The sequence below is a fragment of the Pseudomonas gozinkensis genome, assembly GCF_014863585.1.
Taxonomy (GTDB): Bacteria; Pseudomonadota; Gammaproteobacteria; order Pseudomonadales; family Pseudomonadaceae; genus Aquipseudomonas; species Aquipseudomonas gozinkensis.
In genome coordinates, this window is the sequence record NZ_CP062253.1 from 6,449,730 (window position 1) to 6,506,879 (window position 57,150).

General features: G+C 61.2%; 50 protein-coding genes (2 of these 50 running past the window's edge). 29 read left to right on the forward strand and 21 right to left on the reverse strand.

Annotation, left to right across the window (positions count from 1 at the left end; all coding sequences use genetic code 11):
- On the reverse strand, positions 1-404 hold the 5' end (the start) of the coding sequence (locus tag IHQ43_RS28920; protein WP_007954316.1) for a phosphate ABC transporter substrate-binding protein PstS. 598 nt of this gene lie to the left of the window's left edge; only the first 404 of its 1,002 coding nucleotides appear in the window; its start codon is at positions 402-404; its stop codon lies beyond the left edge, outside the window.
- Positions 405-643: 239 nt separating this feature from the next.
- Positions 644-1,942, reverse strand: a complete 1,299-nt coding sequence (locus IHQ43_RS28925) for an MFS transporter (protein WP_192562882.1) — start codon at positions 1,940-1,942, stop codon at positions 644-646.
- Between the two features lie 379 nt (positions 1,943-2,321).
- Between IHQ43_RS28925 and IHQ43_RS28930 the strand changes: the two genes are divergently transcribed.
- Both IHQ43_RS28930 and IHQ43_RS28935 read left to right on the forward strand, forming a co-directional pair.
- Entirely contained in the window at positions 2,322-2,726 is a 405-nt protein-coding gene (locus IHQ43_RS28930; RefSeq protein WP_003229628.1) for an acyl-CoA thioesterase, read from the forward strand.
- A 57-nt stretch (positions 2,727-2,783) separates the two neighbouring features.
- Complete coding sequence (locus IHQ43_RS28935) at positions 2,784-3,683, forward strand: D-hexose-6-phosphate mutarotase (RefSeq protein ID WP_192562883.1); 900 nt, start codon at positions 2,784-2,786, stop codon at positions 3,681-3,683.
- Between the two features lie 123 nt (positions 3,684-3,806).
- Here the strand turns inward: IHQ43_RS28935 and IHQ43_RS28940 are convergent, their stop codons facing one another.
- The 5 genes from IHQ43_RS28940 to IHQ43_RS28960 form a co-directional block, all read right to left on the reverse strand.
- Complete coding sequence (locus IHQ43_RS28940; protein ID WP_192562884.1) at positions 3,807-4,343, reverse strand: DUF3299 domain-containing protein; 537 nt, start codon at positions 4,341-4,343, stop codon at positions 3,807-3,809.
- 103 nt (positions 4,344-4,446) lie between these two features.
- Entirely contained in the window at positions 4,447-4,692 is a 246-nt protein-coding gene (locus IHQ43_RS28945) for a GlsB/YeaQ/YmgE family stress response membrane protein (RefSeq protein WP_003229635.1), read from the reverse strand.
- 113 nt (positions 4,693-4,805) lie between these two features.
- The gene (locus tag IHQ43_RS28950) at positions 4,806-5,888 is read right to left on the reverse strand and encodes a 5-(carboxyamino)imidazole ribonucleotide synthase (protein WP_192562885.1); all 1,083 of its coding nucleotides are present in this window, start codon (positions 5,886-5,888) and stop codon (positions 4,806-4,808) included.
- A 10-nt stretch (positions 5,889-5,898) separates the two neighbouring features.
- Positions 5,899-6,390 (reverse strand): 5-(carboxyamino)imidazole ribonucleotide mutase, encoded by a 492-nt coding sequence (gene purE / locus IHQ43_RS28955; protein WP_007954291.1) that lies wholly within the window; start codon positions 6,388-6,390, stop codon positions 5,899-5,901.
- A gap of 329 nt (positions 6,391-6,719) precedes the next feature.
- Positions 6,720-7,628: a LysR substrate-binding domain-containing protein gene (locus IHQ43_RS28960; RefSeq protein WP_192562886.1), complete on the reverse strand. Its 909-nt coding sequence runs from the start codon at positions 7,626-7,628 to the stop codon at positions 6,720-6,722.
- 180 nt (positions 7,629-7,808) lie between these two features.
- Here IHQ43_RS28960 and aspA point away from each other — a divergent pair, with 180 nt between their 5' ends.
- The 7 genes from aspA (at position 7,809) to IHQ43_RS28995 (ending at position 20,536) form a co-directional block, all read left to right on the forward strand.
- Entirely contained in the window at positions 7,809-9,233 is a 1,425-nt protein-coding gene (gene aspA, locus IHQ43_RS28965) for an aspartate ammonia-lyase (protein ID WP_003229645.1), read from the forward strand.
- 442 nt (positions 9,234-9,675) lie between these two features.
- Positions 9,676-11,121, forward strand: a complete 1,446-nt coding sequence (locus IHQ43_RS28970) for an alanine/glycine:cation symporter family protein (RefSeq protein WP_192562887.1) — start codon at positions 9,676-9,678, stop codon at positions 11,119-11,121.
- 167 nt (positions 11,122-11,288) lie between these two features.
- Positions 11,289-12,293, forward strand: coding sequence for an asparaginase (locus tag IHQ43_RS28975; protein WP_192562888.1), 1,005 nt, complete (start codon positions 11,289-11,291; stop codon positions 12,291-12,293).
- Between the two features lie 166 nt (positions 12,294-12,459).
- Complete coding sequence (locus IHQ43_RS28980) at positions 12,460-13,455, forward strand: AraC family transcriptional regulator (protein WP_192562889.1); 996 nt, start codon at positions 12,460-12,462, stop codon at positions 13,453-13,455.
- A 255-nt stretch (positions 13,456-13,710) separates the two neighbouring features.
- Positions 13,711-14,736 (forward strand): histone deacetylase family protein, encoded by a 1,026-nt coding sequence (locus IHQ43_RS28985; protein WP_192562890.1) that lies wholly within the window; start codon positions 13,711-13,713, stop codon positions 14,734-14,736.
- On the forward strand, positions 14,733-15,833 hold the full coding sequence (locus IHQ43_RS28990) for a polyamine ABC transporter substrate-binding protein (protein WP_192562891.1): 1,101 nt from the start codon (positions 14,733-14,735) through the stop codon (positions 15,831-15,833). The genes IHQ43_RS28985 and IHQ43_RS28990 overlap by 4 nt, the downstream gene beginning before the upstream one ends.
- Positions 15,834-15,952: 119 nt before the next feature.
- Positions 15,953-20,536, forward strand: a complete 4,584-nt coding sequence (locus tag IHQ43_RS28995; protein ID WP_192562892.1) for a dermonecrotic toxin domain-containing protein — start codon at positions 15,953-15,955, stop codon at positions 20,534-20,536.
- On the opposite strand, the gene pdxR is transcribed toward IHQ43_RS28995, so the two are convergent.
- Positions 20,533-22,083 carry a MocR-like pyridoxine biosynthesis transcription factor PdxR gene (gene pdxR / locus IHQ43_RS29000; protein WP_192562893.1) on the reverse strand — a complete coding sequence of 517 codons (1,551 nt, stop codon included), beginning with the start codon at positions 22,081-22,083 and terminating at the stop codon, positions 20,533-20,535. The two genes, IHQ43_RS28995 and pdxR, sit on opposite strands and share 4 nt — an antisense overlap.
- Before the next feature lie 92 nt (positions 22,084-22,175).
- On the opposite strand from pdxR, the gene IHQ43_RS29005 reads away from it, so the two are divergent.
- The 4 genes from IHQ43_RS29005 to IHQ43_RS29020 all read left to right on the forward strand — a co-directional run bounded on the left by IHQ43_RS29005 (position 22,176) and on the right by IHQ43_RS29020 (position 26,556).
- A complete protein-coding gene (locus tag IHQ43_RS29005) occupies positions 22,176-22,799 on the forward strand; it encodes an FMN-binding negative transcriptional regulator (RefSeq protein WP_192562894.1) in 624 nt (207 codons plus the stop codon).
- A gap of 10 nt (positions 22,800-22,809) precedes the next feature.
- Positions 22,810-23,256 (forward strand): GNAT family N-acetyltransferase, encoded by a 447-nt coding sequence (locus tag IHQ43_RS29010; RefSeq protein WP_011336633.1) that lies wholly within the window; start codon positions 22,810-22,812, stop codon positions 23,254-23,256.
- Positions 23,257-23,268: 12 nt separating this feature from the next.
- On the forward strand, positions 23,269-23,940 hold the full coding sequence (locus IHQ43_RS29015) for a GNAT family N-acetyltransferase (protein WP_085702284.1): 672 nt from the start codon (positions 23,269-23,271) through the stop codon (positions 23,938-23,940).
- A 324-nt stretch (positions 23,941-24,264) separates the two neighbouring features.
- A complete protein-coding gene (locus IHQ43_RS29020; RefSeq protein ID WP_425220287.1) occupies positions 24,265-26,556 on the forward strand; it encodes an autotransporter domain-containing protein in 2,292 nt (763 codons plus the stop codon).
- 104 nt (positions 26,557-26,660) lie between these two features.
- Here IHQ43_RS29020 and oadA read toward each other — a convergent pair whose 3' ends face one another.
- Together oadA and IHQ43_RS29030 are read right to left on the reverse strand one after the other, a co-directional pair.
- Positions 26,661-28,469 carry a sodium-extruding oxaloacetate decarboxylase subunit alpha gene (gene oadA / locus IHQ43_RS29025; protein WP_011336637.1) on the reverse strand — a complete coding sequence of 603 codons (1,809 nt, stop codon included), beginning with the start codon at positions 28,467-28,469 and terminating at the stop codon, positions 26,661-26,663.
- An 11-nt stretch (positions 28,470-28,480) separates the two neighbouring features.
- Complete coding sequence (locus IHQ43_RS29030) at positions 28,481-29,896, reverse strand: acetyl-CoA carboxylase biotin carboxylase subunit (RefSeq protein ID WP_007954255.1); 1,416 nt, start codon at positions 29,894-29,896, stop codon at positions 28,481-28,483.
- A gap of 190 nt (positions 29,897-30,086) precedes the next feature.
- Here IHQ43_RS29030 and IHQ43_RS29035 point away from each other — a divergent pair, with 190 nt between their 5' ends.
- On the forward strand, positions 30,087-31,049 hold the full coding sequence (locus IHQ43_RS29035) for a LysR family transcriptional regulator (protein ID WP_192562895.1): 963 nt from the start codon (positions 30,087-30,089) through the stop codon (positions 31,047-31,049).
- On the opposite strand, the gene IHQ43_RS29655 is transcribed toward IHQ43_RS29035, so the two are convergent.
- The 3 genes from IHQ43_RS29655 to IHQ43_RS29050 form a co-directional block, all read right to left on the reverse strand.
- Complete coding sequence (locus IHQ43_RS29655; RefSeq protein WP_007954251.1) at positions 30,991-31,197, reverse strand: PA3496 family putative envelope integrity protein; 207 nt, start codon at positions 31,195-31,197, stop codon at positions 30,991-30,993. The two genes, IHQ43_RS29035 and IHQ43_RS29655, sit on opposite strands and share 59 nt — an antisense overlap.
- A 212-nt stretch (positions 31,198-31,409) precedes the next feature.
- Positions 31,410-32,276 carry a transcriptional regulator HexR gene (gene hexR, locus IHQ43_RS29045; RefSeq protein WP_007954250.1) on the reverse strand — a complete coding sequence of 289 codons (867 nt, stop codon included), beginning with the start codon at positions 32,274-32,276 and terminating at the stop codon, positions 31,410-31,412.
- A 150-nt stretch (positions 32,277-32,426) separates the two neighbouring features.
- Positions 32,427-35,300, reverse strand: coding sequence for a putative bifunctional diguanylate cyclase/phosphodiesterase (locus IHQ43_RS29050; RefSeq protein ID WP_192562896.1), 2,874 nt, complete (start codon positions 35,298-35,300; stop codon positions 32,427-32,429).
- A 259-nt stretch (positions 35,301-35,559) separates the two neighbouring features.
- On the opposite strand from IHQ43_RS29050, the gene uvrD reads away from it, so the two are divergent.
- The 4 genes from uvrD (at position 35,560) to IHQ43_RS29070 (ending at position 39,932) form a co-directional block, all read left to right on the forward strand.
- Positions 35,560-37,743, forward strand: a complete 2,184-nt coding sequence (uvrD, locus tag IHQ43_RS29055) for a DNA helicase II (RefSeq protein WP_192562897.1) — start codon at positions 35,560-35,562, stop codon at positions 37,741-37,743.
- Positions 37,744-37,891: 148 nt separating this feature from the next.
- Positions 37,892-38,332 carry an EamA family transporter gene (locus tag IHQ43_RS29060; RefSeq protein ID WP_064379739.1) on the forward strand — a complete coding sequence of 147 codons (441 nt, stop codon included), beginning with the start codon at positions 37,892-37,894 and terminating at the stop codon, positions 38,330-38,332.
- 175 nt (positions 38,333-38,507) lie between these two features.
- Positions 38,508-39,386 carry a Tim44 domain-containing protein gene (locus IHQ43_RS29065; RefSeq protein WP_039765060.1) on the forward strand — a complete coding sequence of 293 codons (879 nt, stop codon included), beginning with the start codon at positions 38,508-38,510 and terminating at the stop codon, positions 39,384-39,386.
- A gap of 138 nt (positions 39,387-39,524) precedes the next feature.
- Positions 39,525-39,932: an SMI1/KNR4 family protein gene (locus tag IHQ43_RS29070; protein ID WP_192562898.1), complete on the forward strand. Its 408-nt coding sequence runs from the start codon at positions 39,525-39,527 to the stop codon at positions 39,930-39,932.
- A 21-nt stretch (positions 39,933-39,953) separates the two neighbouring features.
- Here IHQ43_RS29070 and IHQ43_RS29075 read toward each other — a convergent pair whose 3' ends face one another.
- The gene (locus tag IHQ43_RS29075) at positions 39,954-41,717 is read right to left on the reverse strand and encodes a cation:proton antiporter (RefSeq protein WP_085686044.1); all 1,764 of its coding nucleotides are present in this window, start codon (positions 41,715-41,717) and stop codon (positions 39,954-39,956) included.
- Between the two features lie 281 nt (positions 41,718-41,998).
- Between IHQ43_RS29075 and IHQ43_RS29080 the strand changes: the two genes are divergently transcribed.
- Complete coding sequence (locus IHQ43_RS29080) at positions 41,999-42,481, forward strand: acyl-CoA thioesterase (protein WP_003229693.1); 483 nt, start codon at positions 41,999-42,001, stop codon at positions 42,479-42,481.
- Between the two features lie 117 nt (positions 42,482-42,598).
- Here the strand turns inward: IHQ43_RS29080 and pdxY are convergent, their stop codons facing one another.
- On the reverse strand, positions 42,599-43,471 hold the full coding sequence (gene pdxY, locus IHQ43_RS29085) for a pyridoxal kinase PdxY (RefSeq protein WP_085686046.1): 873 nt from the start codon (positions 43,469-43,471) through the stop codon (positions 42,599-42,601).
- Between the two features lie 117 nt (positions 43,472-43,588).
- On the opposite strand from pdxY, the gene IHQ43_RS29090 reads away from it, so the two are divergent.
- Positions 43,589-44,002 (forward strand): DUF3301 domain-containing protein, encoded by a 414-nt coding sequence (locus IHQ43_RS29090; protein WP_007954242.1) that lies wholly within the window; start codon positions 43,589-43,591, stop codon positions 44,000-44,002.
- 1 nt (position 44,003) lies between these two features.
- On the opposite strand, the gene IHQ43_RS29095 is transcribed toward IHQ43_RS29090, so the two are convergent.
- Complete coding sequence (locus IHQ43_RS29095) at positions 44,004-44,975, reverse strand: CobW family GTP-binding protein (protein ID WP_192562899.1); 972 nt, start codon at positions 44,973-44,975, stop codon at positions 44,004-44,006.
- A 25-nt stretch (positions 44,976-45,000) separates the two neighbouring features.
- Here IHQ43_RS29095 and IHQ43_RS29100 point away from each other — a divergent pair, with 25 nt between their 5' ends.
- Positions 45,001-45,357 carry an NADH:ubiquinone oxidoreductase gene (locus tag IHQ43_RS29100; RefSeq protein WP_192562900.1) on the forward strand — a complete coding sequence of 119 codons (357 nt, stop codon included), beginning with the start codon at positions 45,001-45,003 and terminating at the stop codon, positions 45,355-45,357.
- 4 nt (positions 45,358-45,361) lie between these two features.
- On the opposite strand, the gene IHQ43_RS29105 is transcribed toward IHQ43_RS29100, so the two are convergent.
- Together IHQ43_RS29105 and zigA are read right to left on the reverse strand one after the other, a co-directional pair.
- On the reverse strand, positions 45,362-46,012 hold the full coding sequence (locus IHQ43_RS29105; protein WP_192562901.1) for a DUF1826 domain-containing protein: 651 nt from the start codon (positions 46,010-46,012) through the stop codon (positions 45,362-45,364).
- Positions 46,012-47,217 (reverse strand): zinc metallochaperone GTPase ZigA, encoded by a 1,206-nt coding sequence (gene zigA / locus IHQ43_RS29110; RefSeq protein ID WP_192562902.1) that lies wholly within the window; start codon positions 47,215-47,217, stop codon positions 46,012-46,014. Before zigA ends, IHQ43_RS29105 begins: the two co-directional genes overlap by 1 nt.
- Positions 47,218-47,441: 224 nt before the next feature.
- On the opposite strand from zigA, the gene IHQ43_RS29115 reads away from it, so the two are divergent.
- On the forward strand, positions 47,442-47,816 hold the full coding sequence (locus IHQ43_RS29115) for a glutamine synthetase (protein WP_192562903.1): 375 nt from the start codon (positions 47,442-47,444) through the stop codon (positions 47,814-47,816).
- Here the strand turns inward: IHQ43_RS29115 and IHQ43_RS29120 are convergent.
- Positions 47,813-49,012: an N-acetylmuramoyl-L-alanine amidase gene (locus IHQ43_RS29120; RefSeq protein WP_192562904.1), complete on the reverse strand. Its 1,200-nt coding sequence runs from the start codon at positions 49,010-49,012 to the stop codon at positions 47,813-47,815. The two genes, IHQ43_RS29115 and IHQ43_RS29120, sit on opposite strands and share 4 nt — an antisense overlap.
- 84 nt (positions 49,013-49,096) lie before the next feature.
- Between IHQ43_RS29120 and folE2 the strand changes: the two genes are divergently transcribed.
- From folE2 to IHQ43_RS29150, 6 genes are read left to right on the forward strand one after another with little or no spacing between them, the layout of a single operon-like run.
- Entirely contained in the window at positions 49,097-49,993 is an 897-nt protein-coding gene (gene folE2, locus IHQ43_RS29125; protein WP_192562905.1) for a GTP cyclohydrolase FolE2, read from the forward strand.
- Positions 49,990-50,658, forward strand: a complete 669-nt coding sequence (locus IHQ43_RS29130; RefSeq protein ID WP_192562906.1) for a metal ABC transporter ATP-binding protein — start codon at positions 49,990-49,992, stop codon at positions 50,656-50,658. The genes folE2 and IHQ43_RS29130 overlap by 4 nt, the downstream gene beginning before the upstream one ends.
- On the forward strand, positions 50,658-51,524 hold the full coding sequence (locus tag IHQ43_RS29135) for a metal ABC transporter permease (RefSeq protein WP_085612445.1): 867 nt from the start codon (positions 50,658-50,660) through the stop codon (positions 51,522-51,524). Before IHQ43_RS29130 ends, IHQ43_RS29135 begins: the two co-directional genes overlap by 1 nt.
- Positions 51,525-51,535: 11 nt before the next feature.
- Positions 51,536-52,411 carry a metal ABC transporter substrate-binding protein gene (locus IHQ43_RS29140; protein ID WP_192562907.1) on the forward strand — a complete coding sequence of 292 codons (876 nt, stop codon included), beginning with the start codon at positions 51,536-51,538 and terminating at the stop codon, positions 52,409-52,411.
- Positions 52,408-52,968 carry a gamma carbonic anhydrase family protein gene (locus IHQ43_RS29145; RefSeq protein ID WP_192562908.1) on the forward strand — a complete coding sequence of 187 codons (561 nt, stop codon included), beginning with the start codon at positions 52,408-52,410 and terminating at the stop codon, positions 52,966-52,968. Before IHQ43_RS29140 ends, IHQ43_RS29145 begins: the two co-directional genes overlap by 4 nt.
- A 3-nt stretch (positions 52,969-52,971) precedes the next feature.
- On the forward strand, positions 52,972-54,309 hold the full coding sequence (locus tag IHQ43_RS29150; protein WP_192562909.1) for a dihydroorotase: 1,338 nt from the start codon (positions 52,972-52,974) through the stop codon (positions 54,307-54,309).
- A 45-nt stretch (positions 54,310-54,354) separates the two neighbouring features.
- Here the strand turns inward: IHQ43_RS29150 and IHQ43_RS29155 are convergent, their stop codons facing one another.
- Positions 54,355-54,873, reverse strand: a complete 519-nt coding sequence (locus IHQ43_RS29155; protein ID WP_179693199.1) for a DUF3617 domain-containing protein — start codon at positions 54,871-54,873, stop codon at positions 54,355-54,357.
- Between the two features lie 146 nt (positions 54,874-55,019).
- Between IHQ43_RS29155 and cls the strand changes: the two genes are divergently transcribed.
- Positions 55,020-56,459, forward strand: a complete 1,440-nt coding sequence (gene cls / locus IHQ43_RS29160; RefSeq protein ID WP_011336657.1) for a cardiolipin synthase — start codon at positions 55,020-55,022, stop codon at positions 56,457-56,459.
- Between the two features lie 2 nt (positions 56,460-56,461).
- Here cls and cfaB read toward each other — a convergent pair whose 3' ends face one another.
- Positions 56,462-57,150 carry the 3' portion of a C17 cyclopropane fatty acid synthase CfaB gene (gene cfaB / locus IHQ43_RS29165; RefSeq protein WP_192562910.1) on the reverse strand. 496 nt of this gene lie beyond the right edge of the window, so 689 of the gene's 1,185 nt are visible here — the last part of the coding sequence; its start codon lies off the right edge, out of view; its stop codon occupies positions 56,462-56,464.

Below are 57,150 nucleotides of genomic sequence, written 5' to 3' on the forward strand. Positions count from 1 at the left end.
ATCGGGTTGTCCTTGTGTACGAACACAGCCAGGGCGTCCACGGCAACCGGGATAGCGGTTGGCTTGTAGCCGTATTTCTGTTCGAAGGCCGCCAGTTCGGTGTCCTTCATCTTGCGGCTCATCGGGCCCAGGTTGGAGGTGCCTTCAGTCAGCGCAGGTGGCGCGGTGGCGGAGCCAGCGGCCTGAATCTGGATGTTTACGTTCGGGTATTCTTTTTTGTAGTTCTCAGCCCAGAGGGTCATGAGGTTGGCCAGGGTATCGGAGCCGACGCTGGACAGGTTGCCCGACACACCAGTGGTCTTGGTGTAGCTCGGGATAGCAGGGTCAACAGCGGCAACCGCGTTGGCAGTCGCAACGCCAGCAGCGACAAAAGTCATTGCCGCCATCAAACGCTTCAGTTTCATGCCTTACTCCTAGCAGATAGGGTGTGTTAAGTCGGGGCCAAGTATCAGCAGGCCGTGTGAACACTCTATGGCTGAAATATGACAATTGGATGAAAGGCCAGCATGTCGTGACAGATCGTTCCCACGCTCAGCGTGGGAACGCCGCCATGGACGCTCCGCGTCCGCTTCGAGACGTGACGCGGAGCGTCACAGGATGCATTCCCACGCGGGAGCGTGGGAACGATCAAAGGGAGGGGGATTTAACGACCCTTGCTCCACAACCACGCGCCGACCAGGATCCCCATCCCGCACAGCACTGCCACGTAATAGGCAGGCCCCATCGCGCTTTCTTTCAGCAGCAGGCTGACGACCATCGGGGTCAGGCCGCCGAAAATCGCGTAAGCGACGTTATAAGAGAAGGACAGACCGCTGAAGCGCACCACCGGCGGGAATGCCTTGACCATCACGTACGGCACCGCACCGATGGTGCCGACCAGGAAACCGGTCAGCGCATAGAGCGGGAACAGCCAGTTCGGGTGATCGGCAAGACTGTGATAGAAGGTCCAGGAACTGGCCAGCAAGCCCAGGCAGCCGAACACGAACACCCGGCCGGCGCCGAAACGATCGGCCAACGCGCCGGAAATGATGCAACCGAAACTCAGGAATACGATCGCCAGGCTGTTGGATTGCAGCGCGGTGGTCGGCGAGAAGTGATAGACCGTCTGCAGCACGGTCGGGGTCATCAGGATCACCACGACGATGCCGGCGGACAGCAGCCAGGTCAGCAGCATTGACACTGCAATGGCCCCGCGATGGTCACGCAGCACGGCGCGCAGCGGCACTTCTTCGGCCAGCGCCTTGCGCTGTTGCAGTTCGGCGAATACCGGGGTTTCGTGCAGCCAGCGGCGCAGGTAGACCGAGAACAGTCCGAACACGCCGCCGAGCAGGAACGGGATACGCCAGGCGTAATCCGAAACTTCCGTTGGCGTATAGATGCTGTTGATCGCGGTGGCGACCAGCGAACCGAGCAGGATGCCCGCCGTCAGGCCGCTGGTCAGGGTGCCGCAGGCGTAGCCGATGTGCTTGCCGGGTACGTGTTCGGAAACGAAGACCCACGCTCCCGGAACCTCACCGCCAATCGCTGCGCCCTGAATGACGCGCATCAAAAGCAGCAGGATCGGCGCCCACATGCCGATCTGCGCGTAGGTCGGCAGCAGGCCCATGATCAGGGTCGGCACGGCCATCATGAAAATGCTCAGGGTGAACATCTTCTTGCGCCCCAGCAGGTCGCCGAAGTGCGCCATTACGATCCCGCCCAGTGGCCGCGCCAGGTAACCGGCGGCGAAGATGCCGAAGGTCTGCATCAGGCGCAGCCACTCGGGCATGTCGGCCGGGAAGAACAATTTGCCGACCACGGTGGCAAAGAACACGAAGATGATGAAATCGTAGAACTCCAGCGCGCCCCCCAGGGCCGATAGCGACAGAGTCTTGTAGTCATTGCGGGTCAACGGTCGTGCGGGTTGGTCGGGCTGCGCGAGGCTCGAGGGCGCTGTGGTCATGGCAAGGTCTTCTCTTATAGTCGGATCTGCCGCCACAACAACGCTGGCTGTGGCTCGGGCAGGTTCGGCACCATAGCAAATTGTTCGAAAAAGCACATAGAGGCGCGTATTTGCCGGTCGAAATGAGAACCGGACGGTCGTCGCGGAGTCTACCGACCGATATACTCGCAACCTTGCTCCGATTTGTAGGGGGTTGCTGTGCGAAAACGTCGTTGGTCGCCTTGGCGCGTAGTTCCAGCCGGTTTCGCAGAGTTTCCCCTTTAGGCGCCTTATGGAAAACGTGACGAACGTAGTATGTTCGGTGCTGAATCGTTTTTCCCGAAGACGGCTACCACCAGCAATACCCAACGAAGAGTCACGGGTTAGAGGCACCCCCGGCATGATAGAGCTCGAACAAGAAGATCCGATCCCGCAAGGCGACCTGGCCCTGCAAATCACCGCGCTTCCCCGCGAAACCAACGGCTTCGGCGATATTTTCGGCGGCTGGCTGGTGGCGCAGATGGACCTGGCCGGCACTGCCATGGCCAGCCGTGTTGCCGGCGGCCGTGTCGCAACCGTGGCCATCGATCGCATGGCGTTTCTGGTGCCGGTGGCTGTCGGCGCGCAATTGTCCTTTTATACCCAGACCCTGGAAATCGGCCGCAGCTCGATCCAGATGATGGTCGAGGTGTGGAGCGACGATCCACTGTCCAGCGAGTGGCGTAAAGTGACCGAAGCGGTGTTCGTGTTCGTTGCCATCGATGGCAGCGGTCGCACCCGCTCGGTTCCGCCACGCGCACGTTAAACCTCGCGGCCGTTTCACGGTCGATAGTCGTCCAAGTTGCTGATCGAGAGTTGTCCCATGAACACGCCCAACGTTGAAGCCGTGAAACTGGATGAACTGAACTGCTGGCGCATCCGCCACGGTCAGGCCGAAGTGCTGGTGGCCCAGCAAGGCGCGCACATCCTCAGTTATCAGGTGGACGGCCAGCCGCCGCTGATCTGGCTGAACGACAAGGCCGTGTTCAAGACCGGCCAGAGCATCCGCGCCGGCGTGCCGGTGTGCTGGCCGTGGTTCGGCAAGTTCGAACGCAACCCGCAGAACGTGCAGGCGATGCGCACGAGCGAAGAACCGGCCGGCGCTCACGGGTTTGTCCGGGCGATGGATTGGGAGCTGGGCGGCATCGAAACTGAAGGTGAAAGCCTCAAGGTCGAGTTCACCCTGCCCTACCCCGAGGGCGGTTTCGCAGAATGGCCACACCAGGTCGATCTGACCCTGACCCTGCGCCTCGACGATCAACTGCACATCAGCCTGACCAGCCACAACCGTGGCGCCGACACCGTCAGCATCAGCCAGGCGCTGCACAGCTATTTCGCGGTCAGCGATGTGCGCAACGTGCGCGTCGAAGGCGTCGATGGCCTGGATTACATCGAGACCCTGGACGACTGGAAAACCTGCACCCAGCAAGGCGATCTGCGTTTTGCCGGCGAAACCGACCGCATCTACCTCGACGCCCCGCCGCAACTGAGCATCGTCGATCCGGCCTGGGAACGGCGCATCGTGCTGACCACTACGGGTTCACGCACGGCGGTGATCTGGAACCCATGGATCGACCGCGCTGCCGCGCTCAGCGACATGGACAACGACGGCTGGCAGCGCATGCTGTGCATCGAGACGGCGAACGTGATGAGTGATGTGATGAACCTGGCACCGGATGCCAGCCACACCATGGGTGTCAGCGTCAGCAGCAAGCCGCTCTAAGCAACACCCGATAAAACTGTGGGAGCGAGCTTGCTCGCGAAAGCGTCATATCAGTCAACATCAATGTGACTGAGAGACAGCATTCGCGAGCAAGCTCGCTCCCACAATTGTTTTGTATAGGTCCTACAGATCAGATTCCTGCACCACCCGCACCTTGTCCGCTTCCAGTGCGTACGCCGCATCGGCGAGGTCATTGCTGACCTTCTCGATCTTCAGCGTGCCGGTCACCCACAGCGGCGTGTAGATGTCATCCAGCTTCAAACCCTTCGGATAGCGCACCAACACCAGTTGATTCGGCGGCGGTGGCGGCACATGGATACACGCGCCCGGGTACGGCACGAGGAAGAACAGCGTGCTGCGACCCTTGGCGTCGGATTCCAGCGGCACCGGATAACCCCCGATGCGGATGTGCTTGTCGTTCATCGACGCCACGGTCTTGGTCGAATACATCACCGCCGGCAAACCCTTGGCCTGCTTCATCCCGCCTTTCTGGGTGAAGGTGCCGGTGGCTTCCGGGGAGTTGTGATCGATTTCAGGCATGGCCTCGAGGGCTTTCTGATCCGACTTGGGCATCAGTTCCAGCCAGTCGGTTTCCGGCAGTTCGCCGGCGAGGGCCAGACCGCTGCCCAGCAAAAGGAGAGTCAACAGAAAACGGCGCATGAAGGTGCTCGGTAAAGGATGCTCGAATAAGGAGGGAACGCTGAATCGCCGAGCATTCTAGCCCTCTCCACCGGATTGGCAGAGAGGGCTTTGTCGCTTTGGATCAGTTCTTTTTGATCAGGCCGTAGATCACCAGCAACACGATCGCGCCGACCAGCGCGCCGATGAAACCTGCGCCCTGACCCGCCTGATAGATGCCCAGGGCCTGGCCGCCGTAAGTGGCTGCCAGCGAACCGCCGATACCGAGCAGGATGGTCATGATCCAGCCCATGCTGTCATCGCCCGGTTTCAGGAACCGCGCCAGCAGGCCGACGATCAGGCCGATAAAGATGGTTCCGATAATTCCCATGGCATTTCCCTCTGAATGATTTGGATATGCGAAAGCCTAGTCAGACTTTGGCATCCTGCCATCAGAGAACGGCGGCCCCTTAATGGTTCCGCCGCTGCCAGATGAAACTGTCGTTACTCGGCGATCAGCGCTTCGACCTTGAGGATCTGCTGCTCGAGGGTCGCCTTGTCCTTGCAGCGCAGGTTGGCGTGACCGACCTTGCGCCCGGCCTTGAAGGCCTTGCCGTAGTGATGCAGATGGCAATCGTCGATGGCGATGACCTTCTCGACCGGCGGAACAACGCCGATGAAGTTGAGCATCGCGCTCTCGCCGACCTTGGCCGTCGAACCCAGCGGCAGACCGGCAACGGCCCGCAGGTGGTTTTCGAACTGGCTGCACTCGGCGCCTTCGGTGGTCCAGTGGCCGGAGTTGTGTACGCGCGGGGCGATTTCGTTGGCCTTGAGGCCGCCGTCGACTTCAAAGAACTCGAACGCCATCACGCCGACGTAATCCAGCTGCTTGAGCACGCGGCCGGAATAGTCTTCGGCCAGGGCCTGCAACGGGTGATCGGTGCTGGCGACCGACAGCTTGAGAATGCCGCTGTCGTGGGTGTTGTGTACCAGTGGATAGAACTTGGTTTCGCCATCACGGGCACGCACGGCGATCAGCGACACTTCGCCGGTGAACGGCACGAAGCCTTCCAGCAGGCAGGCCACGCTGCCCAGCTCGGCGAACGTACCGACCACATCTTCCGGCTTGCGCAGGACTTTCTGACCCTTGCCGTCGTAACCCAGAGTGCGGGTTTTCAGCACGGCCGGCAGGCCGATCGAAGCGACGGCGGCGTCCAGGTCGGCTTGCGACTGGATATCGGCGAACGCCGGGGTCGGAATCCCCAGGTCCTTGAACATGCTCTTCTCGAACCAGCGGTCGCGAGCGATGCGCAGGGCTTCGGCGCTCGGGTAGACCGGCACGAATTGCGAAAGGAACGCCACGGTTTCCGCCGGAACGCTTTCGAACTCAAAGGTCACCAGATCGACTTCATCGGCCAACTGGCGCAGATGATCCTGATCGCCGTAATCGGCCCGCAGGTGTTCGCCCAGCGCAGCGGCGCAAGCGTCCGGCGCAGGGTCGAGGAAAGCGAAGTTCATGCCCAGCGGGGTGCCCGCCAGGGCCAACATGCGACCCAACTGGCCGCCACCGATTACACCGATCTTCATCTCAACAACCTCAGGCAATACGTGGGTCTGGATTGTCCAGGACGCTGTCTGTCTGCTCGGCACGGAAGGTTTTCAGTACCGCGTGGAATTGTGGATGCTTGGCGCCCAGGATGCTCGCCGACAGCAGGGCGGCGTTGATCGCACCGGCCTTGCCGATGGCCAGAGTGGCAACCGGAATACCGGCCGGCATCTGCACGATCGACAGCAGCGAGTCGACGCCCGAGAGCATCGCCGACTGCACCGGTACGCCCAGCACCGGCAAGTGGGTCTTGGCCGCACACATGCCTGGCAGGTGGGCTGCGCCACCGGCACCGGCGATGATTACCTCGATGCCGCGGCCTTCAGCCTCTTCGGCGTACTGGAACAGCAGATCCGGGGTGCGGTGGGCGGAAACCACCTTGACCTCGTAAGGGATGCCGAGCTTTTCCAGCATATCGGCGGTGTGGCTAAGGGTGGACCAATCGGACTTGGAGCCCATGATCACGCCAACCAGTGCACTCATCGTCGCGCCTCTTCTCTCTGGGCGCCCGCAGGCGCGTCAAAAACAACAAGCCACGCAGGATGCGTGGCTTGTTGTAGGAAAAATGGCCGGACGAACCGGCCGAAGGCCGCGCAGTATACCGCAAAGAAAGCAATAAACAGCCCCTGTCGCGACCATCTGTCATCTGCCGCAAAAGCCCGGTTTTATTGACTCAAAGGTCAGCGCCTGAACATCACTTTGGTCCCTGTGGGAGCTGGCTTGCCAGCGATGGCGTCGTACCAGTAAACAGATAGGTGGCTGACCCACCGCTATCGCTGGCAAGCCAGCTCCCACAGGGTAATTGGGTAGGTTCAAGAGTTTTGGGCGGCGCCACCTTCGAGCTTGCGCCACAACAACCGCACGTTGGCCTTGCGCACCAGCGCGCAGCGGTACAGGCGAATCTCCAGCGGCACATGCCATTGCGGGCCGCCGCAGACCACCAGTTCACCGCGAGCCAGTTCGGCGCGCACACTCAACTGCGGCACCCAGGCAATGCCAAGTCCTTCCAGGGCCATGCTTTTCAGGCTGTCGGCCATGGCGGTTTCATAGATCGTGGTGAAGCGCAGCTGGCGCTGGCGCAGCAAGCCGTTCACCGAACGCCCGAGAAACGCCCCGGCGCTATAGGCCAGCAACGGCACACTGCCCTCGCCTTCGAGATCGAACAGCGGCTTGCCGTCCGCATCCGCCGCGCACACCGGCAACATTTCTGTCTGGCCCAGATGCAGCGACGGGAAGATTTCCGGGTCCATCTGCATCGCCGCGTCCGGGTCGTAGAACGCCAGCATCAGATCGCAGCCACCTTCACGCAGCGCGTGCACCGCGTCGCCAACGTTGGTCGCCACCAGCCGGGTGGCGATGTTCAGACCTTCGTTGCGCAGTTGCGCGATCCAGCGCGGGAAGAAACCAAGGGCCAGCGAGTGCGCCGCCGCAACCTGGATCACTTCGCCCTGCCCGCCTTCCAGATGGTGAAGATGACGCAGTACTTCGCCGAGCTGTTCGACCACCGTGCGCGCGGTCACTAGGAACAGTTGCCCCGCCGCCGTCAGCTCGATCGGCGTGCGCGAGCGGTTGACCAGCGTCAGGCCCAGCGCCGCTTCCAGGCTGCGGATCCGCCGACTGAACGCCGGCTGGGTCACGAAGCGCCGTTCGGCTGCCTGCGAGAAACTGCGAGTGGCGGCCAGAGCACTGAAGTCCTCGAGCCATTTGCTTTCCAGATTCATCACGTCCTCCCGGACACGCACCAAAACAGGTCACACGTCTGCCGCGCACGCGGCGTCACACGGGCATTATGCCGAATGTGCATAGGGCAGTGTTTAACAGCATTGGCCCAAAAATTCCCACAAGCCTAGCATTCGCAGCGTTCCGGCATAGACCGGGTCCATATCGAGATGATTTCTATCATGTCCTCCGCTGCATCATTCCGCACAGAAAACGACCTGCTTGGCGCCCTCGAAGTCCCTGCTCAAGCGTATTACGGCATCCAGACCCTGCGAGCGGTGAACAACTTCCGCCTCTCGGGCGTTCCGATTTCGCACTACCCGAAGCTGGTTGTCGGTCTGGCGATGGTCAAACAGGCCGCCGCTGACGCCAACCGCGAGCTGGGTCACCTGAGCGAAGCCAAGCACGCTGCCATCAGCGAAGCCTGTGCACGTCTGATCCGCGGCGATTTCCACGAAGAGTTCGTGGTCGACATGATTCAAGGTGGCGCCGGTACCTCCACCAACATGAACGCCAACGAAGTGATCGCCAACATTGCTCTTGAAGCGATGGGTCACCAGAAAGGCGAGTACCAGTACCTGCACCCGAACGACGACGTGAACATGGCGCAGTCGACCAACGACGCCTACCCGACCGCGATCCGTCTGGGTCTGCTGCTGGGTCACGACGCGCTGCTGGCCAGCCTCGACAGCCTGATTCAGGCGTTCGCGGCCAAGGGTGAAGAATTCAACCACGTCCTGAAGATGGGTCGTACCCAGCTGCAAGACGCCGTGCCGATGACTCTGGGTCAAGAGTTCCGTGCTTTCGCCACCACCATGGGCGAAGACCTGGCCCGTCTGAAGACGCTGGCCCCGGAACTGCTGACCGAAGTGAACCTGGGCGGCACCGCGATCGGTACCGGCATCAACGCCGACCCGCGCTATCAGGCCCTGGCCGTACAGCGTCTGGCGCTGATCAGCGGTCAACCGCTGGTTCCAGCCGCCGACCTGATCGAGGCCACCTCTGACATGGGCGCCTTCGTGCTGTTCTCCGGCATGCTCAAGCGCACCGCGGTCAAGCTGTCGAAGATCTGCAACGACCTGCGCCTGCTGTCCAGCGGCCCGCGCACCGGCATCAACGAGATCAACCTGCCGGCGCGTCAGCCAGGCAGCTCGATCATGCCAGGCAAGGTCAACCCGGTTATCCCGGAAGCCGTGAACCAGGTGGCATTCCAGGTCATCGGTAACGATCTGGCGCTGACCATGGCAGCCGAAGGCGGCCAGCTGCAACTGAACGTGATGGAGCCGCTGATCGCCTTCAAGATCCTCGACTCGATTCGCCTGCTGCAACGCGCCATGGACATGCTGCGCGAGCACTGCATCGTCGGCATCACCGCCAACGAAGCGCGCTGCCGCGAACTGGTCGAACACTCGATCGGTCTGGTCACCGCACTGAACCCGTACATCGGCTACAAAAACGCCACCCGCATCGCCCGTATCGCCCTTGAAAGCGGCCGCGGCGTGCTGGAACTGGTGCGCGAAGAAGGTCTGCTCGACGAAGCCATGCTCGCCGACATCCTGCGCCCGGAAAACATGATTGCTCCGCGTCTGGTGCCTCTGAAGGCCTGATCCGACGCGTTACTTGTAGCACCGCTCACCAGGTCGAGGGACTAGACACCTCTCACCTTTTGAGGGCTTGGGGATGATTCCCCAAGCCCTTTTTTTTAACTGTTTGAACCTGAGAACCGTATGTATGGAAGCTGGCCACGAACCAGCTCCCAGACAAACCCGACGCCGGTAACGTCGGGTGTTTCAAAGCCTCGTTTCGTCGCTTGCACCACAACCGTGCAGACGGGCGCCGCACTGATCGGTATAGTGCCGCCCCTCTTCGCGTGAGCGGTCGTCGGTAACGAGGCCATAACCCATGCGAAACCCGAACTAATAACAAACCCGCGATATGGATCCGGGACGAAACCCTCGCCTCGCCTGTTGTGCCGCGCGCACACCGGTGTAACGCGATGTTTCCGACCATCCAGCATTTGCTTACACAATAAACAGCGAGGAAAAATCCATGCTCGAAGTCATCAACGACTTCCTCTCAGGGAAAGTACTGATCGTGCTCATTGTCGGGCTCGGTAGCTACTTCACGATTCGCTCGCGTTTCGTTCAATTGCGCCACTTCTTCCACATGTTCGCGGTGTTCCGCGACAGCCTCAAAGGCAGCGCCGGGCAACTCAGCTCGTTCCAGGCCCTGATGCTCAGCCTCGCCGGCCGCGTCGGTGCAGGTAACATCGCCGGTGTCGGCATCGCTGTGACCCTCGGTGGTCCAGGTGCAGTGTTCTGGATGTGGGTGACCGCTCTGGTCGGCATGTCCAGCAGCTTCTTCGAATGTACGCTGGCCCAGGTCTACAAGCGTGCCGACGGTGACGGCCTGTACCGTGGCGGTCCGGCTTACTACATCCAGCACGGCCTGAAACTCAAAGGCATGGCAGTGGTGTTCTCGATCCTGCTGCTGGTCACCTACGGCTTCGCCTTCATCGGCCTGCAGTCCTACACCGTGACCCACTCGCTGCAGAACGCCTTTGCCTTTGACCCGCAACACACCGGTATCGTCCTGGCAGTGCTGCTGGCCATCACCTTCATCGGTGGCATCAAGCGTATTGCTTCGGTGTCCGACCTGCTGGTGCCGATCAAGACCCTGGCCTACATCGCCGTAACCCTGTACGTGATCGGCACCCAGATCGAACACGTGCCAGCGATGCTGGTCACCATCTTCAAAAGCGCCTTCGGTCTCGACCCGGCCTTCGGCGGCCTGCTCGGCAGCGCAATTGTCATGGGCGTGAAGCGTGGCGTGTTTGCCAACGAAGCAGGCCTGGGCAGTGCGCCGAACGTCGCCGCCGTGGCCGCTGTGAAGCACCCTGGCGCTCAGGGCGTGGTTCAGGCGTTCAGCGTGTTCCTCGACACCTTCGTGATCTGCACCTGCACCGCGCTGCTGATCCTGCTGTCGGGCTTCTACACCCCGGGCTTCGAAGGTGACGGCATCGTCCTGACCCAGAACTCGCTGGCCGCGGTGGTCGGTGACTGGGGCCGCATGTTCGTCAGCGTCGCGCTGTCGCTGTTCGTCTTCACCTGCATCCTCTACAACTACTACCTGGGCGAAAACAGCCTGCAGTTCCTCACCCGCAACCGCGCGGCGTTGATGACGTTCCGCGGTCTGGTGCTGGCGCTGGTGGTCTGGGGTTCGATGCAGGACCTGTCGACCGTATTCGCCTTTGCCGACATCACCATGACCTGCCTGGCCTTCGTCAACCTGATGGCCCTGGCCCTGCTGTTCAAGGTCGGCATGCGTGTGATGCGCGACTACGACGAGCAACGCCGCGCCGGCGTCAGCCAGCCAGTGTTTGACTCCAGCAAGTTCAGCGACCTGGACCTGGACCTGAAGGCCTGGCCGACCAATCCGTCGGCCGACACCCAGGCTGACGCTCAGCCGCAAGGCATCCCCGCAGCGCAACGCTGATGGATGAATGACGGGCGCATCCCCGCGCCCGTCAGTTACAGTTCGAAAAACTGTGGGAGCGAGCTTGCTCGCGAATGCAGTCGTTCAGTTGATAAATATGCTGACTGACACACCGCTTTCGCGAGCAAGCTCGCTCCCACAGGACCTCATCGTTTCGGAGAATCCCCATGAATTCCTCGACCTACCCTGCCGCCCAGCACGTCATGGTGCTCTACACCGGTGGCACCATCGGCATGCAGGCCAGCGCCAGTGGCCTGGCTCCGGCGTCCGGTTTCGAAGCGCGGATGCGCGATTACCTGCACAGCCAGCCTGAGCTGGTGGTGCCGCAGTGGCGCTTTCGCGAGATGTCGCCGCTGATCGACAGCGCCAACATGACCCCGGCCTATTGGCAGCAACTGCGTGAAGCGGTGGTCGACGCCGTTGATGTGCAAGGCTGCGACAGCGTGCTGATCCTGCACGGCACCGACACCCTGGCCTACAGCGCCGCCGCCATGAGCTTCCAGTTGCTCGGCCTGCATGCCCGCGTGTGCTTCACCGGCTCGATGCTGCCGGCCGGCGTCACCGACAGCGACGCCTGGGAAAACCTCAGCGGTGCGCTGGTTGCCCTTGGCCACGGCCTGGCGCCGGGCGTGCATCTGTATTTCCACGGCGAACTGCTGGCGCCGACCCGTTGCGCAAAAGTGCGCAGCTTCGGTCGTCATCCGTTCAAACGCCTGGAGCGTCAGGGCGGCGGCGTGAAAGCCACTTCCCTGCCGACAGCGCTGAACTACAACCAACCGAAGCAACTGGCCAGGGTTGCCGTGCTGCCGCTGTTCCCGGGCATCGGCGCCGAGATCATCGACGGCCTGCTCGACAGCGGCATTCAGGGTCTGGTGCTGGAGTGCTACGGCAGCGGTACCGGGCCGAGCGACAATCCTGAGTTCCTCGCCAGCCTTGGCCGGGCGCGGGATAGAGGGGTTGTGGTGGTTGCAGTTACCCAGTGCCATGAAGGCGGTGTGGAACTGGATATCTACGAAGCGGGCAGCCGCTTGCGTGGCGTGGGCGTGTTGTCCGGTGGTGGAATGACCCGTGAGGCGGCGTTCGGCAAGTTGAATGCTTTGCTGGGTGCCGGGCTTGAAACAGCCGAGGTTCGCCGACTGATCGAGCTGGACCTTTGCGGCGAACTCATCTGACACAACATAATTCCCTGTGGGAGCGAGCCTGCTCGCGAAGGCTGTGGCACATTCAGCACTTGTGTAGCTGACACTCCGCTTTCGCGAGCAGGCTCGCTCCCACAAGGGGATCCTTGTACGGCATACAACTTGCTGCGCTCCAGCCACCTCAAGGCTGGAAGATCTTATGCTCCACTCCCACCTCACCACCCTCAACGCCGTCTCCCTGGTGCTCAACACCTTCAGGGATCAAGGCCTGTCCAGCGAAGCACTGCTGGCCGGCAGCGGCATCAGCGCGGCGGATCTGAGCCGGGCCGATACGCGCATCACCACCAATCAGGAAATGCAGGTCTGCGCCAACGCGGTCGCGCTCAAGCACGACATCGGCCTGGAACTGGGTCGGCGCATGCATGTTTCCTGCTACGGCATCCTCGGTTACGCGCTGCTGACCTGTGCCACCTTCGGTGACGCTTTGCGCCTGGCGATCCGGTATCCGGCGCTGCTGGGAACACTTTTCGAACTGAGCCTGGAGGACGACGGCGAGCGTGTCTGGTTTGTCGCCGCCGATTACCGCGAGAGCCCGGCGATGGCGGTGTTCAACGCCGAGTTCTGTCTGGTGTCGCTGAAAGTCATCTGCGACGACCTGCTCGGCCATCCGCTGCCACTGCTGGCCGCCCGCTTCGAACACACCGCGCCAGACTATCGCGACAGCTACGCCGACCACTTCAAGGCGCCGCTGCACTTCGGCGCCAAGGACAACGCTTTCGCCTTCGACCGGCGCTGGCTCGACCAGCCGCTGCCGCTGGCCGACATCATCACCCACCAGGCCATGGCCGAACGCTGCCGCAAGCAAAACACCGAGTTCACCGGCCGCCAGGCGTGGCTGGGGCGGATCCGCCAGTTGCTCAGCGCGCAACTCAACGCCGCACCGGGGCTGGAAGGTCTGGCGCAGCAGATGAACTGCTCACCACGTACCTTGCGTCGGCATCTGAAGGACATGGGTTGCAGCTATCAGGAGCTGCTCGACGAACTGCGCTTCGAGCGGGCCAAGCAGATGCTTTGCGAGGATCAGTTGCCGATCTACCGCATCGCCGAAACCCTGGGCTTCAGCGAGACCGCGAGCTTCCGCCATGCCTTCGTGCGCTGGAGCGGCGTAGCGCCGAGTCAGTTCCGGCCGCACTGACACTTTCCCTGTGGGAGCTGGCTTGCCAGCGATGGCGTCGGCACACTCGGCATTGAAGTCGCCTGACACTCCGCTATCGCTGGCAAGCCAGCTCCTACATGTTCCGCGTTTCAAATCAAAGGACCAAAAGAGGGGCGAATTCCGGTCAGTTGTTTTGGCCATATCGATCCCCTTTTGGCCGCTCCTGACGTTCTCCGATTCGCCCCGCGCCGCAACACTGGAGCCAACCGAATCAGCCCCTGCGGAGAACAACAAATGCTGACGATCTACTCTGACGATCACCACCTGCACCATGGCCGCTGCGAATTGATCGACGGGCAACTCAAGCCTTGCTTCGAGATGCCGTCGCGCGCCGATCACGTGCTGCAACGGGTGCAAAACCAAAACCTCGGCCCGGTCCAGGCGCCGCAGGATTTCGGCCTCGGGCCGATCGAGCGCATCCACAGCCGCGACTACCTCGACTTCTTCAAAGGCGCCTGGGCGCGCTGGACCGAATTCAACACCGACGGCGATTTGCTCCCTTACACCTGGCCGGCGCGCACCCTGCGTCAGGTCAAACCAACCAGCCTGCACGGCCAGCTCGGCTATTACAGCTTCGACGGCGGCGCACCGATCACCGCCGGCACCTGGCAAGCGGCGTACAGCGCGGCGCAAGTGGCGCTGACCGCACAAGCGGAAATCCAGCGCGGCGCCCGTGGGGCCTTCGCCCTCTGCCGTCCGCCGGGACACCACGCTGCCGGTGATTTGATGGGCGGTTATTGCTACCTCAACAACGCCGCCATCGCCGCTCAGGCATTCCTTGATCAGGGCCACAAGAAGGTCGCGATTCTCGACGTCGACTACCACCACGGCAACGGCACCCAATCGATTTTCTACGAGCGCAGCGACGTGCTGTTCACCTCGATCCACGGCCACCCGGAAGCGGAATTCCCGTTCTTCCTCGGCTACGAAGACGAGCGCGGCGAAGGCGCCGGTGAAGGCTTCAACTTCAACTATCCGCTGCCGGCCGGTTCCGGCTGGGATGTCTGGAGCGCGGCGCTGGATCAGGCCTGCCAGGAGATCGACAACTACGGTGCCGACATCATCGTCGTGTCGCTGGGCGTCGACACCTTCAAGGACGATCCGATCTCGCAGTTCAAGCTCGACAGTCCGGATTACCTGGCGATGGGCAAACGCATAGCGGCCCTCGGTAAACCGACCCTGTTCGTCATGGAAGGTGGCTACGCGGTGGAAGAAATCGGCATCAACGCGGTGAACGTGCTTGAAGGTTTCGAACAATGAGCAGACTCAAGCACCTCATCGCGCCAGCGTTGTGCGCGGCGCTGCTGAGCGGCGGCGCCCACGCCGAAGAACGCACCCTGCGCGTCTACAACTGGTTCGACTACATCACCCCCAAGGCACTGGAAGACTTCAAGGCGCAGAACAGCCAGACCAAATTGGTCTACGACATCTTCGACACCAACGAAGCGCTGGAGGCCAAGCTGCTGACCGGCAACTCCGGCTATGACGTGGTGGTGCCGTCCAACGTGTTCCTCGCCAAGCAGATCGAGGCCGGGGTGTTCCAGCCGCTGGATCGCAGCCAGTTGCCGAACTGGAACCACCTCGACCCAAAACTGATGAAGCTGATCGAGGCCAACGATCCGGGCAACAAGTTCGCCGTGCCGTACATGTACGGCACCATCCTGATCGGTTTCAACCCGGCCAAGGTCAAGGCGGCGCTGGGCGACAATGCGCCGGTGGACAGCTGGGACCTTATCTTCAAGGAAGAGAACATCAGCAAGCTCAAGCAGTGCGGCGTGGCCCTGCTCGATTCGCCATCGGAGATCCTGCCGCTGGCCCTGCAACACCTTGGCCTCGACCCCAACAGCAAGAACCCGGCGGACTACGCCAAGGCTGAAGCGTTGCTGCTGAAGATTCGCCCGTACGTGACCTACTTCCATTCGTCCAAGTACATGGCCGACATCGCCAACGGCGACATCTGCGTCGCGGTCGGTTATTCCGGCAGCTTCTCGCAAGCGGCCAACCGCGCCAGGGAAGCGAAGAACGGCGTGGTGGTCGACATGCGCCTGCCGAAGGAAGGCGCACCGATCTGGTTCGACATGCTCGCGATCCCCAAAGGCGCGAAGAATCCGCAGGACGCCTACACCTTCGTCAACTACCTGCTGCAACCGCAGGTGATTGCGCCGGTCAGCGATTTTGTCGGGTATCCGAACCCGAACAAGGACGCCACCGCGCAGGTTGACCCGGCGATTCGCAACAACCCGAACCTGTATCCGACCGATGCGGCGATGAATACGCTCTACACCCTGCAACCGCTGCCGCGCGATGCGGAACGGGCGCGCACCCGGGCGTGGACCAGGATCAAATCCGGAACCTGAAATGTTCCGCCTCACCAAGGCCCGTATCCGCGGGTCTTTTTTTTGCCTGCGAGATCTATGTACCGCAGCGTGCGATGGCCCGAGCTTTACCGTGCCGGTTTTATCCCCCGGACACGACCATGACTGAACCTGCAGAAGCCAATACGCCCAGCGCCTCCCCTCTCCTGCTGAAACAGAGCCGACTGTTCGACCTGATCGGTCAGGGCTTTTCGATACATCAGGTCGCCTCGATGCTGTTGCGCGAAGCGTTGCTCAAAAGCCATCCCGACCAACCCATTGATCCGGATCGCACGATGCTCGCAACGCCCCTGCGCGAAACCGACGCCGCACAGAACACCACCGGAACCTTTTTCTTCGAAACGCTGACCCACGCCTTCATCCGGCACTGCCTGCACAAGACCACCGCCGACTACATTGATGGCGAGCACTTCCTGACCCGTACACCCGAGGCGATTCCACCGATCATCCTTCCGGTGAGCATGGATGACATCACCTCGCTGGTGAACGACCTCGCACCTTTTCTGTTCCTGGAATACCAGCAGCGCCAAGTCGATTACTGGAACGAGTCGGTCGGCACCCAGCCGCGCTGGGAAGGGCTGTCCGACCTGTTGTGTTCGGCCGCGAATGTGCAGACGGCCAGTGGATGGGACGCAGACGAGTGCGCACTGGCGCGATTTGTCGTGCAGCATCCGGACCGGATCGAACGCTCGAAAGTGCAGAGCAACTACGTCGGGCTCAAGGCCTGCCTGATGGACATCGACCTGGTCGAAGGCGAGGACAGCACACACCTGCTGATCGCCGGCGCACTGGTACTGACCGCCACCGTCAAACAGCGCGAGCGAATCCTGATGTACACCGTTTCCGATGGCTATGAGTCATTCAACTCACTGACCGAGCTGGGAGAAACCTTACCGTTGCGACTCAACCCCGAGCTGTTCGACCGCTCTTTGAAATGGCGCCTGATTGAACCAGAAGGAAACATCTTCGATGCCGTTGCACAGGCGCTGATCAGCAATCAGCTCGGCGCGATCGAGGCGCTGGACCCTGCCAGTCAGTCGATCAGTGCTCACGCAGGGTCCGGGCGACGGAGTCTGGGCCGTTTCAACTCGCTTGAGCGAGCCCGGCTCGAACAGCTGGAAGAGGCCATTCCCGACTGGCTGGAAGCGGGCTCCGCCCAGGACCTTCAAGACTACAGCCGCTACATTGCCGAACTCGGTACCTCGCGCGACGATGCCGAGAAAGGTGTTTTCAAAGATGACGACATCCCCCTGATCAAACCCTACGCCGAACGCCGCATGCGCGAAGCAATCATCGCCGACAAAAGTGCCGTGGGGGGCGCTGCACTGCCTCTGGAACATCTGCGGATCACCGTGACCAACAGCTTCGAAAGCGGCGCGTTCACCCTGCCCAATCCGTTTGATCAAGTACAGGAAACCCTGGGCGAATTCGCCCTGCGAAACGACCCGCCGTACCTGGCCAGGCTCACCTTCAACAATGGCCGGGCCGTACCAGCATGGCTGACCGTGGATTTTCTGACCGCCATCGCGGAAAAGGTCGACATTGGCGGTCACTACCCGCAACTGATCAAACGCTTGCTGATCGATGACCCGATCCGTGCGGCCAGGCAAAAGACCCGTTACATGCGCCAACTGCCGACGCTTCTGCCGATGCTGGCGCTGGAGTGCAAACTCAAAGGTCTGGGTAGCGTCGATGAACGCGGATATGCCTACGTTTGCCAGTTGATGGATGCCATCACCCGCAAACTGCCGGCAGGCGAACATCCGGTGACCATCCGACCGCTGGCGTTCGTCCCTCGCCGCCGCCTGAGTCGGCGCCCGGACGTTATCGCCAATATGTTCATCATCTGCCCGCGAGACCATAACCAGGGTCCTTGCCTGTTGTACCGGCCGCTGCTGAACACTCCTTTGATGCAGTTCGCCTCTTTGCAAAACCTGATGTACGCGCTGTATCAGGATGGGGAGTTGCGCAACTCGGTATTGGCCTGGCTGGGCAGCGCCGCATTGAGTTTCGAGTACTCGCAGTACGCCTTCCCGGTTGGTCTGCCCTCGCCGTGGATCATCACCCAACTGGCCACCGAACCGTTCATGCACCTGGATCTGACGGGGCCGATCGAACTGGAGAACGCGCCTCTGGACGGCGACATCCTCGCTTCGCTGTACGCGGCCAACAGTCAGGCCATGGTCGAGCTTGCGAACCGTCAGTCGCAGTCCAACAGTGAGCGACGCTGGGCGCTGCTGGCGGACAGTGGCTGGGCGATCTTCAGCGTCGCCGCGAACTTCATGAGCGGCGCGGCAGGCACCGCCGTCTGGGTCTGGCAGACCATGACCCAGATCCAGCAAGCGATCGAGGCCCATGAACGCGAAGACAATCTGGTGGCCTGGAAATCCACCGCCGATGTTCTGCTGACGCTCGGCATCATCCTGACCCAGCGCGTCGTGGCGCGACGCACCCGCTCGTGGCTGCCACGCCTGAAAGAGTTCCGCGAATCTGCCCGACTGTCGTCCGGGAAAGAAGAACCCGCACCGGAAGTCACGCCTTCAGTCACGCTTGATCCGGTTGCCATCACCAGTGAGGTGCCTGCCGCGCATCTCACTCAACTCGAACAGGGAACACTGCGACCAGGCACCAGCGCACACTTCATTGCGATGCTCGAGCGTTTCAGGATTTCCACACCAGACTTGAGTGGTAAACACCCCTCACCGGTCACTCACCTTTACACCCTCGACGGCAAGACCTGCGCCAAGGTCGGCACGCGCTGGTTCCAGGTGATCGTCAAAGAAGACGAGCCTGTGCACATCGTCGATCCCTCCGATCCACTGCGAATCGGCATGGCGCTCAAATACGACGAGGCTACCGGGCAATGGCACTGGGACCCGAAACTGCGTTTGCGCGGCGGCATGCCGAAAAGCCGGATCGAGGCCTTCCGCCGCTCCAAAAAACAGGCAATGGACGCGGCCTGGACGGAGCTGGAGCGATTCGAAACACACGAAACCGAGGCAAAAAAACAACTGCTGCAAGCGCTGCTGGCCCTTCCACGGGACACCAGCGAAGCGGGATTCGAGCGCTCCGCAGCCACTTACCTGGACAGGGCCACGAAGTTGGGCAACGACTACACCCAGGCCCTGGCCCAACTCGAAAGCTGGCGCGAGGCCGGGGGCGGTGGCTCGGTACACCAGGCCAAGCTGATGAGCCTGACCCTGGGTCAGCACCGCTGTTTCGGCTCGTGGCTGCGGGTGAAAATGCGGATGTACGCCAAGACCACCCGGATTTTCGTCGACAGCGCGACTCATCAGACACTGGTGCCGCGCAAGCAACAGATCGAAACGGCCACCGTCGCCACCGCGCTGAGCGACGAAATGGTGGTCACCTTGCAGATTCTCGACCGCTCGCTACAGGCACTGAAAAGCCATTCAGCCAAGGCCAGAGAAGTGGCCACCCGCCTGGAAATGCTGCTGCCAGACTTCAGCACGCTGGATCTCAAGGCCAATGAAATCGGCATGTCCTATGAGCGCTGTGTGAAGGAGCAGCCGGGAGCCGCCATGGACGCCGCCCGAGTGGCTATCGGGATCATCACGACCGCCGCTGCCGATGCCAGTCATGAGCTGATCCTGCTGAGCAAAACAGCGGTGAACGCAGACGGACAACCCGCACGGATCGAACGTTTATCGCAGTGGAACGACCTCTTCGCCAGTCTCGGCGAACGTGTTGATCATTTGCCCGCCGATCATCCCGGCCTGTTCGTCCAGCCTCGGCTCGACAGGGTTCGCGAGCTGATCGGCGAGTTCCACGACGTGGTTCGAGAACGCCTGACCGCCGAATTGCCCGAACCGGAAGAGCGACAGGCGCCCGCCAAGTCCCGGCCGCAGCCGTCTACGTCACAGCCGAAAGTGAAGGTGAGCAAAAGTCGTCCACGCCCCGAAACCGGTGAACAAACCTCTGTCGTCCAGAGCGACGAGTCAGAGACAGCGTTTGTCAAACTCACCGGGCAAAGACCCGGACCGGCAGCGCCTTCCGATGACGAGGCTCTTGTTTCAGCGGCAATGGAGCTTGAAGCAAACATCGACAGCTTCAACAAAAAAAACCGTGAGGATGCCATGCGACCGGGGCGTATTCCCGCGGATATCCTCGACATGTTCGAACAACAGGTCGAACGCCTCAAACAAATGGCCATCGACGTCGACAGCGTGATCGCCCGAAGAAAAAACCTCCGCAAGAATCCGTGGCCCATTACATCTCTGAGCCCAAACCTGCAGGCAGGTGCAACCCTGACCCACGCCGACGGAATTACGACCTACGCGGCCATGCTCAAACAACGTAAACCCCGGGAAACCTATTTCCACTGGTTGCACGACAATGCACAGGTCGAAGTCATCAAGGACATACGCGGACGTATCCGGACCCGACATCGCGGGGACTACTTTCAGGAGTACCGGATTCTCGACAAGACCAACGCCCACGCGCCGCTGTGGGTGGCGCATTTCCATTACGACCATCTCAAGGATGCGGACGAGTCATACACCATCGCTCACCTGAAATTCGCCGACGCATTTCTGCAAACACTCGATGAGAAAACCCGCCAGACGCTGAACACCTTTGATGCAGTCGATAACGCGTTGCGCCGGATCGTCAACCCGACGGTGCGCGACCTGTTCCTCAAGCCGGCACCACGGGATAAAGATTAGCGCCAGACCGTACGCAGACGGGCCAGGGCCGACTCGATCGCCGGCTCCGGCACCGCCGCAAAACCCAGCACCAGACCGGCGCGCTGGTCGAGCGGCGTTGTCGAGTCCGGCAGCCAGTATCTACTCAAGCCATGGATCTCCACCTCCACGCTGGCGGCCTGCTCGATCAATTGTTGTTCGCGGGCCACGCTGTCGACCGCCACCGTCAGATGCAGTCCAGCGGACACTGCTGGCAGTTCGCCGATACCCGGCAGGCCTTGGGGCCAACCGGTGATCAGCGTATTGCGCCGGCTCAGCGCTGCCCGGCGCATCCGCCGGATGTGGCGCTGGAAGTGCCCGGCCGCCATGAACTCAGCCATCACCGCTTGGGTGCTCACTTCCGAGTGCCGGACGTCCACCGCCCGCCGCTGCGCAAAGGCCTCCACCAGCCCCGGCGGCAGGACCAGATAACCCAGGCGCAGCGCCGGGAACGCGACTTTGCCGAAGGTGCCGACGTACAGCACACGGCCCTGGCGATCGAGCGCGGCCAGCGGGGCCAGCGGGGCGCCGGTGTAGCGATACTCGCCGTCGTAGTCGTCCTCGACGATCCAGCCGCCAGTACGCTCGGCCCAGGCCAGCAGTTCCAGGCGTCGCGCCAGGCTCATCACCACTCCGGTCGGGTATTGATGAGACGGCGTGACATACGCCACCCGGCAATCTTCGGCGGCCGCCAGTGCCGCGCAGTCGATACCCTCTTCATCCACGGCAATGCCATGCAATCGACCACCGGCCAGCGCGAACGCATGACCCGCTGCGCGATAGCCGGGATTCTCGATGCCCACCCCGGCGCCCGGCTCCACCAGCAACTGTGCACAAAGGCTGATTCCCTGTTGCGCGCCACTGGTGATCACAATTTGTTCAGCAGAACACTGCATCCCGCGCGAACTGCGCAAATACGCAGCGATCAGTCCGCGCAGACGCGCATCGCCCGCCGGGTCGCCGTAACACAGTTGCTGCAAATCGGGTTTGCGCCAGAAAGCCGCGTTCAGCTTGGCCCAGACGTCGAACGGGAACAGATCGAACGCCGGAACACCGACCCGGAATGCTCGTGGCGGTCCGCTCGGTGGCGTCGATAAATGGTTCTGCTCAAGCCGCTGCAACGCACCGCTGTGGATAGTTTTTCTGGATAAATGTCCAGTGGAATTGTCTGAAATTGTGGATAAGGCTGTGGGTAAGCCTGTTGAAAACCCTGTGGATACTTTTGTGGATAATTTTTTCGCCGGCGTCCCCGATTGCGGTAACTGCGCCACGTAAGTGCCGTCCCCGACCCGCCCTTCGATGAAACCTTCGGCATACAGCTGATCGTAGGCACGCACCACGCTGTTGCGGGAAATTCCCAACGCTGCCGCCAGATCGCGGCTGGCCGGCAGACGCGTGCCGCTGGCCAGTCGCCCGTCGAGCACACGCAGGCGCAAGGCCTGGTAGAGCTGACGGCTGAGGCCTTTGCGGCGGTCGAGTTCGATTCCGGCAGGGTTGAACGGCAGCGACAGCGTGGTCGAATCGGGCATGACAATGGACCTATGAAATTGGTCATCAATGGCTCTTACAACAGACCAATAGCCTGCCTACGATGCAGCCATTCGCCAAGGAAATTTTCTCCATGTACACGCCCCGCGCCTTTGCCATCGACGACTTGTCCCAACTGCACGAACTGATCCTCGCCACTCGCCTCGCCATTCTGGTGACCCATGGTGAACAAGGCTTGCAGGCCAGTCATGTGCCGGTGCTGCTGCATCGCGAACAAGGTCCGAACGGTACGCTTTACGGGCATCTGGCCAAGGCCAATCCGCAGTGGAAAGACCTGCGCGACGGCGCCGAAGCGATGCTGATTTTTCCCGGTGCCGATGCTTACGTCAGCCCGGGCTTTTACCCGAGCAAGGCCGAGCACGGCAAAGTCGTGCCGACCTGGAACTACGTCGCCGTGCATGCCTACGGTCACGCTGAAACGTTCAGCGATGGCGGCCGCCTGCTGGACATCGTCAGCACCCTCACCGACCGCCATGAAGCGGGCCGCGCCCAGCCCTGGTCGGTCGACGATGCCCCGGCCGAATACATCGACGGCATGCTCAAGGCCATCGTCGGGTTCGCCATTCCGATCGACCGCCTCGAAGGCAAGCGCAAGCTCAGCCAGAACCGCAGCGCCGAAGATATCGCCGGCGTACGCGAAGGGCTGGCCGCCAGCCCCGACATCAACGATCAAACCCTCGCTCACTTGATGCGTTAAGGAAACCACCATGAGTCAGATCGACATCCGTCCGGTCAGCGCCGCCGATCACGCAGCGTGGCTGCCGCTGTGGCAGGCCTACCTGCGCTTCTACAACACCGAGTTGCCGGACGCCGTCAGCCAAAGCACCTGGCAGCGTTTTCTCGACCCGAACGAACCGACCCACGCTGCCCTCGCCTGGGCCGACGGCAAAGCGGTGGGCATGGTGCATTTCATCTACCACCGTTCGAACTGGAGCATCGAGAACTCCTGCTACCTGCAAGACCTGCTGGTGGAGCCGCAAACCCGTGGCACCGGCGTCGGCCGTCTGCTGATCGAACACGTTTACGCCACGGCCAAGGCCGACGGTTGCTGCAAGGTGCACTGGCTGACCCACGAAACCAACGCCACGGCGATCCAGCTCTACGAGCGCATTGCCGAACGCCCGGGTTTCATCCAGTTTCGCAAAGCCATTTAAGGAGCCACGTGCATGACGATTTCTCTCGCTGACTGGAAAGGCGTGCCGCCGCCCTCGACCACCCTGATCGAAGGCCGCTTCATCCGCCTGGAAAAACTCGACCCGGCGCGCCACGGCGATGACCTGTTCAACGCCCTGCAAGGCCCCGGCGCAGATCCGAAACTCTGGGATTACTTGCCCTACGGCCCGTTTCCGGAGCGCAGCGCCTTCAATGACTGGCTGAACAACCACGCCGCCCACAGCGATCCGTATTTCTTCAGCGTCATCGACCGCGCCAGCGGCCAGGTGCAAGGCATCCTCAGCCTGATGTCGATTGTCCCGGCCCAGGGCCGCATCGAAATCGGCCACGTCACCTTCGGCGCGCCGATGCAGCGCTCGCCGAAAAGCACCGAGGCGGTCTACCTGCTGGCCAAGGAATCCTTCGCCCTCGGCTACCGCCGCCTCGAATGGAAATGCAATAACGGCAATGCCCGCTCCAAATACGCGGCAGAGCGTTTGGGTTTCAGTTTCGAAGGCGTGTTCCGCCAGCACATGGTGGTCAAGGGCCAGAACCGCGACACCGCGTGGTACTCGATTCTGGATTCGGAATGGCCGGCGATTGCGGCGGGGTTCGAGCGCTGGTTGAGTGATGAGAATCAGACAGCTGAGGGGCAGGTGAAGGGGTTGGTCGAGTGCCGCGCTTGAAACTCGCTCGACACTAAGCGGGTTGCGGGTTCAGCTGTTGTTTCGCCGAAACCCGCACCACGCCCGTTTTCATCCCGAAAGGGCGGAAAACGGCGTTCAGCGATTTCAGTGTCTGATTACCCTCGCCGTGCTCGATATGCACCAGCGTACCGAGGAGAAAGATGAGCTTCCTGGATTTCGCCATTCGATAAGTCAGCATTGACTGTAGGCAAAGGCATCACGGTCCAGAGGTAAATGAAGCCCGTTGCACGTAACGGGCTTCTTTCCTCCTGAGCCAATCCACAAACGCCGCACCCTCATCAGAACTACCCGACATCGGCCTCCATGGCCCGCATTTTAGAGTTCGACCTCTCAACAACGGAGGTTGACCCGATGCCTGTTCGAAACAAACACCGACTTCATCAATTGGCCATTGCCATTGCATTGACCCTTGGCTACGCCGAATTCACGCTGGCGCAGCAACTTGCCCTGGATTCTGATCCGCAACCGAGCCAAACCCCGGAGCAAGTGATATCGGCGCTCGACGCCTTCATCAGCGATCCGGCCACGCTCGAGAAAAAGATCAATAAAGAGATCAAGGGGAAGAAAGGCATTTCACTGAAGCTTCGCGATGAGAATAATTTGGTGATCATGGAGTCTCAAGGCAGTTTTACCGGGGTTGTTGACGGTGGCGGGGGCAAAAACGTCCTGCAACTCAGTGCCACCGAGGGAGGGAAACTGGGTGAATCGCGCAATTTCGACGGACTGGACGTCAAGCGAGGTAACTGGGATCGCAATGGCCCGGGGGACTTCACCAGTGGCGTCGTGGTCCGCACCCAGGCATCACTCACGAACGAGGGAACCATAAACGGCGGCGCATTGATCGAAGGCATCCTCATCAACAAAGGCCTGATCAGTCGCGACGTCACCGTGCTGTCCGGTGGTGACCTTACCAACTCGGGACAAATAGCAGGCAACGTCGACGTACGAGAGAGCGGCCATTTTGCAGGCAGCGGGATCGTCGGTCACCTGAGTGTGCTGGGGCGTTTCTCCGTTGACGAGGTGTATGGCGCGCCCAGGGTCAGAGGCGATCTGAACCTGTCGCCCCCGGCGGTATTGGCCTATTCGGTGGATGCCTCCGGCAACAGCCCGACGATCGTCGTCGAAGGCACTGCCCACCTCGGTGATGCGACCCTGAGACTGGTTACCAGCGGCGACTATCCACAAAGCAGCCAGCACACCATCCTCGAAGCCAGCAAGGTTGAGGGTCGATTCGGCAACGTTGAAAACGATCTGGCCTTCATGACGCCGACGCTGGATTACGGCGATCCCAAACGCGTCGGTCTCACCTATGCGCGTAATGATGTGCCCTTCGAAAAAGTCGCGATCAGCGACAACAGCCGCGAGTTTGGTAAAAGCCTTGATGAGCCTCAGGTGTCGCCAGACCCTTCCCCGGCTCAAACCCAGGCGTCAGCTGAAACGCCGGGCCCCGATGCGGCTCGGGAGCCCCAACCCCAACTGTCACAGCCTCCCGAACGCCCCCTGCAAGTGCAAGCTCCGCAATCACCGGCCACGCCTCCGAAACCGGCGGCTTCGACCACATCGCACAACAGAGCCGTGGCGGCCCTGCTCACCAGCGACAAAGTCACAGCCGCCGTGGCCCTCGATCAACTGGCCGGCGGCAGTAACGCCAACCTCGCCAAGGCCACCTTGAGCAGCGTCACACCGGTCAGCGCCAGCCTGCTGTCGGCCATGCACCAGCTCGATAACCTGCATGACAGCCAACGAAACGCACCCCGCCACGCAGCCGGAAACGCCGAGAGCGGAAGGGTCTGGCTGCAGGCCCTCGGCCATAGCGGGAAACTGGATCGCGATGTGGAGCCCATGCAGCATTTCACCAAAGGACTGCTGCTCGGTGCGGACTGGCGCCTCGACGAAGAATGGCGACTGGGCTTGATGGGCGGCTCCTCCGACACGCGCATCGACAGCAAAGCGCTGGACGGCGATCTCGACAGCTGGCACCTCGGCGCCTACGCCTTGCGCCAGACCGGTCCGTTGTCACTTCGGTTCGGCGCAGCCTGGAGCCGTCATGAAGGCAATACCCGCCGCGAAGTCGCGTTCGGTCGCTTCCACGATCGACTCAAGGGCAACTACCGCGCCAGTACCCAGCAAACGTTCATCGAGTCGGGATACAACCTGGGTCGAGCCAACGTCAGCATCGAACCGTTTGCCGGTATCGGCTACCAACGCTACCAGCGCGACGGCTACACCGAGACAGGCGGAGCCGCGGCGCTCAAGGTGGATGATCAATCCCAAGGCAACTTCAACACCACCGTCGGCCTGCGCATGACGAACGTCAGCACGCTGGATAACGGCATGCGACTCACGCCACGATTCAGCGCGGGATGGAAACATGTTTACGGCGAGACCTACACCAGCACCTCGCAACGCCTGGTCACCGGCGGCCATGACTACACCGTTTACGGCGCAGAGCTGGATCGCAACAGCCTGACGCTCGACACAGGGCTTGATCTGGCCGTCTCGGCCAGTCACACCCTCGGTGTTGGCTTGTCGGGTGAGATCGGTACCGACAGCCGAAACCACGGCGTATCGGGTCAGTGGCGAATGGCGTTCTGAGTTCAGGTCGGGCGCTGCCGAACCTTGCGGCAGCGCCTGAAAAGCAAAAAAAAGGGGAGCACATGCCCCCCCGAGGTTTAAAGCGTTGTATCGAGGCCGTTATCTCAGCCTTCGATCTCGATCAGGATTTCGCCCGGGTTCACCCGGTCGCCCTTGGCGACGTGGATGGCCGTGACCTTACCGGCAATCGCGGCCTGGACTTCGGTTTCCATCTTCATCGCTTCGGTGATCAGCACAGCCTGGCCCGCCTTGACGGTGTCGCCTTCCTTGACCAGCACATCGACGATGTTGCCCGGCATGGTGGTGCTGACGTGGCCCGGTGCCGAAGCCTGCTTGCGCTTGCTGCTGCCGCCTCCGACAAATTCGTTGAGCGGCTCGAACACCACTTCTTCCGGCATGCCGTCGATGGACAGATAGAAATGACGCTTGCCCTCAGCCTTGACGCCGACACCGGTGATGTCCACGCGGTAGGTTTCACCGTGCACGTCGATGACGAACTCGGTCGGTACACCTTCGCCGCCGGCCGAAGCCACCTTGCCCGCTTCGGGGATCGGCAGCAGCACTTCCGGGGTGAGGGTGCCGGCGGCACGCTCTTCGAGGAACTTGCGACCGATATCCGGGAACATGGCAAAAGTCAGCACGTCCTCTTCGGATTTGGCCAGTGCGCCGATATCGGCACGCAGCTTGGTCATTTCCGGCTTGAGCAGGTCGGCTGGACGTACGTCGATCACCTCCTCGCTACCGATGGCCTGACGACGCAGTTTCTCGTTCACGGTGCCCGGCGCCTTGCCGTAGCCGCCTTGCAGGTAGAGCTTCACCTCGTTGGTGATGGTCTTGTAGCGCTCGCCGGCCAGCACGTTGAAGAACGCCTGGGTGCCGACGATCTGCGAAGTCGGGGTCACCAGCGGCGGGAAGCCGAGGTCTTCGCGCACTCGCGGAATCTCTGCCAGCACTTCACCCATGCGGTTCAGAGCGCCCTGCTCTTTCAACTGGTTGGCCAGGTTGGAAATCATCCCGCCCGGCACCTGGTTGACTTGAACACGGGTATCGACGGCAGTGAATTCGCTTTCGAACTGGTGGTATTTCTTGCGCACGGCGTAGAAGTACAGGCCGATTTCCTGCAACAGTTCCAGATTCAGGCCGGTATCGAACTCGGTGCCTTTGAGCGCAGCAACCATCGACTCGGTGCCCGGGTGACTGGTACCTGAAGCGAAGCTGGAGATCGCGGTGTCGATGTGGTCGGCGCCATTTTCAATGGCCTTGAGCTGGCACATGGCTGCCAGGCCGGCGGTGTCGTGGGAGTGGATGAACACAGGCAGCGACTGTTCGGCTTTCAGTGCACGCACCAGTTCACCGGTGGCGTACGGAGTCAGCAGACCAGCCATGTCCTTGATCGCCACCGAGTCGCAACCCATGGCTTCCATTTGCTTGGCCTGGGCGACGAAAGCGTCGATGGTGTGCACCGGGCTGGTGGTGTAGGCAATGGTGCCCTGGGCGTGTTTGCCGGCAGCCTTCACCGCTTCGATCGCCACGCGCAGGTTACGCACGTCGTTCATTGCGTCGAAGATACGGAACACGTCGATGCCGTTGACTGCGGCCTTGGCGACGAACGCCTTGACCACGTCATCGCTGTAGTGGCGGTAGCCCAGCAGATTCTGGCCACGCAGGAGCATTTGCAGACGCGTGTTGGGCAGCGCGGCGCGCAGTTGGCGCAGGCGCTCCCACGGGTCTTCTTTGAGGAAACGCACGCAGGCGTCGAAGGTCGCGCCGCCCCAGCACTCCAGCGACCAGTAGCCGACCTTGTCGAGCTTGTCGCAGATCGGCAGCATGTCTTCGGTGCGCATGCGGGTGGCGAGCAGCGATTGGTGAGCGTCGCGCAGGATGGTGTCGGTTACGAAAATCTTTTTAGTCATTGTTCTATTCCTCACAGGCCTGCGTGGGCGGCGATGGCGGCGGCGATGGCCAGGGCCAGCTCTTCGGGTTTGCGCTTGATCGAGTAGTTGGTCAGTTCCGGATGGCTTTCAACGAAGCTGGTATTGAACTGGCCGCTACGGAATTCCGGGTTGCGCAGGATTTCCTGGTAGTACGCGGCGGTGGTCTTCACGCCTTGCAGACGCATGTCGTCGAGGGCGCGCAGGCCACGGTCCATCGCCTCTTCCCAGGTCAGCGCCCAGACCACCAGTTTCAGGCACATCGAGTCGTAGAACGGCGGAATGGTGTAGCCGGTGTAGATCGCCGTGTCGGTGCGCACGCCCGGGCCGCCGGGGGCGTAGTAGCGCGTGATCTTGCCGAAGCTCGGCAGGAAGTTGTTTTTCGGGTCTTCGGCGTTGATCCGGAATTGCAGGGCAAAACCGCGATGCTGAATGTCTTCCTGCTTCACCGACAGCGGCAGGCCGGAGGCGATGCGGATCTGTTCACGGACGATGTCGATCCCGGTGATTTCTTCGGTGATGGTGTGTTCCACCTGCACCCGGGTGTTCATCTCCATGAAGTACACCTCGCCTTCGGCGAGCAGGAACTCCACGGTGCCGGCGTTCTCGTAGCCCACGGCCTTGGCCGCGCGCACCGACAGGTCGCCGATGTAGGCGCGCTGTTCCGGGGTCAGTTGCGGGCTCGGGGCGATTTCGATCAGCTTCTGGTTGCGGCGCTGGATCGAGCAGTCACGCTCGAACAGGTGCACGACGTTGCCGAAGCTGTCGCCGAGGATCTGCGCTTCGATGTGTTTCGGATTGACGATGCATTTTTCCAGGAACACTTCCGCCGAACCGAAGGCCTTGGTGGCTTCGGAAATGACCCGGGGGAAGTTCTGTTCGAGTTCTTCGCGGCTGTTGCAGCGACGGATACCGCGACCGCCACCACCGGAAGTCGCCTTGAGCATCACCGGGTAACCGATGCGGTCGCCCTCGCTCAATGCTTCCTCGATGCCCGAGACGTTGCCTTCGGTGCCCGGCGTGACCGGCACGCCGGCCTTGATCATGCTGCGGCGCGCTTCGGTCTTGTCGCCCATGCGGCGGATGACTTCCGCCGACGGGCCAATGAATTTGATACCGCGTTCGGCGCAGATGTCTGCCAGCTCGGCGTTTTCCGAGAGGAAACCGTAGCCAGGGTGCAGCGCATCGCAGCCGGTTTCCACGGCCAGGTTCACCAACTTGCGCGGGTTCAGGTAACCGGCCAGCGGCTCGGCACCAATGCTGTGGGCCTCGTCCGCACGCTTCACATGCAGGGCATGCCGGTCGGCGTCGGAATAGATCGCGACCGAGCGGATGCCCATCTCGGCGCAGGCACGCACGATTCGTACGGCAATCTCACCACGGTTGGCGATCAGGATCTTTGTTATCACTTGGAGGTTCCCTTGAGCCGGTGGCACCACGACCTGCTAGACCCAGGTCGGCACGTGACCAAATGTTTCAATCTGGTCTCGGCTCCACACTAGCGCTGACAAAGGATTAACAAAAATGAATAAAAATTGGGTCAGGCATAAGTAAAGACTTATAGTCAAAGCATCAGCCCGCGGCCAGAGTCGTTAGAAAATGCGTAAGTCCTTGATGCGTATGACATTGCGTCAATTGCAGATCTTCAACGAAGTGTGTGATTTACGTTCCTACAGCCGCGCAGCCGAGGAAATGTCGCTCACACAACCGGCCGTCAGCCTACAGATTCGTCAGCTAGAGGAGCTGATCGGGCAGCCGCTGTTCGACTATGTGGGCAAGAAACTTTACATGACCGAGGCCGCCGAAGCACTTCAGCGCGCCAGCCGGGACATCTTTGGCCGCCTGGAAAACCTCGACATGCAGCTGTCGGACATGCAGGGCTCGCTGCAGGGCCAGCTGAAGCTGGCGGTGGAATCCAGCGCCAAATACTTCGTGCCGCACCTGTTCGCAGCATTCAAGCGCCAGCATCCGGAAGTGAACCTGCAATTGACGGTGGTCAACCGTGGCCAGGTGATTCGCCGGCTCTCCGACAACCGCGACGATCTGGTGATCATGTCGATGGTGCCGCAGGACATGGGCCTCGAATTCCTGCCGTTCCTCAATAACCCGATCGTTGCCGTGGCGCGCCCGGATCATCCGCTGGCGCACATGGGCCCGCTGCGTTTGCAGGATCTGGAACCTTACACCTTGCTGATCCGCGAACCCGGCTCAGGAACCCGAATGGCCTGCGAGGAGTATTTCAAAGAGAAGCGCGTGCACTTCACCCAGACTCAGGAAGTGGCATCGGCCGAAGCCCAGCGTGAGTGTGTAGTCGCGGGTCTGGGCCTGGCGCTGTTGACGCGCCACGCCCTGAACCTGGAGCTGGCGACCGGCGGCCTGGTGGAGCTGCCGGTCGAAGAGTTGCCGCTGTTTCGCAGCTGGTGCCTGGTGCAAGCCAAAGCCAAACGGCTGTCACCGGTGGCGCACGCCTTCCTGGCGTTTATCCGCAGCGAACGGGTGCAGATCAGCGCGCTGGTTGAGCGCTTCGACGGGAAGCTGCCGGAGCTGCCTGCCAGTGATTGATGTCCTCGGGAAAATCACCGATTTCAGCCTGAAGCTGGCGAAGTTCGAAGCGATCTTCGATGGCGCGGCGAAATTCCATGCGGCGCTGGTCTTCCTGCTGACGACGGGTTTTCGCGGCGCTGTTGCGTTCTTCGTAAGGCTGAGCCATTTCGAGTCTCCCAAGGCGATTACGGGAGTTTCACGATAGGCGCGGGGGATGACGGTTTGGCTGCGGGGGGATGACAGTGCGATGAACTTGCAAATGGCGATGGCGTTTTTGAAGCCGCCATCGCGAGCAAGCTCGCTCCCACATTTGATCTCGATATGACACAGAGTTTATGTACGTAAAAGATCCCCTGTGGGAGCGAGCTTGCGATGACTTCAGTCATCCAGCGCTTTCACCGATTTTGGCGACAGCCGCAAGCTGCGCAGGCTGCGCTTGACGCTCTTGAGGTGGTTGACCAGGCTCGGCCCGCGCGCCATCGCCACGCCCATCGCCAGTACGTCGATCACCACCAGGTGAGCGATACGCGAAGTCAGCGGCGTGTAAATTTCGGTGTCTTCGTGAACGTCGATCGCCAGGTTGACGGTCGACAGCTCGGCCAGCGGTGTCTGGCTCGGGCACAAGGTGATCAGCGACGCACCGCTCTCGCGAACGAGGTTGGCGGTGATCAGCAAATCTTTGGAACGGCCGGACTGGGAAATGCAGATCGCCACGTCGGTGGGCTTCAGCGTCACCGCCGACATCGCCTGCATGTGCGGGTCGGAATACGCCGCCGCCGTCAGCAGCAGACGGAAGAATTTGTGCTGCGCATCCGCCGCCACCGCGCCCGACGCACCAAAACCGTAGAACTCGACGCGCTGGGCCTGGGACATCAGCGTCACCGCCCGTTGCAGCTCCAGAGGGTCGAGCTTCTCGCGAACCTCCATCAGCGTGTGCAACGTGGTGTCGAAAATCTTCAGGCTGTAGTCGGCGACGGAATCATCTTCATGGATCGCGAACTGACCGAAGCTGGCGCCGGCCGCGAGGCTTTGCGCGAGCTTGAGTTTCAGATCCTGGAAACCGGAACAACCGATGGCCCGGCAGAAGCGCACGATGGTCGGCTCGCTGATGCCGACGCTGTGGGCCAGGTCGGCCATGGAACTGTGCATCACTGCCGCAGGGTCAAGCAGCACGTGGTCGGCGACCTTGAGCTCCGACTTGCGTAACAGGTGACGTGACTGGGCGATGTGTTGCAGCAGATTCAAGGGGCTGGACTCTTGTTATGGAAAGATGTGCTTTGGCCAGATGCCGGGGATGTAGCAAGCTTGTAGTTATACTACATGAATCGGCTTTTTGCCTGCTCAATGCGTAACTCGATCCCCCCGGATCAGGCGACATGCGCTGCATGTAGCCCTTTACAGCGGTTTTTCCTGTTCACGCAGCAACGCGGCAAGGCCGACCGCCTCCACCGGACGGCTGATCAGATAGCCCTGCACTTCATCGCAACCTTCAGCTTTCAGAAACGCCAGTTGCTCGGATCGCTCGACACCTTCGGCGACAACTTTCAGTGACAGCCCATGAGCCATCGCAATGATCGCCCTGGTGATCGCCGCGTCTTCGCTACCCTCGCCCAACCCGCGAATAAAGGCCTGATCGATCTTCACGTAGTCCACCGGAATCCGCTTCAGATAGCTCAAAGACGAATACCCGGTGCCGAAGTCATCGATGGCCAGTTTCACCCCCAGATCCCGCAACTGCTGGAACGTGGCGATGATGTGTTCGACGCTGTCGAGCAGCTGGCTTTCGGTCAGTTCCAGTTCGAGGTAGTGCGGCGCCAGGCCGGTTTCCTCCAGCACCTGGCGCACCAGACTGACCAGTTTTCCCTGACGCAGCTGATGCACCGACAGGTTCACGGAAACCCGGATCGGTGCCAGTCCCTGCCGCTGCCATTCACACGCCTGCCAGCAGGCCTGACGCAGCACGAATTCGCCGATCGGCCCAATCAGCCCCGTCTCTTCGGCCAGGCCGATGAAATCTCCCGGAGGCACACGGCCCATGGTCGGGTGATCCCAGCGCACCAGCGCCTCCGCCGCGTTGAGACGGCCGGTCGCCAGGCACAGTTTCGGTTGATAGAAGACGTTGAGCTGCTTTTCCTCGATGGCTTTGCGCAGCTGGTTTTCCAGTTGCAGGCGCTCCAGCGTGCTGGCCTGCAGGCTGTCGGTGTAAAACTGGAAGTTGTTGCCGCCCAAGTGCTTGGCATGTTGCATGGCCATGTTCGACTGACTGACCAGCGCGGAAATCTCCCGGGCGTTGTCCGGCAGCATGCTGATGCCCATCGAGGCGCTGACCACCAGTTCATGCCCTTCCACGGTCAACGGCAGTCGCAGCTTGGTCGACAGTCGCGTGGCGACCCGCGCCAGGCTCGACAAGTTGCCGTAGGCGTCGAACAACACCGCGAACTCATCGCCGGACAGCCGGGCAATGGTGTCGGCCTCCGGCAAGGCGTTGACCAGCCGCCGGGACATCTTTTGCAGCAACTGATCGGCGATCTCGTGGCCGAGGCTGTCGTTGAGCAGCTTGAAGCGATCCAGATTGATGTGCAGCAGTGCCAGACTCCGGCGCCCGCCCTGCCGCACGCGTTGATGCGCTTCGTGCAGGCGTTCGCGGAACAGCGAGCGATTGGCCAGACCGGTGAGCTCGTCGTAGTGGGTCAGGTAGCGCATGCGCTCTTCGGATTCGCGGCGCGCCGACAGATCGGCGAAGAAACCGACGATATGACTCACATTTCCCCGACTATCACGCACGGCATTCAATTGCAGCCATTGCGGGTACAGCTCGCCGTTCTTGCGGGTTTCCACCAGTTCACCCTGCCAACTGCCGTGCTGCTCCAGCGCGTGGCGGATCGCGACGTAGTGCCGGCGGGCATCGCGGCTGCACGGCAATTCGACGACGTTGCGCCCGAGCATGTCGTCGATGTCATACCCGGTGACCCGGCTGAAGGCCTGGTTGATGGCGATCAGCGAATAATTCGGGTCGAGGATCACGATGCCTTCGCTGGCAGCCTCGAACACCGTCGCCGCCAATTGCTGCTGGGCTTCCAGGCTTTTGCTGACGCTGATGTCGCGGCGGGTGCCGACCATGCGGATGACCCGGCCGTTTTCGTCGCGCTCCACCGCTCGCCCACGGTCTTCGATCCAGACCCAGTGGCCATCGCCGTGGCGCACGCGGTATTCGATCTGATAATCCTCGGTGCGCCCCTTCAAGTGCTCGATCAACGCCCGTTTGAGCGGCGGCACATCTTCCGGGTGCAAGCGCGGTCGTAGATGCCTGAGCAGCCCGGTGACGTATTCCGGGTCAATGCCGAACAGTTCCTGAATCTGCGTGTGGTGAACTTCGTCGGTCTGCAGGTTCCAGTCCCACAGCCCCAGCTCACTGGCCTTCAACGCCAGCGCCAGGCGCGCCTCGCTCTTGCTCAGGGCCTGGTTGGCGACGTCCAGTTCCCGGCTGCGCTGGGCGACCCGGTCCTCCAGCTCGACCTGGGCTTCACGCAGCTTGCCCTCGGCGCAACGCCGGTGCTCGATTTCCTTCGCCAGCTCCTGATTGAGCTGTTCGCTGCGGGTTTGCGTTTGTTGCAGGTGCTCGATCAGATGCTGGTTCTGAAAACGCCGCAGCAAACCGCGATCGATCAACCGATTGACCTGCCACGCCACCACGCTCAGGGAGCCGAGCAGGATCAGCCCGAGCCAGCCCCAGCCGCGTGCCAGTTCGTCACCACCCCAGAACAGATAGCCGATGGCCGGCAGCAGACACGGCAAGGTAAAGGAAAGAAAAGCCGGAATACTCACGGCGTAGGCCACGCTGGCCGACAGGGTCGCGGCGCCGATGAGGCCGAACACCCAGGCCTGCTGCATGAAATTGTCGGCGGGGACCAAGGCGATGCCGGCGCCGGCCAGAGTCAGGCCGGTCATGGTGGAGCCGAGCAGGAACATTCGCCCCCAGATCGGCTGGGCCTGGCGATCGGGAATCGCCGAGTCGAACGCGGCGACCTGAATCACCCGCAACGCCACCAGCGACAACAGCCACACCAGCCAGACGCTGACCACGAAGTAACGCTGCGGACTCCAGAGCAGACCGGCGCAGACCAGACCATTGATCAACATGAACAGGGTGGGCAACAGCGAACCCTGATAAAGAAGGCGCGTGCGCTCGACCGCCATCTGGGTGGCGTAATGCTTGCGGATCACCCGGGGTTCCACAGAGGGGCCCGACAGGTCGAAGCTGAGGGTCATAGGCAACGTTCTTGTTCTTATAAGTGTGAGCATGCGCCCGGAAACGTGGACGGAGCATACACAAGCCGAACCACTTGCCAAACTGCCCCAGATCATAATTTCACCGAAACTTTTCAACCGCCCGTCACCCTCCAAAGCCCCCACGCCAGGCGGGCCAACGCCTGTAGCGGGTGACCGACCGGTCGTCACGGGCAGCACTTTCATCGGCTAATGCAAAGCTCGGTTTGCCCGGGCCTGCGGCGCACCCTAGAATGCCCCGATGCGCGATGATCTCTCCCTTCTGCTGAACTCCCTCAACGATGCCCAACGCCAGGCCGTAGCAGCCCCCGTTGGTCGTCAATTGGTCCTGGCCGGTGCCGGCTCCGGCAAAACCCGAGTGCTGGTGCACCGTATCGCCTGGTTGATCCAGGTCGAAAACGCCTCGCCCCACTCGATTCTGTCGGTGACCTTCACCAATAAGGCTGCTGCAGAGATGCGTCACCGCATCGAGCAATTGCTGGGCATCAACCCGGCCGGCATGTGGGTCGGCACCTTCCACGGCCTGGCGCACCGCCTTTTGCGGGCGCACTGGCAGGAAGCCGGGCTGAGCCAGACCTTCCAGATTCTCGACAGCGACGACCAGCAACGGCTGGTCAAGCGGGTGATCCGCGAGCTGGGGCTGGACGAGCAACGCTGGCCGGCCCGTCAGGCTCAGTGGTTCATCAACGGGCAGAAAGACGAAGGTCTGCGTCCGCAACACATTCAGGCCAGCGGTGATCTGTTCCTGGCCACCATGCGCGGCATTTATGAGGCGTACGAGGCGGCGTGCCAGCGTGCCGGCGTCATCGATTTCTCCGAACTGCTGCTGCGCGCCCTCGACCTGTGGCGCGACCACCCGGGCCTGCTGGCGCACTACCAGAAGCGTTTCCGACACATTCTGGTGGACGAATTCCAGGACACCAACGCCGTGCAGTACGCCTGGTTGCGTCTGCTGGGCAAGGGCGGCGACAGCCTGATGGTGGTCGGCGACGACGACCAGTCGATCTACGGCTGGCGCGGCGCGAAAATCGAGAACATCCACCAGTACTCCTCCGACTTCCCGGACTCGGTGACCATCCGTCTGGAGCAGAACTACCGCTCCACGGCCGGCATCCTCAAGGCCGCCAACGCCCTGATCGCCAACAACACCGGGCGTCTGGGCAAAGAACTGTGGACGGATGGCGGCGATGGCGACGCGATCAACCTTTACGCCGCCTTCAACGAACACGATGAAGCGCGCTACGTTGTCGAAACCATCGAAAGCGCGCTGAAAACCGGCCTTGCTCGCAGCGATATCGCGATTCTCTACCGCTCCAACGCCCAATCGCGCGTTCTGGAAGAAGCCTTGTTGCGCGAACGCATTCCGTACCGCATCTACGGCGGCCAGCGCTTCTTCGAGCGGGCGGAAATCAAGAACGCCATGGCCTACCTGCGTTTGCTGGAAGGTCGCGGCAACGATGCGGCGCTGGAACGGGTGATCAACGTCCCGGCGCGCGGCATCGGCGAGAAAACCGTCGAAGCGATCCGCGACCATGCCCGTCACAGCGATGTGTCGATGTGGGAAGCCATGCGCCAGCTGGTGGCCAACAAAGGCCTGACCGGTCGCGCCGCCGGTGCGCTGGGCGCGTTTATCGAACTGATCGAAAACCTCGCCGCCAAGTGCGCCGAGATGCCGTTGCACCTGATGACCCAGACCGTCATCGAGCAATCCGGGCTGATCGCCTACCACGAAGCGGAAAAAGGCGAGAAAGGCCAGGCCCGGGTGGAAAACCTTGAGGAACTGGTCAGCGCCGCGCGCAACTTCGAGAACACCGAAGAAGACGAAGAGCTGACGCCACTGGCGGCATTCCTCGGCCACGCTTCGCTGGAGGCCGGCGACACCCAGGCCGACGAACACGAAGACAGCATTCAACTGATGACACTGCACAGCGCCAAGGGCCTGGAATTCCCTTACGTGTTCCTGGTGGGCATGGAAGAAGGCCTGTTCCCGCACAAGATGAGCCTGGAAGAGCCAGGACGCCTTGAGGAAGAACGGCGTCTGGCCTACGTCGGCATTACCCGGGCGATGCAGAATCTGGTGATGACCTATGCTGAAACCCGACGTTTGTACGGCAGCGAAACCTACAACAAGGTGTCGCGTTTCGTACGGGAAGTACCGAAAGGCCTGATTCAGGAAGTGCGCCTGTCGAACAGCGTCAGCCGACCGTTCGGCGGTAACCAGTCGATGAGCGGCAGTAACCTGTTCAGCGGCGCCGAGATCCCGGAAACCGGCCTCAACCTCGGTCAGGCCGTGCGGCACTCGATCTTCGGCGACGGTGTGATCCTCAACTTCGAGGGCGCCGGCGCCCAGGCCCGGGTCCAGGTGAACTTCGCCGAAGGCAGCAAGTGGCTGATGCTCGGGTACGCGAAGCTGGAAGCTATTTAAGGGCAGCCCGTCGTTGCTCATCGTTCCCACGCTCTGCGTGGGAATGCATCCCGTGACGCTCTGCGTCACTGTGGACGCGGAGCGTCCATGGCGGCGTTAGCACGCAGAGCGTGGGAACGATCGGACACGAACACAGGAGGCAACATCCATGGGCTCGGGCTTCTTTTCTTCCTGGACGTTCTGGGCCCTGCTCTCGGCTACTTTCGCCGCGCTGACGGCCATCTTCGCCAAGATCGGCATCGAAAACGTCAACTCCGACTTCGCCACCCTGCTGCGCACAATCGTCGTATTGGTCAGTCTGGCCTTGATTTTGTACGCCACGGGCCAATATCAGTCCTTGGGATCGATCTCCGCCAAGAGCTACCTGTTCCTGCTGTTGTCGGGCCTGGGCACCGGTGCTTCGTGGCTGTGCTACTTCCGGGCGTTGAAAGTCGGGCCGGCATCGCTGGTCGCGCCGGTGGACAAGCTCAGTGTGGTCTTCGTGGCGGTGCTCGGTGTGATCCTGCTGGGCGAAAAACTTGACCTGCGCCAGTGGGGTGGAATCGGCCTGATCACTGCCGGCGTGGTGATGCTGGCCTTGCGGCGCTGATCTATTTCCTGCTGAACCTATCTCCTTTTCCTACAGACAAAAGTACATGGCCTTATTGCCCCGACCGAGCTGAACGTAACCTGTCAGGCAAAAGCCCGAAACACTCTCTCGCTAGCCAGTAACACTTCAGCTGTGCAACATGGCGCGCGTGTCTCCACAAACGGGAATTCCCTTTATGAAACGTTTTCTTAGCATCGCCATGGCGTTGTGCATCGGCCTGACGATGAGCCTCGACGCCAACGCCAAGCGCTTTGGTGGTGGCAAAAGCGCCGGCGCTGCGCCGACGCACCAGACCAGCCAGATGGCTCCTTCTTCCCCAGGCATGGGCGGCGCTGCGGCGACCGCTGGTGCTGCCGGTGCCGCGGGCGCTGCGGCCAAGGCCGGCGGTGCTTCGAAATGGCTCGGCCCTCTGGCCGGCATCGCGGCCGGTGGCCTGCTCGCTTCCATGTTCATGGGCGGCGGCTTCGAAGGCATGCAGTTCTTCGACATCCTGATCATGGCCGTGATCGCGTTCGTGATCTTCCGCTTCATCGCCGCCCGTCGCCGCAAGCAGCAGGAGCAGTTCGCTCCGGCCGGCGCGCCGATGCAGCGTGAAGTGTTCGAACAGAAGCCGGCAGCCATGGGTTCGATTTTCGGTGGTTCGGCCGCACCTGCTGCCGCCCGTCCGGTGATCAACGCGCCGGCCTGGTTCAACGAACAGCGCTTCCTCGAAGCTGCCCGCAGCCACTTCCAGGCGCTGCAGCAGCACTGGGACGCCAACGAAATGGACAAGATCGCCGAGTTCGTGACCCCGCAGATGTTCGAGTTCCTCAAACGCGAGCGCGCGGAACTGGGTGATGCCTTCCAGTCCACCTTCATCGACAACCTCCAGGTACAACTGGATGGCGTGGATGACCGTGCAGACAAGACCATCGCCACCCTGACCTTCAACGGCGTGTCGAAGACCTCGCGTTTCGACCAGCAGGGCGAAGTGTTCAGCGAAAGCTGGAACATGGAACGTCCACAGGGCGACAACCAGCCTTGGCTGGTCGCCGGTATCCGCCAGAACGGCTGATCACCTCCGACGTTTTACGCGCAGTAATGAAAACCCCGGCCTCGGCCGGGGTTTTCTATTTCGCGGTTGCATCTATAGCGAGCTACTGTATAAACCGGCCCATATAAACCGCGCCATTCAAGCAAGAGGATCCCGGACGTGGAAGAAATCATCGAACAACTGCGTGAAGCCAACGAACCCGTACCGGTTCCTTTGGAGTTGCCCGACGAAGACCAGTTGGTGGAAGTCGAAGAAGAACTCTTCATCAACATCCCGTTCGTCTTCAAGGAGTTTCTGCTGACCGTCAGTGACGTGGTTTACGGCAGCCTGGAGCCGGTGACCGTCACCGACCCGCAATCCCACACCTACCTGCCGGACGTCGCCGCCAACGCCTGGGATGCCGGTGTACCGCGTGACCTGATCCCGATCTGCCAGGACGGTGACGACTACTACTGCGTCGAAGAAGACGGCACCGTGGTGCTGTGGTCGGGCGAAGAAGAACTGATCACCGAAGAGTCCTGGGAGTCGGTCTGGCACTGGGCGCGGGACGTCTGGCTGGAAAGCTGAAACGCCCCACACCATGGGTGCTCAGTGCCCCGACGGCTCCTTGTGGTTGTCGAGGGTCTCCAGCAAGGCCACCTGCATCCGCGTGTGCACCCGGATGAACCAGCGCCAGAGCAGCGCCGCCACGGCGGCCGCGACCACGGCGATCAGCACCAGCAACTTGTTGGTCGGCAAGATACTGGCCGACAAGGCTGCCAGCAGCAGGAAAATCACCAGCAGCGAGATGATCGGGATCACTTCGGCGATCACCCGGCGCACTCGCTGTGTGTGACGACCGGCCATCTCCGGCTTCACGCCCATCTCCGCCAGCAGCATCGACAGCGCCTTGAGCTTGCGATAGGCCGCGATGAGGAACGGCAACGACACCAGCAACGCCCCGCCCCAGATCAACGCCTTCTGCCAGCTCGGATCACTGATCCAGTCCTGCATCCAGATCGAGAGACGTCCGGCAAAGAAAGCGCCGGCAAAGAAAATTGCGATCACCAGCGCCAGATTGACCCCGACCTGCAGCAGGATTCGCCGGATCATCGACGCCAGCATCGCGCCCTCACCCTGCGGCTGAATGCTGCGCAGCCATTCGCCGTACATTCCGAACACTCGACCGAGGCGCTGCGGCATGGCAGCGGACAACTTGATCGACAGCGGATCGGCAGCCCGGATGAGGTACGGCGTCAGCAACGTGGTAATCACCGAAACCGCCACGGCCACCGGATACAGGAAGTTGCTGGTGACCTGGAGGGTCATCCCCAGCGCCGCGATGATGAAGGAGAACTCGCCAATCTGCGAAAGCCCCATCCCGACCCGCAGTGAGGTGCGTCCGTCATTGCCGGCGATAAAGGCACCGAGGCCGCAGGACAACATCTTGCCCAGCACCACGGCGACGGTAATCACCGCAATCGGCCACGCGTATTGCAGAAGGATCATAGGATCAAGCATCAGGCCAATGGCGACAAAGAAGATCGCGCTGAACAGGTCGCGAACCGGCTCGATCAGGCGCTCGATTTTCAGCAGTTGCCGCGACTCGGCCATGATCGCGCCGATCAGGAACGCCCCCAGCACCATGCTGTATTCGAGTTTGACCACCAGCAAGCAGAAGCCGAAACACAGGCCCAGGACGGTGATCAGCAGCATCTCGTTGCTTTCGAATTTCGCCACGTAGGCCAACAGTCGCGGCACCAGCAGAATGCCAATCACCAGCGCGACGATCATGAACAGCGAAAGCTTGCCGACGGTGGAAAACACTTCGCCGGAACTCACCGTGCCGCTGACGGCGATGCTCGACAGCAAGGCGATGATGCCGATGCCGAGAATGTCCTCGACGATCAGCACGCCGAAAATCAGCTGCGCAAAGCGCTCGTTTTTCATCTTCAGGTCGTTGAGCGCCTTGACGATGATGGTGGTCGAGGAAATCGCCAGGATCGCGCCGAGGAACAGCGAATCCATGGTGTTCCAGTCGAACCAGCGGCCGATTTCGTAGCCGATCCAGATCATCAGGACAATTTCGAGGAACGCCGCGATGAATGCCGTGGCACCGACCTTGAACAGCTTGCGCAGGCTGAACTCCAGGCCCAGGCAGAACATCAGGAAAATCACCCCCAGCTCGGCGAGGGTCTTGATGGTTTCTTCGTCGTGGATCAGGCCGAACGGCGGTGTGTGCGGGCCGATAATGAAGCCGGCGACGATGTAGCCGAGCACCACCGGCTGCTTGAAGCGGTGGAACAGCACGGTCACCACACCTGCGACCAACATGATCACCGCCAGATCCTGAATAAAGCTGATGGCATGCATGGTGTGGGCTCCTTGAATGACGAGGCTCACGCAGGCATGGGAAATGTCTGGGCGAGCTGGGTAAAAATCCGCTTTAGGTGTAGGAATCGCCCTTGGGGTGGGCTTTTGCAGGGTAACACCGCGACTTCCGGCTGAAAGGCGGTGCAATATATGGAAACAGATCGATTCGGGCGTGACGGCGGCCAGTTGCCTGGCGTCCCGATAACGGTGCTTTTGAAAAGCGACCAGGCACCCGCAGAGGTGTTTCTTCCAGCAACCCTGCCTTGACCCGTGAGAACGTTATGGAACCCGGAAACGCCCAGCTGTCGATGACGGTACTGATGACCCCCGACATGGCCAACTTCTCTGGCAATGTCCACGGCGGCACCCTGCTCAAATACCTCGACGAAGTGGCCTACGCCTGCGCCAGCCGTTATGCCGGCCGCTACGTGGTAACCCTGTCGGTGGATCAGGTGATTTTCCGCGAGCCGATCCATGTCGGCGAACTGGTGACCTTTCTTGCGTCAGTGAACTACACCGGCAACACGTCGATGGAAGTCGGCATCAAAGTGGTAACCGAAAACATCCGCGAGCGCTCGGTGCGTCACACCAACAGCTGCTTTTTCACCATGGTCGCAGTGGACGATCAGCGCAAACCCGCCGCCGTACCGCCGCTGCAACCGCAGAACAGCGAAGACAAACGCCGCTACATGCAGGCGCAACAACGCCGGCAGATTCGTCAGGAGCTGGAAAAGCGCTATCAGGAAATCAAGGGCGACGCCTGATCAGCCCTTCGATCTACGGCGCACTGTAGATAGCTTTCGCGAGCAAGCCCGCTCCCACATTTGGAATGCGTTCCTCCTGTGGGAGCGGGCTTGCTCGCGAATGGGGGCAACTCGGTCTTACAGGCTGATCGGCGTGGCTTCGAACTTCACCCGAGGATGCGCAATCCGGTCCTGCGCCCGCACCAGTTGCAGCTCGTAACTGGCGCAGGCCTGGGTTTCCAGCAGTACCTCATGCACTGCCGCGGCGGTGAATTCGAACGCCGCCACCAGGCTGTCACCGAGCAGCACGCGCGCCAGGAACAGGCCGGACGTCAGATCGCCCACTCCAACCGGCTGACGGGGAAACGCCAGCAGCGGACGGCGCAGATGCCAGCTGCCCTCGGCCGTCACCAGCAACATCTCAAAGCCGTCCGCCGGTTTGCCCGGATAATCCAGATGCTTGACCAGCACCGCTTTCGGCCCACGTGCCAGCAGCGCCCGCGCCATCGCCAGGCAATCGAACAGCGACTGCGGCTTGCGCCCGGAGAAGCTGTCCAGCTCCAGTTGGTTCGGGCACATGAAATCCGCAACGGCGGCGGCTTCTTCCAGCAAGAAATCACTGACCTCGGCGGGAACGCTGCAACCCTTTTCCGGATGCCCCATCACCGGATCGCACAGATAAAGGGCTTTCGGGTTGACCGCCTTGATCCGCTCGATGCCACTGAGAATCGCCCGGCCCTGCGCTGCGCTGCCGAGATAGCCGGACAGTACCGCATCGCAATTGCCCAGCTCACCGATGGCGGCGATGCCTTCGACCAGTTCGGGGATCCGGTGCGGCGCCAGCACTTCTCCGGCCCACTGGCCATACTGCGTGTGGTTGGAGAACTGCACCGTATTGAGCGGCCAGACATTCACCCCGACCCGCTGCATCGGAAAAACCGCAGCGCTGTTACCGGCGTGGCCGAACACCACATGGGACTGGATGGCGAGCAGATGAGGCGTACGTTTCATTCGGGTTTTTCCGTAAAACGATTGAAATTCAAGCCGCGCAGTATGCGACGAAACACAGCCTGTACGACAGACCGGCGACGCAGTTAAGCTGACGCCATCATTTGGAGTTTCGTGTTGATGCTCACCCTGGAAAACATTTTCGTGCTGATGCTGTTCGCCGTCGCCGGTGCGTGGCTCTGGCACAACCATGGCCTGCGCGAGCGGGCGCTGGAGCGGGTCAAACAGCATTGCGTGAATGTCGGCGTCGAGTTGCTCGACGGTAACGTGGCGCTGAAGAAGATCGGCCTGATCAAGGACGCCAGCGGTCGGCGACGCCTGGCCCGGGTCTACAATTTCGAATTTACCGTGACCGGTGAGACCCGGCACAACGGCACCATCACCCAGTTTGGCGCGCACAGCGCCCAGATTGAGCTGGCGCCCTACCCGGCGCCGTTCGATGACACGCCGCCCGTGGTGGAAGTGACCAAGCCGCGTGGTGAAGTGATCGAGCTGAGCCAGTGGCGTCAGGAACACACCAAGTGGAAGCCTTGAATCAGCTTGCCTGAAGCCGACACCGGGCCAGTCCGGCCTGTAATTCACCGACCGCTTGCGGTTCGTCGAAAATCAGCTCGATCCGGGAATCCTTGCGCCATTCACTGGGCAGCCAGCTGAGCCCGGCATTATCCAGCGCATTGGCTGACTGCCAGCCGTCCGGGCTGTGAATCACCAGTTTGGCCCGGCGCCAGTTCAGGCTTTTCAGCCATTGGGTAATCCCCGATACGTCGAACAACTGGCTCGGATGCCATCGCCAACCGATGCTCCAGCCACCCTCCTGGGCCTGACTCAGGCAGATCGGCAGCGCCGGATCGCTCCAGATGGCCGGCTTCTGCGCCAGCCCCTGAGGCACGATCAACTTATCCACACTGGCTTGCGCCTGTGCCGTCAAACCCGGCAATTCGCTCAGCGACAACATTGCCTGTTGCGTCCAGATCAGTCGGACAGGCGGCAACTGTCGGGTGATTCGCTCACGCGTGGGCTCGTCGAGGTTTTCTGTCTTGTTCAATAGCAGCAGGCCCGCACTGGCCGAGGCCTCGTGCTGCGAGTCCGGCAGCGGTTTTCCTGCGGCGAGGGCCTGGGCATCCAGCACCAGCACGCAAGATTGTACGGCGAGTACGCCTTGCCACGGCGCCTCGTTCAGTTGCTTCAGCAACTGCGCCGGATGCCCGAGCCCCGAGGGCTCGATGAACAGACGATCCGGCCGCGCCTTGCGCAACAAACGCCCCAGACCAATCTGGAACGGCGCACCGTTCACGCAACATAAACAGCCCCCGGCTACTTCGCCCAGTGCGATACCATCGGCGTCGCGGGTCAACAGCGCAGCGTCGAGCCCGATCTGGCCGAACTCGTTGATCAGCACCGCCCACCGCTCGCCCGCCGGGCGCTGGGCCATGAGCTGGCGGATCAGGCTGGTCTTGCCCGCGCCCAAGGGGCCGGCGATGACGTGGGTAGGAATGTTCTGCAACATGATCAAGGTTTTCTGGAGGTCGAAGATGCGGTGGATGGGATGGTCGTTGCTGCTGACGCTGTTGTCGGGCGAGGCATTGGCACAGGCCTGCGTGGTACACAGTCAGGCAGAGCGGCTCGACGTGAAAGTCTGCCAGCAGAACCGCAACATCCCGGAAAAACTGTTCAACGACGGCTTCTGCCAGCCGACCCTGGCCGGGCAGAAAGTCGAGGTTCAATACGTCGACCAGTGCCCCGCCGGCGCATTCGGCGTGTGCATCAACGCGCAAGTCGCCAATATGCCTTATCGCCAGGATATCCACTATTACGGCGTGGCCACCGACGCCACGTATTTGCAGCCCTATTGCGAGGCCCAGAGCCAGGGGAAATGGCTCAAGCCCTGAGGCGCTAGCCGAGCCAGTCGAGGGTCAGCATCAGCCGCCGCTCACCCGGCGATGGTTGCGGCGAACGGTGGATCAGGCCGAAACCTTCGTTGCCGTGCCATTTTTCGCCCTTGAGCAATGCCACCTCGCCCCGACTCAATTGCTGAATCCGTGACGCTTCCTGCGGCTCGGCTTGCGGCTGGCCCAGTTGCCGACGATCCATCTGCCCTTCCCTTAGCCATTCACTGCCGACACCGGCGTACGTGGTGATCAACCGCACCGGCACATGATCGACGTGAAAACGCGGACACATGGCCTTGTCCAGCACTCGCAGGCGCAAGCCGATCCGCCGCGCGCCCAGCAGGCAGGCGAAGGCACCTACCAACCATTTCAGATCGGCGATAAACCCTTCGTAGCCTTCCAGATCGCGAAAGCCGCTGGCCAGCCCGGTGAGATCCGGTTCTGCGCCTTCGTCCGGCAATTCCAGGCACAGCGCCTCGGCGTAAGGTTCGTTCAGAGACAGCAACAAATCCGCAAATTCGGCAATGTGCAGCGGAAGTTGGCGTTGCCAGACCGCGAGGTTGGTCTCATCGTCAAGAATGTCCGCCAGCGCCTGCGGGGTCTGACCGAAAGACTGATGACGCGTGCTGCCTGGCAGCGGTTTCAGGGCGAGCATCAGGCGACCTCGTCGTGCCAGGAGCCAAACGGATCGCGCAGTTGTAGCCAGCCTTGAGTACCGAGCGCCATTTCGTCATCGGTCAGCAGGCAATCATCGAGTTCCGACGACAGCTGTGCGAAATCGATGTTCTGCCCGATAAACACCAGCTCCTGGCGACAGTCGCCTACGCTGGCGATCCAGTTTTCCATGATCGCGGCGGTACTTTCCTGATCCTGCGGCCACTGCTCTTTTGGCACGAAGCGCCACCAGCGCCCGGCGAAACCGTGGCGCATCAGGCCACCTGCCTGGGACCAGCTACCGGCGTCGGTGGGTTTGCTAGCCAGCCAGAAGAAGCCCTTCGAGCGCAGCAGTTTGCCGTTTACCCAAGGGCGATCGATGAAGTCGAAGAAGCGCTGCGGATGAAAGGGCCGGCGTGCCCGATAGGCCGTGGATGCGATGCCGTACTCCTCGGTCTCCGGCACATGTTCCCCACGCAGTTCCTTCAACCAGCCCGGGGCCTGGGCGGCTTTTTCGAAGTCGAAACGACCGGTATTGAGAATTTTCTCCAGCGGTACTTCACCCATGACCATCGGGATGATTTCGGCCTGAGCGTTAAGGCGTCTGAGAATGGCCATCAACTCTTCCCGCTCGCGGCTGCTGATCAGGTCGATCTTGCTGATCAACAGGACGTCGGCGAACTCGATCTGCTCGATCAGCAGATCGGTGATCGAGCGCTCATCTTCTTCACCGAGGAATTCACCACGGGACGCAAGGTTTTCAGCGGCCTGGTAGTCCGGGAGGAAGTTCATACCGTCGACTACAGTGACCATGGTGTCGAGGCGAGCGACGTCAGCGAGGCTTTGCCCCTGCTCATCACGGAAAGTGAATGTTTCTGCCACGGGTAACGGCTCGGAGATTCCCGTGGATTCGATCAGCAAGTAATCGAAGCGGCCTTCACGGGCCAACTGGCTGACCTCTTCCAGCAGGTCCTCGCGTAACGTACAGCAGATACAGCCGTTGCTCATTTCCACGAGCTTCTCTTCGGCACGGTTCAGGCTGACATCACGCTGGACTTCGCTGCCATCGATATTGATCTCGCTCATATCGTTGACGATAACGGCGACGCGCAGATCGTCTCTGTTACGTAGTACGTAATTCAAAAGTGTACTTTTTCCGGCACCGAGAAAGCCGGACAAAACGGTCACGGGAAGTCGGGAAGACATTGGATAAACCTCATCAGACGGTCGCTAAACAGCGCTGGAGGCTCTCGGGGGCGCGCGTTCTTGGGCTTCGATGAGATCACCAGGGAAGCGGACGCTTGAAAAGGAAGCCACGGAAAGCCTTGCCTGATTAATGTTATAGTATAACAACAAAATCAATCCACTCTCTTCTTGCCCAAAGTGACAAAGGGCCGGAAGCTGCAATCAGGTCGTCGCCGAGTTACGTCATGAAAACCGCGCTGAAATACTCGTTTATCTGCTTGGCATTGCTGACGCTGAACGCCGAAGCACAAGTGCCGGGGGTCGCCAATTGCACGCGCAGCGCAAACCTTTTGGCGTGCATCGATGGCAACGGCAACGCCTATAGCGTCAACACCGTCGGCAGCACGATTTACCTGCGCGGATTCGAGAAAGCAGGCAACCGCTACTGGGCACAAACCAACAGCCGCTACGGACAACTGACGTTCTTCACCGGCATCGCATCTGATGGAGAAGCCTGGGTTGGCTACAACCGGCGAGTGGGCTGGACGACGATCAATCGATTCTCCAGCTCAGGCGGCAGCAGTGCGAAGTTCACCTGCAGCCGGATCTCGGGCTGCTAAACCCGCGATCCTTTCTGCTCCTGTTGCCATGCCATATAGCTGTCGACAGGTGGATTTTTCTGGAAATAGCGCTGCAAGCCCTCAAACAAACCGTCTGCCACAGCCTGCTGATGACGCGCAGTCACCAAGCGCTGACGGTCTCTCGCGTTAGAAATGAACCCGGTTTCCACCAGGATCGATGGCACATCCGGCGATTTCAAAACGGCAAATCCAGCCTGCTCCACGCGCTTTTGATGCAGCGTGGTGATGCCGGCCAGGCTGCCCAGCACCGTACTTCCGAGCTGTAGACTGGCGGCGATTGTCGCGTTCATCGACATGTCGAGAATCACGCCAGCGAGCATTGGATCTTTGTCCTTGAGATTGAGCAGGCTGGTCGCGCCAAGCAGGTCCACACCGTTTTCCCGCTGCGCCATGAACCGTGCGGTGGCGGACGTCGCGCCGCCTTCGGACAAGCAATACACCGACGCTCCAGAGGCCGTCAGACGCGGCGCAGCATCGGCGTGCACCGAGATGAACATATCGGCCTTGTACTGACGCGCGATCTCCACACGCTTGCGTAACGGGACGAAGAAATCGTCGTTACGCACCAGCTTCACATCGAAACCCTTCTCTCGTTTGAGCCGACGTGCGAGCAGTTGTGCTATGGACAACACCACATCCTTTTCGCGCTCGCCCTTGGCGCCAATTGCACCCGGATCTTTTCCGCCATGTCCAGGGTCGACCACCACCATGATGTCGCGCTTGGGGTGAGATTTTTCGTTGGGTGTTTCACGTGGAACGCTCGCAGGCAGTCCTGATGATGCACTCATCAAGTCCAAAACCAGGCGATGTCCTTGCCCATCCTGAGGCGCCAACAAGAATGAATTGAGCTCAACCGGACTGCTTAGATCCAGCACGATTCGGGTGTTTCCCTTGCCAAACGGGCCGGAGCGAATCGTGCGAATCGGGGTGCCGGATAACACCAATTGACTGAAATCCCCATTCAGACTGGCCCCACTCAAATCGATGATCAACCGTTCAGGCGTGCTCAAGGTGAACGTCTTGTAGCTCACGGGACCACTCAGATCGAACACCAGCCTCAGCTTGTCATCCGAACGCCAAAGCCGCGCATTGCGTATCTGCGTGGCGGACACCGAAAAAGGCAAAACAAAGGCCGCGCTGGCCAGCATCAGGTTGAGCAAGTGGCGTCTGTGCATATGAAAGCCTGTTCATGAAAAAGGCATCGTGGTTTGAATTGTTATAATGTAACATCAAATTCAATCACCATGATGGAACTGCTCATGAACGCGCTGACTTTGCCGGATGTCGCGGCTCAAGCCGCCCGCCAGGCCCTGCCTCTCGAATGGGTGGGGATGTGCGGCATCGCATTACCTGTGTTTATCGAAGGCCAACGCCTGGCTGCCAAAGCGGATGCAGGCGTCAGTCTTGATGATGGAGACGCACGCGGCATCCACATGTCACGGCTCTATCTGGGGCTGGAAGCACTGGAGCAGCAGAACCTTTCCCCCGCCCTTTTGCGTCAAGTTCTGCAGCGTTTTCTCGACAGCCACGAAGAACTGTCCGAAGCCGCTTATCTGAACATCCACACTGATTTGCTGCTGAGAAGGCCGGCACTGGTCAGTCCTTTGGCAGGATGGAAAACCTATCCAGTTACCCTTTCAGCCCGGCTGAACAACAAAGTGTTCCACGTGGAACTGAAAATTGACGTCGCGTATTCCTCAACCTGCCCATGTTCTGCAGCATTGGCGAGACAGTTGATCCAGCAACAATTCGTCGACGACTTCGCCAACAAACCGCTGCAACACGCCGATGTGTTGGCATGGTTGGGCTCGACCCAAGGCATCGTGGCCACACCTCACAGCCAACGCAGTACTGCACAACTGCATCTACACCTGGACGAGTTCGTCGACGAGCTACCGCTGACGTCCATCATCAACGACGCCGAAGCAGCCCTGGGCACCGCCGTGCAAACCGCGGTGAAACGCGCCGATGAACAAGCCTTCGCCCTCGCCAATGGCCAGAACCTGATGTTCTGCGAAGACGCTGCCCGACGCCTGAACCTGGCACTGCGTCGTTCACCCGGCGTCAGCGAGTTTCATATACGAGTCATCCACGCCGAAAGCCTTCATGCTCACGACGCCGTCGCCGAGAGTCATTGGCGCCGGGGGCAGCCATGATTCGCTGCCACAATCTGAGCTGGGGAATAACTGGTCAACCGCTTACTGTACCGCTCGACCTGAGGTTGGAAAGCGGCAGCCTGACGGCAATTATCGGCGTCAACGGCAGCGGCAAAAGCAGCCTGCTCAAAGTCATCGCCGGGTTACAGCGACCGCTGGCCGGCAGAGTCGAACTGGGTGTTCCACGCCAAAGCGGCTTGTCCTTCCTGCCTCAGCAACAGCATCTGGATCGACAGTTTCCGATCAGCCTTCAGGAACTGGTGGCGGCCGGTTTCTGGGGACGCCGACTGTCATCGCAACTGAGGGCCCAACGTCTCGAATCCGCACTGGAAGACTGGCACCTGAGCGGACTGGAACATCGTCCCCTGATGGCCCTCTCCGGCGGCGAACTGCAACGCGCCCTTCTCGCTCGATTGAGTCTGGCCGACACACCGTTGCTGTTGCTCGACGAACCCCATGCCGCGCTCGACGAACTGGGTCAGACATTGTTGTGGCAACACCTGCACGCCTGGCACGAACAAGGACGAACCCTGGTCGTGGTTTGCCATGACCTTGCCGCCGTGCGCCAACACATTCCACAAACCTTGCTGATCAAACAGAGCGGCTGCGCATTCGGTAGCAGCGCCGACCTCATTCAGCAAACACCGCACACACAGGTGGCCTGATGCTGACGCTCAGTCATTTATGGCAACCGTTCCACGAGTTCGTTTTCATGCGTCGGGCCCTGCTCGGCGGTCTGGTACTGGCATGCAGCACCGCACCACTGGGCGTGTTTCTGATCCTGCGCCGGATGAGCCTCATCGGCGACGCCGTCGCCCACGGCATCCTCCCCGGTGCCGCGTTGGGATTCTGGTTCGCCGGGCTGAGCCTGCCAGCGCTGACCCTCGGCGGCCTTGGTGCCGGCCTGAGCATGGCCGGACTCGCCGCGTGGATCACCCGACGCACCGGCCTGCGTGAAGACGCCAGCCTCGCCGCGATCTATCCCATCTCGCTGGCCAGCGGCGTGCTGATTCTGGGGATCGCCGGCAAGCGACTGGATTTGCTGCACCTGCTGTTCGGCTCCGCACTGGCGGTGGACGGACCGACCCTCAACGGCATGTTGTGGGTATCGGCACTCAGCCTGATGGCCATGGCGTTGATCTACAAACCGTTGCTACTCGACACGCTCGATCCGTTTTTCCTGCGCACGGTCAGCCGACTCGGCCCCGTCGCCCACGGCGTGTTCCTGACGCTGGTGGTGCTCAATCTGGTGATCGGTTTCCAGGCCATCGGCGCCTTGATGGTGGTCGGCCTGATGATGCTGCCCGCCGCCGCCTCACGCTTCTGGAGCCGACGCCTGCCGGTCCTGATTGCCATCGCCGCGCTCATCGGTTGCGCATCGGTATGGCTTGGACTGTTGCTGTCGTTCTACTACTCGCTGCCCAGCGGCCCGGCCATCGTGCTGGTCGCCGGTGGCGGTTACCTGTTGTCCGTGGTGTTCGGACCGGTTCACGGTCTGTTGCGCCGCCCGCCTTTGCTCACATCCCAATGAGGTGTTTCCCGATGCGCGCTCTACTCGTGCTGTTCAGCCTGATGCTGTCGATGTCGTTATCGGCGGCGGAAAAACTGCCGGTGGTCACCAGCTTCAGCATCCTCGCCGACATGGTGCATCAGGTCGGCGGCGAGCACATCCAAATCACCAACATGGTCGGTCCTGACGCCGATGCCCACACTTACGAGCCCACTCCGGATGACGCCAAGGCCCTGCTCAAGGCGAAATTGATCGTCAAGAACGGGCTGGGTTTCGAGCCCTGGCTGGATCGGCTGGTCGCCAGCACCGACACAAAGGCCCCGGTGATCAGCGCCAGTCGCGGCGTGATTCCACGTTCGCTGGATGAAGATGGCGAAACCGTTCCCGACCCTCACGCCTGGCACAACCTGGCGAACGCCGAGCTGTACGTCGCCAACATTACCAAGGCGTTGATCGCTGCCGACCCGGCGAACAAAGCCGACTACGAGCGCAACAGCCAGGCTTACCTGAAACAGATCTACGCCCTCCTCGCCCAAGCGAAAGCCAAGCTCGGTTCACTGCCGCCGGGCAACCGCAAGATCGTCACCAGCCACGATGCCTTCGGTTATCTCGGTCAGGCCTACGGTATCGACTTCATGGCGCCACAAGGTCTGTCCACCGAACGCGAACCCTCCGCTGCCGAAGTCGCCGCGCTGATCACCCAGATTCGCCAGGCCAAGGTCAAAGCGGTGTTCATGGAAAACATCAAGGACGCGCGCCTGCTGAAACAGATCGCCGACGAAAGCGGCGCACACATCGGCGGCACGCTGTACTCCGACGCACTCGCCGCCAGCGGTCCGGCCAGCACCTTCACCGGGCTGTTCGAATACAACCTCAACACTCTTTACCAAGCCCTGAGCCAACCATGATCCGTAAAAATCCTTCCGGTGATTTGCCGCAGATTGCCGAGTCTGCCTACGTCGATAAAACCGCGATCATCTGCGGCAAAGTGGTGATCGGCGAAAACGTGTTCGTCGGCCCGTACGCGGTGATCCGCGCCGATGAAGTGGACGCCGCCGGCGAGATGGAACCGATCACCATCGGCGCCAATTCGAACATCCAGGACGGCGTGGTCATCCACTCCAAATCCGGCGCGGCGGTGACCATCGGCGAATTCAGCTCCATCGCCCACCGTTCGATCGTGCATGGCCCGTGCACGGTCGGCGACCGGGTGTTCATCGGCTTCAACAGCGTGCTGTTCAACTGCGTTGTAGGGAACGGTTGCGTGGTGCGGCACAACTCGGTGGTCGACGGCCGGGATCTGCCGGACGCGTTCTACGTGCCCTCCACCACCCGCATCGGCCCGGGCACCGACCTCTCGCAATTCCCGCCGGTGAGCGTAAGCGCTTCGGAGTTTTCCGAAGACGTGGCGCGCACCAACGTCGACCTGGTGCGCGGCTACAAAGCCCTGCAGAACGAGTTTTGAATCATGAGCAGTGTGCTGATTCGCAATGCGCGGCTGGTGAACGAGGGTCGTGAATTCGACGCCGATCTGTTGGTCAGCAACGGGCGTATCGTCAAGATCGCCGGCAGTATCGAAGGTGAAAACGCGACCCGGGAAATCGACGCCAACGGCCAATGGCTGCTGCCGGGAATGATTGACGACCAGGTGCATTTCCGTGAGCCGGGTGCGCCGGCCAAGGGCAGCATCTACACCGAATCCCGTGCAGCCGTGGCCGGTGGCATCACCAGTTTCATGGACATGCCCAATACCAACCCAGCCACTCTGACCCTTGACGCGCTGGCCGACAAAAAGCGCCGGGCAGCGATCAGTTCGGTGGCCAACTACGGTTTTCACTTTGGCGTCAGTCACGACAATCTGGACACGGTCGCAGCGCTCAATCCCTGCGAAGTGGCCGGGGTCAAAGTATTCATGGGCGCGTCCACCGGCAACATGCTGGTGGACGACCCCAACACCCTCGAGCGCCTGTTCGCTGAAGTGCCGACGATTCTGCTGGCTCACTGTGAACACACACCGAGCATCGAAAAGAATGCCGCGAACCTGCGCGAGCGGTTCGGTAACCAACTGCCACCCAATGCCCACGCGCTGATCCGCAATGCCGACAGCTGCTTTCGCTCATCGTCCCTGGCGGTGGATCTGGCCAGGCATCACGGCACTCGCCTGCACGTACTGCACCTGACCACGGCCCGCGAGCTGGCCCTGTTCGAAGACAAACCACTGACGCAAAAACGCATCACCGCCGAAGTCTGCCTGCACCACTTACTGTTCGATGACCGTGACTATCCGAACCTCGGCAACCTGATCAAATGCAATCCGGCGATCAAGTCCCAGGCCGATCGTGACGCCCTCCGCCAGGCGCTGCTGAGCAATCGACTGGACGTGATCGGCAGCGATCACGCGCCGCACACCTGGGCGGAAAAACAGCAAGCGTATGAACAGGCACCGTCGGGACTGCCACTGGTGCAGCACGCACTGCCGGCGTTATTGGAACTGGTGGCCGATGGCGTGTTGCCGATCACCACGCTGGTGGCGAAGACCAGCCACCGGGTGGCGGATCTGTTTGCCATTCCGGATCGCGGTTACTTGCGTGAGGGGTATTGGGCGGATCTGGTGTTGATTCAACCGGAGCCCAAGGGTGTCGCGGTGTCACGCCAGCCGGTTCTGTCGCAATGCGGCTGGACGCCCTTCGCTCAGCGCAGCTTTCGGCATCGGGTCAGCACGACGATGGTATCGGGGCAGATTGCATGGCATGACCAACGGATCCATGACAACTGTCAGGGATTACCCCTGCGGTTCATGCGCTGAAAAAAACCGCCTCCACTTGATGTGGAGGCGGTTTCGATAGTGACGTTACGCTCTCGGTTTGACTGTGCCGCAATCCTGACCCAGCCAGACTGCCCGGGTTTCCAGACTGCCCTTCTGGTTGATCCCGATGGCGTTGAAAGTGCCATTGGCGACGGTGGTGAACTCGCGGTCACTGAGGAACGTCGCAACACCGGTGCCTTGGGCTTTCGGGCAACTGAAGCGGAATTTCCACTGGTTGCCGACACGCTCGGTGATCTGCTGTTTGCAGCCCGACTGCGGGTCCGCCAGAGGAATATCGTTGGTCGCCACTTGCTGCGGCGTCAGGCAGGCGCGGATGCCCTTGCCGCCGATGTTGATCCCCTGCTTCTCCAGTTCCGCCCGCTGCTGCGGGGTCATCTGCCCCTGCAACTGGCCGAGGATCGATTGCACATCCATGACCTGATCATCGACCTTCACATTGCTCGACGTCATTTCCCACAACCCCGGCTGCAGCATTTGCGCCTGAGCAACCACCGGCAAGGCCAAACCCAGGCCCAGCGCCAAACCCAGCAGACGAACGTTCATTGAAAAACTCCTGATCAGTAGTGGCCGTTAGACGCCGGCCGCCTGTTTCGGTTCATGGCGGGCGCCGGCGGCTTGAAAACAAATAGCGACAATCGCCATGGAACATGGTCTGTTAAGCATTGAATCTTCAGGAGCAAGGTTGCCCCATGGATTATTTCGGCCCGCACATCTTCGGTTATCTGATCGCCCTGATACACACCCTCGGCTCGATCGCCGCGATCCATGCCGTATTGACTGTACGCACCGCCCAAGGATCGATCGCCTGGGCGCTGTCGCTGATCTTCATTCCCTACCTCACCCTCATCCCGTATCTGGTGTTCGGCCGCAGCACCTTCGATGGCTACATCAAGGCCCGCCGCCAGGCCAACGAACAGATGCGCCAGGCGATTTCCGAACTCAACTGGCGGCCGTGGGTGGAAGAAGCCCTGACCGCCCGCGCCTCGAATGCTTACGACTCGTTGCGGGCGATGCCGAAACTGGGACGCATGCCGTGTCTGGCCAACAATGAAGTGCGATTGCTGATCAACGGTGCCGCCACCTTTGAGGCGATTTTCCACGCAATCGATCAGGCACGGGAAGCGGTACTGATCCAGTTTTTCATCATTCACGACGATCGTCTCGGCCAGCGCCTGCGTGACCTGCTGCTGAAGAAAGCGGCCGAAGGCGTGGTGATTCATTTGCTCTACGACCGCATCGGCAGTCACGCCCTGCCCCACAGCTATGTGCAGGCGTTGCGCGACGGCGGCGTCGAGGTCAAAGCGTTTGCCACCCGCAGCGGCTGGCTCAATCGTTTCCAGGTGAATTTTCGCAACCACCGCAAGATCGTGGTGGTCGACGGGCTGATCGGGTTTGTCGGCGGCCATAACGTCGGCGACGAATACATGGGTGAAAAACCGCCGCTGGCACCCTGGCGCGACACTCACGTCCAGGTGCGCGGCCCGGTGGTGGCGTGCATGCAGGAGTCATTTGCCGAAGACTGGTTCTGGGCCGCGCGGTCATTGCCGCCGCTGATCCTGCCGGACGCGTACCCGGAGGACGGCGTGCTTTGCCAATTGCTCGCCAGCGGCCCGGCGGATGCCTACGAAACCTGCTCGTTGTTCTTCGTCGAAGCCATCCACGCGGCGACCGAGCGCGTGTGGATCACCAGCCCTTACTTCATTCCAGACGAAGCCGTGTTCGCAGCATTACGCCTCGCGGTGTTGCGCGGGGTCGACGTGCGTCTGCTGCTGCCTTCGCGTCCTGACCATCGCATTGTCTACGCCGCCTCCAGCCTTTACGCCTTCGAAGCGGTGCGCGCCGGCGTGCGGGTATTCCGCTACGAGCCGGGTTTCCTGCATCAGAAAGTGGTGTTGATCGACAGCGAAATCAGCGCCATCGGCAGCGCCAATCTGGACAACCGTTCGTTCCGGTTGAATTTCGAAGTGATGCTGCTGACCGTCGACAGCGAATTCGCCGCCAGCGTGGAACAGATGCTCAACGATGACTTCGCCCAAGCCTACGAGGTCGCCAAAGAAGAAAGCCGGGAGATCCACCGCCTGCAACAGGTCGGCATGCGGATCGCCCGGCTGATTTCACCGATTCTCTAGGCTCAAGGGTTGTAGATGTCGTCCCTCGTCCACGGCAGTTCATGGCTGCCGTCGGCATGGGCCTTCACGGCGAGGATCTGGTGCAGATTGATCCAGCCGCGCGCGAATGCGTAAGCGCAACCCGCCAGGTACAGACGCCAGATGCGCAGCGCCTGATCCGGCACCAGTTTCGCGGCGGCCTCAAGGTTGTCCTCCAGCCGTTCGCTCCAGTGATCCAGGGTGCGCGCGTAATGCAGGCGCAGACTCTCGACGTCGACGATCTCCAGACCTGCTTCGCTGATCTCGGCCGAGATCATCGCCAAATGCGGCAGCTCGCCGTTGGGGAACACGTACTTCTCGATGAAATCCCCGGCGCCGCGCCCTACCGGACGGCCGTCGGTGTGCTTGGCGGTGATGCCGTGGTTCATCACCAGGCCGCCCTCTTTCACCGCGCCGAACAAGGTTCTGCAGTATTCGGCGAGGTTGGCGTGGCCGACGTGTTCGAACATGCCGACACTGACCACTTTGTCGAAACGCCCGTCCTGGGGCAGATCGCGGTAGTCGAGCAGTTGCAGTTCGATCTGATCTTCCAGCCCTTCCGCTTTGACTCGCTCGCGGGCCAGGGCCAGTTGCTCTTTACTCAGGGTGATACCGAAGACCTTGGCGCCAAACTCACGGGCGGCATAACGCGCCAGCCCGCCCCAACCGCAAC

Coding starts and splice junctions, on each gene's coding strand:
- IHQ43_RS28925 (WP_192562882.1), bottom strand. CDS start 1,942: ATGACCACAGCGCCCTCGAGCCTCGCGCAGCCCGACCAACCCGCACGA.
- IHQ43_RS28930 (WP_003229628.1), top strand. CDS start 2,322: ATGATAGAGCTCGAACAAGAAGATCCGATCCCGCAAGGCGACCTGGCC.
- IHQ43_RS28935 (WP_192562883.1), top strand. CDS start 2,784: ATGAACACGCCCAACGTTGAAGCCGTGAAACTGGATGAACTGAACTGC.
- IHQ43_RS28940 (WP_192562884.1), bottom strand. CDS start 4,343: ATGCGCCGTTTTCTGTTGACTCTCCTTTTGCTGGGCAGCGGTCTGGCC.
- IHQ43_RS28945 (WP_003229635.1), bottom strand. CDS start 4,692: ATGGGAATTATCGGAACCATCTTTATCGGCCTGATCGTCGGCCTGCTG.
- IHQ43_RS28950 (WP_192562885.1), bottom strand. CDS start 5,888: ATGAAGATCGGTGTAATCGGTGGCGGCCAGTTGGGTCGCATGTTGGCC.
- purE (WP_007954291.1), bottom strand. CDS start 6,390: ATGAGTGCACTGGTTGGCGTGATCATGGGCTCCAAGTCCGATTGGTCC.
- IHQ43_RS28960 (WP_192562886.1), bottom strand. CDS start 7,628: ATGAATCTGGAAAGCAAATGGCTCGAGGACTTCAGTGCTCTGGCCGCC.
- aspA (WP_003229645.1), top strand. CDS start 7,809: ATGTCCTCCGCTGCATCATTCCGCACAGAAAACGACCTGCTTGGCGCC.
- IHQ43_RS28970 (WP_192562887.1), top strand. CDS start 9,676: ATGCTCGAAGTCATCAACGACTTCCTCTCAGGGAAAGTACTGATCGTG.
- IHQ43_RS28975 (WP_192562888.1), top strand. CDS start 11,289: ATGAATTCCTCGACCTACCCTGCCGCCCAGCACGTCATGGTGCTCTAC.
- IHQ43_RS28980 (WP_192562889.1), top strand. CDS start 12,460: ATGCTCCACTCCCACCTCACCACCCTCAACGCCGTCTCCCTGGTGCTC.
- IHQ43_RS28985 (WP_192562890.1), top strand. CDS start 13,711: ATGCTGACGATCTACTCTGACGATCACCACCTGCACCATGGCCGCTGC.
- IHQ43_RS28990 (WP_192562891.1), top strand. CDS start 14,733: ATGAGCAGACTCAAGCACCTCATCGCGCCAGCGTTGTGCGCGGCGCTG.
- IHQ43_RS28995 (WP_192562892.1), top strand. CDS start 15,953: ATGACTGAACCTGCAGAAGCCAATACGCCCAGCGCCTCCCCTCTCCTG.
- pdxR (WP_192562893.1), bottom strand. CDS start 22,083: ATGCCCGATTCGACCACGCTGTCGCTGCCGTTCAACCCTGCCGGAATC.
- IHQ43_RS29005 (WP_192562894.1), top strand. CDS start 22,176: ATGTACACGCCCCGCGCCTTTGCCATCGACGACTTGTCCCAACTGCAC.
- IHQ43_RS29010 (WP_011336633.1), top strand. CDS start 22,810: ATGAGTCAGATCGACATCCGTCCGGTCAGCGCCGCCGATCACGCAGCG.
- IHQ43_RS29015 (WP_085702284.1), top strand. CDS start 23,269: ATGACGATTTCTCTCGCTGACTGGAAAGGCGTGCCGCCGCCCTCGACC.
- IHQ43_RS29020 (WP_425220287.1), top strand. CDS start 24,265: ATGGCCCGCATTTTAGAGTTCGACCTCTCAACAACGGAGGTTGACCCG.
- oadA (WP_011336637.1), bottom strand. CDS start 28,469: ATGACTAAAAAGATTTTCGTAACCGACACCATCCTGCGCGACGCTCAC.
- IHQ43_RS29035 (WP_192562895.1), top strand. CDS start 30,087: ATGCGTAAGTCCTTGATGCGTATGACATTGCGTCAATTGCAGATCTTC.
- IHQ43_RS29655 (WP_007954251.1), bottom strand. CDS start 31,197: ATGGCTCAGCCTTACGAAGAACGCAACAGCGCCGCGAAAACCCGTCGT.
- IHQ43_RS29050 (WP_192562896.1), bottom strand. CDS start 35,300: ATGACCCTCAGCTTCGACCTGTCGGGCCCCTCTGTGGAACCCCGGGTG.
- uvrD (WP_192562897.1), top strand. CDS start 35,560: ATGCGCGATGATCTCTCCCTTCTGCTGAACTCCCTCAACGATGCCCAA.
- IHQ43_RS29060 (WP_064379739.1), top strand. CDS start 37,892: ATGGGCTCGGGCTTCTTTTCTTCCTGGACGTTCTGGGCCCTGCTCTCG.
- IHQ43_RS29065 (WP_039765060.1), top strand. CDS start 38,508: ATGAAACGTTTTCTTAGCATCGCCATGGCGTTGTGCATCGGCCTGACG.
- IHQ43_RS29075 (WP_085686044.1), bottom strand. CDS start 41,717: ATGCATGCCATCAGCTTTATTCAGGATCTGGCGGTGATCATGTTGGTC.
- IHQ43_RS29080 (WP_003229693.1), top strand. CDS start 41,999: ATGGAACCCGGAAACGCCCAGCTGTCGATGACGGTACTGATGACCCCC.
- pdxY (WP_085686046.1), bottom strand. CDS start 43,471: ATGAAACGTACGCCTCATCTGCTCGCCATCCAGTCCCATGTGGTGTTC.
- IHQ43_RS29090 (WP_007954242.1), top strand. CDS start 43,589: ATGCTCACCCTGGAAAACATTTTCGTGCTGATGCTGTTCGCCGTCGCC.
- IHQ43_RS29095 (WP_192562899.1), bottom strand. CDS start 44,975: ATGTTGCAGAACATTCCTACCCACGTCATCGCCGGCCCCTTGGGCGCG.
- IHQ43_RS29100 (WP_192562900.1), top strand. CDS start 45,001: ATGCGGTGGATGGGATGGTCGTTGCTGCTGACGCTGTTGTCGGGCGAG.
- IHQ43_RS29105 (WP_192562901.1), bottom strand. CDS start 46,012: ATGCTCGCCCTGAAACCGCTGCCAGGCAGCACGCGTCATCAGTCTTTC.
- zigA (WP_192562902.1), bottom strand. CDS start 47,217: ATGTCTTCCCGACTTCCCGTGACCGTTTTGTCCGGCTTTCTCGGTGCC.
- IHQ43_RS29115 (WP_192562903.1), top strand. CDS start 47,442: ATGAAAACCGCGCTGAAATACTCGTTTATCTGCTTGGCATTGCTGACG.
- IHQ43_RS29120 (WP_192562904.1), bottom strand. CDS start 49,012: ATGCACAGACGCCACTTGCTCAACCTGATGCTGGCCAGCGCGGCCTTT.
- folE2 (WP_192562905.1), top strand. CDS start 49,097: ATGAACGCGCTGACTTTGCCGGATGTCGCGGCTCAAGCCGCCCGCCAG.
- IHQ43_RS29130 (WP_192562906.1), top strand. CDS start 49,990: ATGATTCGCTGCCACAATCTGAGCTGGGGAATAACTGGTCAACCGCTT.
- IHQ43_RS29135 (WP_085612445.1), top strand. CDS start 50,658: ATGCTGACGCTCAGTCATTTATGGCAACCGTTCCACGAGTTCGTTTTC.
- IHQ43_RS29140 (WP_192562907.1), top strand. CDS start 51,536: ATGCGCGCTCTACTCGTGCTGTTCAGCCTGATGCTGTCGATGTCGTTA.
- IHQ43_RS29145 (WP_192562908.1), top strand. CDS start 52,408: ATGATCCGTAAAAATCCTTCCGGTGATTTGCCGCAGATTGCCGAGTCT.
- IHQ43_RS29150 (WP_192562909.1), top strand. CDS start 52,972: ATGAGCAGTGTGCTGATTCGCAATGCGCGGCTGGTGAACGAGGGTCGT.
- IHQ43_RS29155 (WP_179693199.1), bottom strand. CDS start 54,873: ATGAACGTTCGTCTGCTGGGTTTGGCGCTGGGCCTGGGTTTGGCCTTG.
- cls (WP_011336657.1), top strand. CDS start 55,020: ATGGATTATTTCGGCCCGCACATCTTCGGTTATCTGATCGCCCTGATA.